Source organism: Aneurinibacillus thermoaerophilus, from assembly GCF_019603355.1.
GTDB lineage: Bacteria > Bacillota > Bacilli > Aneurinibacillales > Aneurinibacillaceae > Aneurinibacillus > Aneurinibacillus thermoaerophilus.
Map to the genome: position 1 here is coordinate 3414838 of NZ_CP080764.1, position 57671 is coordinate 3472508.

At 46.3% G+C, this 57671-nt stretch carries 55 protein-coding genes and 3 pseudogenes (2 of these 58 only partly in view); 5 read left to right on the plus strand and 53 right to left on the minus strand.

Annotation, left to right across the window (positions count from 1 at the left end):
• From atpA to K3F53_RS17645, 30 genes and pseudogenes are all read right to left on the minus strand, one after another.
• On the minus strand, positions 1–1390 hold the 5' portion of the coding sequence (atpA, locus tag K3F53_RS17505; RefSeq protein ID WP_057897407.1) for a F0F1 ATP synthase subunit alpha. Its footprint begins 122 nt before the window's first position; only the first 1390 of its 1512 coding nucleotides appear in the window; the start codon lies at positions 1388–1390; its stop codon lies off the left edge, out of view.
• Positions 1391–1411: 21 nt separating this feature from the next.
• Positions 1412–1951 carry a F0F1 ATP synthase subunit delta gene (locus tag K3F53_RS17510; protein ID WP_057897406.1) on the minus strand — a complete coding sequence of 180 codons (540 nt, stop codon included), beginning with the start codon at positions 1949–1951 and terminating at the stop codon, positions 1412–1414.
• Complete coding sequence (gene atpF, locus K3F53_RS17515; protein WP_057897405.1) at positions 1948–2433, minus strand: F0F1 ATP synthase subunit B; 486 nt, start codon at positions 2431–2433, stop codon at positions 1948–1950. The genes K3F53_RS17510 and atpF overlap by 4 nt, the downstream gene beginning before the upstream one ends.
• Positions 2434–2549: 116 nt before the next feature.
• Entirely contained in the window at positions 2550–2771 is a 222-nt protein-coding gene (gene atpE, locus K3F53_RS17520) for a F0F1 ATP synthase subunit C (protein ID WP_043067557.1), read from the minus strand.
• Positions 2772–2848: 77 nt separating this feature from the next.
• Positions 2849–3640 (minus strand): F0F1 ATP synthase subunit A, encoded by a 792-nt coding sequence (gene atpB / locus K3F53_RS17525; RefSeq protein WP_246615661.1) that lies wholly within the window; start codon positions 3638–3640, stop codon positions 2849–2851.
• A gap of 28 nt (positions 3641–3668) precedes the next feature.
• The gene (locus tag K3F53_RS17530; RefSeq protein ID WP_057897403.1) at positions 3669–4046 is read right to left on the minus strand and encodes an ATP synthase subunit I; all 378 of its coding nucleotides are present in this window, start codon (positions 4044–4046) and stop codon (positions 3669–3671) included.
• Between the two features lies 1 nt (position 4047).
• Entirely contained in the window at positions 4048–4266 is a 219-nt protein-coding gene (locus K3F53_RS17535; protein WP_057897402.1) for an AtpZ/AtpI family protein, read from the minus strand.
• Positions 4267–4499: 233 nt separating this feature from the next.
• A complete protein-coding gene (locus tag K3F53_RS17540) occupies positions 4500–5717 on the minus strand; it encodes an acetyl-CoA C-acetyltransferase (RefSeq protein WP_057897401.1) in 1218 nt (405 codons plus the stop codon).
• A gap of 192 nt (positions 5718–5909) precedes the next feature.
• On the minus strand, positions 5910–8729 hold the full coding sequence (locus K3F53_RS17545; protein WP_220559190.1) for a phosphodiester glycosidase family protein: 2820 nt from the start codon (positions 8727–8729) through the stop codon (positions 5910–5912).
• A 74-nt stretch (positions 8730–8803) separates the two neighbouring features.
• Positions 8804–9502 carry a hypothetical protein gene (locus K3F53_RS17550; RefSeq protein WP_220559191.1) on the minus strand — a complete coding sequence of 233 codons (699 nt, stop codon included), beginning with the start codon at positions 9500–9502 and terminating at the stop codon, positions 8804–8806.
• 115 nt (positions 9503–9617) lie between these two features.
• Positions 9618–10370: a CsxC family protein gene (locus tag K3F53_RS17555; protein ID WP_057897398.1), complete on the minus strand. Its 753-nt coding sequence runs from the start codon at positions 10368–10370 to the stop codon at positions 9618–9620.
• A gap of 138 nt (positions 10371–10508) precedes the next feature.
• Positions 10509–11630 (minus strand): non-hydrolyzing UDP-N-acetylglucosamine 2-epimerase, encoded by a 1122-nt coding sequence (wecB, locus tag K3F53_RS17560; protein ID WP_220561082.1) that lies wholly within the window; start codon positions 11628–11630, stop codon positions 10509–10511.
• 36 nt (positions 11631–11666) lie between these two features.
• Positions 11667–12296: a uracil phosphoribosyltransferase gene (upp, locus tag K3F53_RS17565; protein ID WP_057897396.1), complete on the minus strand. Its 630-nt coding sequence runs from the start codon at positions 12294–12296 to the stop codon at positions 11667–11669.
• A 185-nt stretch (positions 12297–12481) separates the two neighbouring features.
• Positions 12482–13732 (minus strand): serine hydroxymethyltransferase, encoded by a 1251-nt coding sequence (locus tag K3F53_RS17570; RefSeq protein WP_057897395.1) that lies wholly within the window; start codon positions 13730–13732, stop codon positions 12482–12484.
• 102 nt (positions 13733–13834) lie between these two features.
• Complete coding sequence (locus tag K3F53_RS17575) at positions 13835–14389, minus strand: TIGR01440 family protein (RefSeq protein ID WP_057900204.1); 555 nt, start codon at positions 14387–14389, stop codon at positions 13835–13837.
• Between the two features lie 54 nt (positions 14390–14443).
• A complete protein-coding gene (gene rpiB / locus K3F53_RS17580; protein WP_057897394.1) occupies positions 14444–14887 on the minus strand; it encodes a ribose 5-phosphate isomerase B in 444 nt (147 codons plus the stop codon).
• Between the two features lie 275 nt (positions 14888–15162).
• Complete coding sequence (locus K3F53_RS17585; protein WP_091260455.1) at positions 15163–16452, minus strand: methyl-accepting chemotaxis protein; 1290 nt, start codon at positions 16450–16452, stop codon at positions 15163–15165.
• Positions 16453–16557: 105 nt separating this feature from the next.
• The gene (locus K3F53_RS17590; RefSeq protein WP_057897392.1) at positions 16558–17259 is read right to left on the minus strand and encodes a low molecular weight protein arginine phosphatase; all 702 of its coding nucleotides are present in this window, start codon (positions 17257–17259) and stop codon (positions 16558–16560) included.
• Between the two features lie 227 nt (positions 17260–17486).
• Positions 17487–18594, minus strand: a pseudogene (gene tnpB / locus K3F53_RS17595) (IS200/IS605 family element RNA-guided endonuclease TnpB).
• Between the two features lie 7 nt (positions 18595–18601).
• Positions 18602–18764: pseudogene (locus K3F53_RS20035) on the minus strand (transposase); the annotation flags it as partial.
• 90 nt (positions 18765–18854) lie between these two features.
• Positions 18855–19604 (minus strand): ZIP family metal transporter, encoded by a 750-nt coding sequence (locus K3F53_RS17600; RefSeq protein WP_057897391.1) that lies wholly within the window; start codon positions 19602–19604, stop codon positions 18855–18857.
• A gap of 11 nt (positions 19605–19615) precedes the next feature.
• The gene (locus K3F53_RS17605; protein ID WP_057897390.1) at positions 19616–20179 is read right to left on the minus strand and encodes a manganese efflux pump MntP; all 564 of its coding nucleotides are present in this window, start codon (positions 20177–20179) and stop codon (positions 19616–19618) included.
• 165 nt (positions 20180–20344) lie between these two features.
• Positions 20345–21403 (minus strand): L-threonylcarbamoyladenylate synthase, encoded by a 1059-nt coding sequence (locus K3F53_RS17610; protein WP_057897389.1) that lies wholly within the window; start codon positions 21401–21403, stop codon positions 20345–20347.
• A 190-nt stretch (positions 21404–21593) separates the two neighbouring features.
• Positions 21594–22184, minus strand: coding sequence for a stage II sporulation protein R (gene spoIIR, locus K3F53_RS17615; RefSeq protein WP_057897388.1), 591 nt, complete (start codon positions 22182–22184; stop codon positions 21594–21596).
• Between the two features lie 119 nt (positions 22185–22303).
• The gene (prmC, locus tag K3F53_RS17620) at positions 22304–23179 is read right to left on the minus strand and encodes a peptide chain release factor N(5)-glutamine methyltransferase (RefSeq protein WP_057897387.1); all 876 of its coding nucleotides are present in this window, start codon (positions 23177–23179) and stop codon (positions 22304–22306) included.
• 3 nt (positions 23180–23182) lie between these two features.
• Entirely contained in the window at positions 23183–24256 is a 1074-nt protein-coding gene (gene prfA / locus K3F53_RS17625; protein WP_057897386.1) for a peptide chain release factor 1, read from the minus strand.
• 138 nt (positions 24257–24394) lie between these two features.
• Positions 24395–24922 (minus strand): YhcN/YlaJ family sporulation lipoprotein, encoded by a 528-nt coding sequence (locus tag K3F53_RS17630; RefSeq protein ID WP_057897385.1) that lies wholly within the window; start codon positions 24920–24922, stop codon positions 24395–24397.
• Positions 24923–24979: 57 nt separating this feature from the next.
• Positions 24980–25576 (minus strand): thymidine kinase, encoded by a 597-nt coding sequence (locus K3F53_RS17635; RefSeq protein ID WP_057897384.1) that lies wholly within the window; start codon positions 25574–25576, stop codon positions 24980–24982.
• Between the two features lie 133 nt (positions 25577–25709).
• Positions 25710–25910 carry a 50S ribosomal protein L31 gene (gene rpmE / locus K3F53_RS17640; protein WP_057897383.1) on the minus strand — a complete coding sequence of 67 codons (201 nt, stop codon included), beginning with the start codon at positions 25908–25910 and terminating at the stop codon, positions 25710–25712.
• 112 nt (positions 25911–26022) lie between these two features.
• Positions 26023–27297, minus strand: coding sequence for a radical SAM family protein (locus K3F53_RS17645; protein WP_057897382.1), 1275 nt, complete (start codon positions 27295–27297; stop codon positions 26023–26025).
• Between the two features lie 170 nt (positions 27298–27467).
• On the opposite strand from K3F53_RS17645, the gene K3F53_RS17650 reads away from it, so the two are divergent.
• Positions 27468–28838: a TrkH family potassium uptake protein gene (locus tag K3F53_RS17650; protein ID WP_057897381.1), complete on the plus strand. Its 1371-nt coding sequence runs from the start codon at positions 27468–27470 to the stop codon at positions 28836–28838.
• A gap of 28 nt (positions 28839–28866) precedes the next feature.
• Here K3F53_RS17650 and K3F53_RS17655 read toward each other — a convergent pair whose 3' ends face one another.
• From K3F53_RS17655 to K3F53_RS17745, 19 genes and pseudogenes are all read right to left on the minus strand, one after another.
• On the minus strand, positions 28867–29652 hold the full coding sequence (locus tag K3F53_RS17655; RefSeq protein WP_057897380.1) for an undecaprenyl-diphosphate phosphatase: 786 nt from the start codon (positions 29650–29652) through the stop codon (positions 28867–28869).
• A 125-nt stretch (positions 29653–29777) separates the two neighbouring features.
• Positions 29778–31058: a transcription termination factor Rho gene (gene rho / locus K3F53_RS17660; RefSeq protein ID WP_057900203.1), complete on the minus strand. Its 1281-nt coding sequence runs from the start codon at positions 31056–31058 to the stop codon at positions 29778–29780.
• A gap of 61 nt (positions 31059–31119) precedes the next feature.
• Entirely contained in the window at positions 31120–32088 is a 969-nt protein-coding gene (gene glpX, locus K3F53_RS17665; protein WP_057897379.1) for a class II fructose-bisphosphatase, read from the minus strand.
• 19 nt (positions 32089–32107) lie between these two features.
• Positions 32108–33376 (minus strand): UDP-N-acetylglucosamine 1-carboxyvinyltransferase, encoded by a 1269-nt coding sequence (locus K3F53_RS17670; protein ID WP_057897378.1) that lies wholly within the window; start codon positions 33374–33376, stop codon positions 32108–32110.
• A 75-nt stretch (positions 33377–33451) separates the two neighbouring features.
• A complete protein-coding gene (fsa, locus tag K3F53_RS17675; RefSeq protein ID WP_057897377.1) occupies positions 33452–34099 on the minus strand; it encodes a fructose-6-phosphate aldolase in 648 nt (215 codons plus the stop codon).
• Positions 34100–34141: 42 nt separating this feature from the next.
• Positions 34142–35005, minus strand: coding sequence for a class II fructose-1,6-bisphosphate aldolase (gene fba / locus K3F53_RS17680; protein WP_220559192.1), 864 nt, complete (start codon positions 35003–35005; stop codon positions 34142–34144).
• 65 nt (positions 35006–35070) lie between these two features.
• Complete coding sequence (locus K3F53_RS17685; protein ID WP_057897375.1) at positions 35071–35436, minus strand: response regulator; 366 nt, start codon at positions 35434–35436, stop codon at positions 35071–35073.
• A gap of 195 nt (positions 35437–35631) precedes the next feature.
• Positions 35632–37233, minus strand: a complete 1602-nt coding sequence (locus K3F53_RS17690; RefSeq protein WP_220559193.1) for a CTP synthase — start codon at positions 37231–37233, stop codon at positions 35632–35634.
• A gap of 197 nt (positions 37234–37430) precedes the next feature.
• Complete coding sequence (gene rpoE, locus K3F53_RS17695; protein WP_082705833.1) at positions 37431–37937, minus strand: DNA-directed RNA polymerase subunit delta; 507 nt, start codon at positions 37935–37937, stop codon at positions 37431–37433.
• Between the two features lie 202 nt (positions 37938–38139).
• Positions 38140–41394 (minus strand): fused isobutyryl-CoA mutase/GTPase IcmF, encoded by a 3255-nt coding sequence (icmF, locus tag K3F53_RS17700; RefSeq protein ID WP_220559194.1) that lies wholly within the window; start codon positions 41392–41394, stop codon positions 38140–38142.
• Between the two features lie 92 nt (positions 41395–41486).
• Entirely contained in the window at positions 41487–42113 is a 627-nt protein-coding gene (locus K3F53_RS17705; protein WP_057897372.1) for a TetR/AcrR family transcriptional regulator, read from the minus strand.
• Positions 42114–42251: 138 nt separating this feature from the next.
• Positions 42252–43196: a methylmalonyl Co-A mutase-associated GTPase MeaB gene (meaB, locus tag K3F53_RS17710; RefSeq protein ID WP_220559195.1), complete on the minus strand. Its 945-nt coding sequence runs from the start codon at positions 43194–43196 to the stop codon at positions 42252–42254.
• Between the two features lie 13 nt (positions 43197–43209).
• A complete protein-coding gene (locus tag K3F53_RS17715) occupies positions 43210–44352 on the minus strand; it encodes an acyl-CoA dehydrogenase (protein ID WP_057897370.1) in 1143 nt (380 codons plus the stop codon).
• An 18-nt stretch (positions 44353–44370) separates the two neighbouring features.
• Positions 44371–45513, minus strand: a complete 1143-nt coding sequence (locus tag K3F53_RS17720; RefSeq protein ID WP_057897369.1) for an acyl-CoA dehydrogenase — start codon at positions 45511–45513, stop codon at positions 44371–44373.
• 59 nt (positions 45514–45572) lie between these two features.
• A complete protein-coding gene (locus tag K3F53_RS17725; protein ID WP_057897368.1) occupies positions 45573–46424 on the minus strand; it encodes a 3-hydroxybutyryl-CoA dehydrogenase in 852 nt (283 codons plus the stop codon).
• Positions 46425–46576: 152 nt separating this feature from the next.
• Positions 46577–47199, minus strand: a pseudogene (locus K3F53_RS17730) (RNA-guided endonuclease TnpB family protein); the annotation flags it as partial.
• Between the two features lie 55 nt (positions 47200–47254).
• Positions 47255–48442 carry an acetyl-CoA C-acetyltransferase gene (locus tag K3F53_RS17735; protein WP_057897367.1) on the minus strand — a complete coding sequence of 396 codons (1188 nt, stop codon included), beginning with the start codon at positions 48440–48442 and terminating at the stop codon, positions 47255–47257.
• Positions 48443–48651: 209 nt separating this feature from the next.
• Positions 48652–50781, minus strand: coding sequence for a (Fe-S)-binding protein (locus K3F53_RS17740; protein ID WP_057897366.1), 2130 nt, complete (start codon positions 50779–50781; stop codon positions 48652–48654).
• Positions 50782–51266: 485 nt separating this feature from the next.
• Positions 51267–51419, minus strand: a complete 153-nt coding sequence (locus tag K3F53_RS17745) for a hypothetical protein (protein ID WP_175493646.1) — start codon at positions 51417–51419, stop codon at positions 51267–51269.
• A gap of 501 nt (positions 51420–51920) precedes the next feature.
• Here K3F53_RS17745 and K3F53_RS17750 point away from each other — a divergent pair.
• From K3F53_RS17750 to K3F53_RS17760, 3 genes are all read left to right on the plus strand, one after another.
• Entirely contained in the window at positions 51921–52118 is a 198-nt protein-coding gene (locus K3F53_RS17750) for a hypothetical protein (RefSeq protein WP_057897365.1), read from the plus strand.
• Between the two features lie 68 nt (positions 52119–52186).
• Positions 52187–52444 (plus strand): hypothetical protein, encoded by a 258-nt coding sequence (locus K3F53_RS17755; protein ID WP_220559196.1) that lies wholly within the window; start codon positions 52187–52189, stop codon positions 52442–52444.
• A gap of 632 nt (positions 52445–53076) precedes the next feature.
• Positions 53077–54267 (plus strand): IS701 family transposase, encoded by a 1191-nt coding sequence (locus K3F53_RS17760; protein WP_057899168.1) that lies wholly within the window; start codon positions 53077–53079, stop codon positions 54265–54267.
• A gap of 891 nt (positions 54268–55158) precedes the next feature.
• Here the strand turns inward: K3F53_RS17760 and K3F53_RS17765 are convergent.
• The 4 genes from K3F53_RS17765 to K3F53_RS17780 form a co-directional block, all read right to left on the minus strand.
• Complete coding sequence (locus tag K3F53_RS17765; RefSeq protein WP_057897363.1) at positions 55159–55440, minus strand: hypothetical protein; 282 nt, start codon at positions 55438–55440, stop codon at positions 55159–55161.
• Between the two features lie 337 nt (positions 55441–55777).
• On the minus strand, positions 55778–55993 hold the full coding sequence (locus K3F53_RS17770) for an integrase core domain-containing protein (protein ID WP_220559197.1): 216 nt from the start codon (positions 55991–55993) through the stop codon (positions 55778–55780).
• Positions 55990–56250, minus strand: a complete 261-nt coding sequence (locus tag K3F53_RS17775) for a hypothetical protein (RefSeq protein ID WP_220559150.1) — start codon at positions 56248–56250, stop codon at positions 55990–55992. Before K3F53_RS17775 ends, K3F53_RS17770 begins: the two co-directional genes overlap by 4 nt.
• 104 nt (positions 56251–56354) lie before the next feature.
• Positions 56355–56666, minus strand: a complete 312-nt coding sequence (locus tag K3F53_RS17780) for a transposase (protein WP_057897358.1) — start codon at positions 56664–56666, stop codon at positions 56355–56357.
• A 319-nt stretch (positions 56667–56985) separates the two neighbouring features.
• Between K3F53_RS17780 and K3F53_RS19540 the strand changes: the two genes are divergently transcribed.
• Positions 56986–57671 carry the 5' portion of a hypothetical protein gene (locus K3F53_RS19540; protein ID WP_246615662.1) on the plus strand. It continues 421 nt past the right edge of the window, so the window shows 686 of its 1107 coding nt (coding positions 1–686); its start codon is at positions 56986–56988; the stop codon falls past the right edge of the window.

A 57671-nucleotide genomic window follows, 5' to 3' on the forward strand; every position in this document is an offset into this window, starting at 1 on the left:
AAGCAAGCAGTTCTTTTTCAAAGCGGCGTACGTCTGCTACCGGAATGTCGTCCATGAAGCCGCGCGTAACCGCATAAATAGAAACAACTTGCTTCTCAACCGGCATCGGTTCGAACTGACCTTGCTTCAGAATTTCAGCCGTGCGCTCACCGCGCGCCAGACGCGCTTGCGTTGCTTTGTCAAGGTCAGAACCGAACTGGGCGAACGCTTGCAGCTCGCGGTATTGCGCCATGTCAAGCTTCAGAGAACCGGCAACTTTCTTCATTGCTTTAATTTGCGCGGCACCACCTACACGCGATACTGAGATACCTGTGTTAACCGCCGGACGTTGACCGGAGTGGAACAGGTTCGATTCAAGGAAAATTTGACCATCCGTAATCGAAATTACGTTCGTAGGAATGTATGCAGATACGTCACCTGCCTGTGTTTCAATGAACGGCAGCGCAGTCAGAGAACCGCCGCCAAGATCGTCGCTCAACTTAGCTGCGCGCTCCAGTAAGCGGCTGTGCAAATAGAATACGTCACCCGGATACGCTTCACGACCCGGCGGACGACGAAGCAACAGCGAAAGTTCGCGGTATGCTGCTGCCTGTTTGGAAAGGTCGTCATAAACACACAGTACATGTCCGCCTTTATACATGAAGTACTCGCCCATCGCTACGCCCGCGTACGGAGCAAGATAAAGCAGCGGAGCCGGATCGGACGCTGTAGCCGATACAACGATCGTATATTCAAGGGCGCCATGCTGGCGGAGCGTTTCCACCACACCTGCAACCGTGGATTGCTTCTGGCCGATTGCGACATAGATACAAATCATGCCATTGCCTTTTTGGTTAATGATTGTATCTAAAGCGATGGCTGTTTTACCCGTTTGGCGGTCACCGATAATCAACTCACGCTGACCACGGCCGATCGGGATCATCGCGTCGATCGCTTTGATACCTGTTTGCAGCGGCTCATGTACGGATTTACGTGCCATAACGCCGGGCGCCGGGCTTTCGATCGGACGGAATTCAGTTGTTTCAATCGGGCCCAGACCATCCAGCGGCTGACCGAGCGGATTCACAACGCGGCCGAGCAGCGCTTCTCCTACCGGAACCTCCATGATGCGACCTGTGCGCTTTACTTCGTCGCCTTCACGGATTTCTGTATACGGACCAAGGATAACGACACCTACATTATCTTCTTCAAGGTTTTGCGCCAGCCCCATTACACCGTTCTGGAACTCAACGAGCTCACCGGCCATAACGTTTTGCAAACCATGAACGCGCGCGATACCGTCACCAACCTGGATAACAGTGCCCACATCCACAACCTGGATGTCAGATTTATATTTTTCAATCTGTTGTTTAATCAGAGAGCTAATTTCATCTGGTCTGATTGCACTCACCTTATGGTTCACCCCTATCTATCATACTTGGGCTTGCTTAATTTGCTGCGTAAAGCGAGCCAGCTTTCCTTTGATGCTACCATCATAGAGGCGGTCACCGATGCGAACAATCATGCCGCCGATAATGGAAGGATCGACCTTTGTCGTTACACGCAGCTTTTTATTTAATTTTTGTCCGAATTGTTCAGCGATCTTTTGCACTTCAGCTTCTGTCAACGGTTTTGCGGTAGTGACTGTCGCGTCAGCAATGCCGCGCGCCTCGTTGGAGAGCTCCGTGAAGTGCTTGAGGACGTCGTTCAGTTCGTCTTCACGTCCCCGCTCAATAAGAATATGAACAAAGTTCAGCGCGATGTCAGAAATTTTACCGGCAAACAAAGCATTCACCATTTCCTTCTTTTCATCGGCTGTCACTTTCGGATGAGCCAAAAGCATGTTCAACTCATCATTTCCTTTAATGATATCCGTAATCTGGATAAGTTCGTTTTCCATTGTTTCGACTGCCTGTTTTTCACTGGCTACTTCATAGAGGGCGCGGGCATAGCGCTTTGCAACAGCACTCATACTTGACCGCCCACCTGTCTCATAAACTGTTCAATCGTATCTTGCTGTTCTGCTTGCGACATTTCTTTTTCAATAATTTTAGAAGCAAGAAGCACGGAAAGACCCGCTACTTGATCACGTACAGAAGCAAGCGCTTTTTCCTTTTCGCGGTTGATTTCCAGCTTCGCCTCTTCAACCATGCGCTCCGCGCGCTCTTGAGCTGCGGCGATGATTTGCTCCGCTTCGTCCTCCGCTTGCTTTTTCTTCGTTTCTAAAATGCTCTGCGCTTCTTCACGCACCTTTTTAAGTTCAGCCTGCTGCTGTTTTAAAAGGGCTTGCGCTTCCGCATTCGCTTTCTCAGCAGCCGCGATTTGTCCTTCGATATGTTCCTGGCGTTTTTGCAGTACCGACATTGCCGGCTTCATTGCAAACCTGGAAACAAGCGCCAGAAGAATTAAAAACACAACCACTTGGAATAGCAGCGTGCCTAATTGAGGTAACACAGTCCGTCAACTCCTTTCCTGTAGCAGGAGAATTCACTTAGGTACAAAAGGAAGGCGAAGGATAACGGCCCTCGCCCCGATAAAAATATCCAATTGCTGAACGTTTTCTTTACCTATTAGCCGAGACGTCCGAACAGCATGAAACCGATAGCAACTGCGATAATCGGAACCGCCTCTACCAGACCAAGACCAAGGAACATCAGACCCATCAGACCACCGCGTGCTTCCGGTTGACGAGCAACACCTTCAATAGTACGAGAAACTACAAGACCGTTACCAATACCTGCGCCAACAGCGGCCAGACCAAAAATTAAACCTAATGCAATTGCGAAATCCATTATGATTTCCCTCCTCAGCAAATTATCAAAACATGCATTTTTATAAGATTAAAAGGGTTCATTAACAAAAGTAAAGATTAGTGTTCATCCACAACTTTTTGGGAAATGTACACTAGAGTTAATGTTGTAAAGATATACGCCTGAATAGTGCCAACAAATAAGGAATAACCTAACCAAACGATAAGCGGAAGGCTGACAACCGCAACGGAACCTGCAAGCAGAAAAGCAATCAGAACCTCACCCGCGAAAATGTTACCGAAAAGACGGAGCGGGAGCGTCAATGGCTTGATAATAAATTCTTCCATAACATGCAGGATAAACATCAAAGGATGCGGTTGGAACCAGTGTTTCACATAACCTGCCGGGTCTTTCTTGATGCCCAGATAGTGCGCGTAGAGAAGCACCATCAGTGCCAAACCGAACGTTACGCTCGGAGAAGCGGTCGGTGACTTGAACCAGTTCACAGTTACACCTTTTACCGTTTGTCCGTCATGTACAACTTCATGGCCATGTTCATTGATGACCTCCTGAGTGATACCCAGGGCCGGATTCGGTTCAGTATACAGCACGCTGAAGTTGGCCATGACCCCCAGCTGGTTCCCGATAAAAATGTACAAGAAAAGAGTTAAGGCTAGCGTTACAAACTTGGTGCTAGTCTTTGCGTCCATAAATTGGCCAGCAATTCCACGAACGAAATCAATGACCCATTCAAAGAAGTTTTGCCATCCTCTCGGTACGCCCGACGTCATGTTTCTGGTACTAATCATAACGACAATAAATACAAGGACAGCAGTCAAAACAGTCATAAGCATGACAGGAATATCAAATGTCATACCCAAAAACTCAAAGGTTGGAGAGTAGTGTTCCATCTTCTCATTCACCCCTTTCGTAAGCGCGTTATTTTTGTATGGATAAATATTGATAGATAGCGAATAGAAGTGTAACGACTGGAACTGTCATTAACCCAACAATCACCCCGTAGAAGGAAAAGATATGGGGCATTCTAAAGGAGACATATACCGCAAACCCCGCAAGCAAAAAACGGGGCAGCATTCCTACGCTTCTCATCCTCCTGCCGGGGTGCAGCGCCACATCTCCAGCCTGTAGCGTTTTCACAAAAAGGATAAATCCGTTTGCCATGCTGACCAGCATCCCAAGAATTAACCCTTGAAAAAATACTCGCTGCGGCATAAATAGCCACAACAAGACAACACCCGTAAACAGAAGAAATATGTATCGGGCCATCGTTTTAATTGATGAAGTAAATGGTTCCATGCTATTCTCCAAAGAACTGTTTCACCAGAAAGAAAACTCCCATAATCCCTAACCCTAAGCCGAACAATAAACCGATAAGCATAAACCACGGTTCGGTTTTCAGCCAATTGTCGACCGCACGTCCGACCCAGAAGCCAAAAATAACAGAGGTAGCAAGTTCTACCCCTATTGTTCCAACTAATGCAAAAGCTTGCAAAGGTCCGTTTTTCCTATCTTTCACGCACGGTGCCCCTCTCGTTACTCGCTTTTACACACTTCCAGCTTTCCACAAAAAAATTCGACATAAACTATCGATTTTTTCAAGAAAAAGGTTAGGAACAACATGTCATAACGATGTATGATCTATTGTCCCTAACCATAGTACTTAAGCATTTATCGTTTGTCAACAATATGCAAATGGATTGTCACTTTTTCGACAAAACCGACACGTTTTATACGGTTAAATTGTGGTATTTATCTATTTTCTACTTGACAGGATTCAATTTTTTCCATTTCAACAATCGTTGCCACACCCTGTCCACCACCAATACAAAGTGTAGCCAGCCCGTAACGGGAGCCCCGACGTTTCATCTCATGAAGCAACGTTACAAGCACACGTGCGCCGCTCGCGCCAACCGGATGTCCAAGCGCCACAGCCCCACCGTTGACATTAAGTTTCTCATCCGGAATGTTAAGCTCACGCCCAACCGCCAGCGATTGGGCGGCAAACGCTTCATTCGCTTCTACTAGGTCAATGTCATCGATGAGCAGGCTGGCTTTTTCCAGCGCCTTTTTCGTCGCTGGAACCGGACCGATCCCCATGATCGCCGGATCTACACCCGCGCTAGCATTGGCGCGGATAACCGCCATCGGCTTAACACCCAATTGTTCTGCGCGCTCACGGCTCATGAGTACAAGCGCAGCGGCTCCATCGTTGATGCCAGACGCATTGCCTGCCGTTACCGTTCCGTCCTTTTTAAATGCCGGCTTCAGCTTAGCAAGTTGCTCGACCGTTACGCCTGCGCGCGGAAATTCGTCTCTGTCGAACAGAATAGGTGCCCCTTTGCGCTGCGGAATTTCCACCGGCACAATTTCATCGGCAAATTTGTTTTTCTTCATGGCCGCTTCCGCCTTCTGCTGACTCCAAGCGGCGAATCTATCTTGCTCTTCGCGCGTGATGCCGTATTTCTCGGCAAGGTTTTCCGCCGTAATGCCCATGTGATAGCTATTAAACGCGCAGATTAGAGCATCTTTCAGCATGCTGTCTTCCACTGTCTGATCGCCCATGCGGTAGCCTGTACGCGCTTTCGGCAGTAGATAAGGCGCAAGGCTCATGTTTTCCATACCGCCGGCCACCACGATATCAGCATCTCCCAGCATAATGCTTTGCGCGGCAAGATGCACAGCTTTTAAGCCGGAACCACATAATTTATTGATCGTCATGGAAGGAACTTCGTGTGGAAGACCTGCTTTGATCGCAGCCTGACGCGCTGGGCCTTGGCCGAGGCCAGCTTGCAGAATATTTCCCATGATTACTTCATCTACTTGATCGCCGGATACACCTGCGCGATTCAACGCTTCTTTAATCGCAATCGCTCCTAACTCGGTTGCGGAAATGTTGCTCAGTGACCCCATGAAGCTTCCAATCGGCGTGCGGACAGCACTTACAATCACGACATCTCTGTTACTCATGACATCTACTCTCCCTCCGCTTTTTTGCATACCTACTGCATACCCGTACTATATTCGATGATAAAAAAGTGGATTCCTGCCAAAAAGAAAGAATTTAATAATAAATTTGACAACAAATCAAATAAGAAAAATTCATAAGCGCGGAGGAAGAAGCGCCGTATCATCTACACCAGAACTTGTTGTCAAACCGAGCTACATGCTTTTCATCATTCGGTCGATGACAACAAGGGACTCAGCGCGGTTCGCCGTACGATTCGGGCCGAATTTGCCGTCTTTATCCCCGCTCAAGTACCCACGTTCTGACAGAAAGCGAATGCTTTCCGCAGCATAGATCGGAAATGCAGAAACGTCTCCATACGACGGCTGGGCAATAACCGGCTTATCTGGGTTGCCATATCCTTGTTTAATGGCATTATGCATAATGACAGCCATCTGAGCGCGGGTAATCGGCGCATCCGCTTTAAACGTACCATCGTCAAAACCGGCAACAATTTTCTTCTCTACTGCCGAAAGGATCGATGCTTTCGCGTAGTCCGGCAGCTTGTCCCTAAACGGCGACGCAGCAGATGATGATTTGCCTTTTGTCCAGCCAAACGCTCGGTCCATAAATGTCACAAATTGGCCGCGCGTCACAGGAAGAGATGGCCCCATCTTGGTTGGCGTAATCCCGCTGACGATGCCTTTCTTATGCATCTCAAGCAATATCTGTTCTGCCCAGTGTCCTTTAATATCCGTAAACCCGACATCATCCGGCGCCGGTTTGACCGGCGGCGGAGGAGGAGCAGGCGTGGTGCCTGCAGGATATTCAAGCGAAAATTCATCGAAATAAATAACGCCTTGTGTCTCCAGCGTGGAATCTTCCTCATCCACTACATATAGGCTCTTAAGCGAAACAGGATACGCGACATCGGCCGGGAAGCTTGCCGTAACCTCTTTCCAGTCTGTCCAATCGATTTGCTTCGCCAAATCTACATAATGAGTTTTACCTTTAGCATCCACAAGCTCAGCGCGCAGCCAATGCAAGCTATTATCACCATATACCCACATCTTCATGCCCATCGGCCTACCCGGTAGCACGAGTGGCTTCGAACCGAAGCGTCCATAAGCGAAACGCATATCAACATTGGAAGATCCTGTAAAATCGTACTCCAGACGCAACGCTTTTCCGGAAGCTTTCACCGGTTCACCTTCCATTGTCTGGCGGAAGGAGCCATTCGCACTAATAGAGGCTGGGATGGTTGTATAGCTTAATGAAGTTAAATCATCCGTATTGGTCCAGAATGACCATCTTGTTCCTACACTCACCGGCACTTTACGAATAATGTTCTTGTATGTCACAACAAGTTCGCCCGCTTTGTTCTGCTGGCCTGCTGTAATGGTAAAACCCTGCAATGTGCCAAGTCCCGGAGTCAGCGAAGCTTTTACCATACTTGGAGAAGCCGGGATAAGCTGCCCGGTTTTTGTTTTAAGGGAAACGGAGAAATCGATCTTTCCCCCTGACCGCAACGCCAGCGGCGAAGGTGAAACAATAACATCCGTAACATCCTTTACTTCCGGGCTTGCTACCGTCAGATTGAGACTTTTCTTCACGCCTTTGTATTCGCCTGTAATGGTAATCGTACCGCTGCGTTTTGGTGTGAATACATTTTTATTAAACGTTCCGTCTGCCGGATTCGCTGTCCATGTGATTTCGGCCGGGTCCAGCTTATACGGATTATAGTGTTTGTCATATGCCTTCACCGTAATAGCAATCGGTTTGCCAAGCATCGTTTTACCGTCCGTCGTAAACAGGAAGTTCGCAAATTCTCCCGGAGGAGCGGTATTGAAAACGGCGAGACCCGTCGGTACGGCGCGCATGCTGCTGCCAAGCTTCGGCGTATTTAGGAGCGTCGTCTGCGTGTCTCCCGGATAACGTGCCACCATGGTTGTTGAACCGCCGCCATCCAAGTTCGCCGCGTTGTAGGCGCCAAGTTGCTTCATTAACTGTGCCAATTCATCCAGCGTAACCCCACGGCTTTTCGATGGGCCTTCCACGACAACCATGTACAGTGTCTTGCCGTCTTGCGATACGCCGAACGCGGTGCGCGGCTGGTATCCTCCAATATAATCAGACGGAATTTTGCTCAAGGCTTGTCCGTTTTTCACGAGCAACATGTGTCCGCCCACCGCGCTATATAATTCGCGGTCACCGATCGGAAAATCAGTCGTCGTCTGTAATGTAACCTTTACCGGATCGCCAACTTTAAAATGGCTCATCAAGTATTGCTTGCCGACCCCGTGTCCCCATAAAACATATCCGCCCTGCGGAATTGTATAACCGACCGGATTGCCGACACGCATATCTTTCACCTGATCATTAACCACCAGAATCTCTACAGCATCTTCGTATCCCTTAATAGCGCCAAGGCTTGTATAGCCAAAGTCAGCGGTATACAGGTTGATTTTGTTTAAATGGCTTTTATCATTCGTCGGATTGTATTCTTCTTTGTTGACCCCCTGAATAATGGCGGTTGTCCCATCCGGCGCCTGTACTGTGCCCTTGAATCCAAGATGAGATACAATCGCTGTCTTATCATTCAGCAGGCCAAAAGAGTACCAGTTGTTGATTTTCCCCATGGATGACACAAGCTTGCCCCGGTCAAGCACAATGCCAAACGGAGCGCCTTTGCGGTCCATGCGGAAAAAATCGGCGTTAATCGCCGCAATAGCCCCTCTTTCATCGGCCATTTTTTTCACATTCTGTCGAACCGTAAGCTTTCCATTTGTCCCATATATAGGCCCTACTTCCGTATATGGATTGTTCAGATCGACTTTTGTAACAAAAACATTCGAAGCTTTTCCTCCAATTACAAGCCGATATTTTAGAAGGGTTGTCCCCTCTCCGAGCGGAGATTCGGACAGCTTCTGTAGGGACATGCCTGCAGCCATTCCCTGATACGGCATCTGCAAGGTAATGAACGCAAGTGCAGCCACAAATGCGACAATTACCTTGCTTATGTAACTTTTCATCATCCTTCTCCTTTCTTCTAAAAATTAATGTCATGTTTTCCCCAATTAGTTTAGACGCCGCGAATCAGGGAATGTTTCTACAAAGATTCATTTTTATTTACAGGTGCAAGTACCTCCATAAGCCGGGACTGAAAAATCCGGAAAAACAAGACAGCATTTATTTGCAAATATAGAGAGGCTTTTTTTACCTGTTCGAGCGATGTAATATGCACAGCATTCAATTCGCATATCGGCTCTTCATGCTTTACAGCATAATACTCGCGCTGCACGACTTCCGGACTTTCCCGGAAAAAATATTCCGCTTTCCTTGCCACCTTCGGCTGACGGAGGCGATCCGCCTTCGCAATCGGTTCAATTTTATGAAAAGGGATAGATGTTTTCAGACTGTATACCTTTCTACCTTCATCAGCAGCCACATATTGAATATCCGCCGTAAGCATACCGTGAACAAACAAGTAACGGGAAGGGAGTAAAAAGCGACAAGAAAGCGATGAAACTTCCCATTCAATGTCTATCGTTTCTTCCACTCGGTGGGGCAACGAAATCGTTTTCGCTATATTCATGTCTACCTTTTGTCGCGCGATAAGCACCGGAATTTTTATTGCATGCATGCTTCCTCTCGATACACTAAATGAGGAATGCGCTCCCCCCCTATATTGTTGAGCAGGAAAAAGAGCGGCGGTTTTTTTCCTCAGCGAATGTTTCCGCTTCTTCTTTTTCCGTTTTTTTTTCTTCGGCTGCTTTATGGTGGAAGTAAGACGGTAACTATCTAGCATGCTGGCCCCCCCTTTCTCTCCTATTCATCAGGATATAGACGAAATCCTGTCCTCGTTCGCCTATTTTATCGGAGAAGCCAGCTGTATACCCGTTTAAACGCAGCCTTTCAGGCTATTATTCTTCGGGAGGAGTTGGAGGAACATTAACGTGCACCTGCTGATTTTGCAGCACTTTAACGGTAAGATCGAGCACCATTTTTTGAATAATTTCCCTAAATACCCCTTCTTCAAATGGGCCACCTTGCAGTGGCTCACGATCAAGCGCTTCATCCCATTCGGTAATATCAGCGCGTACTAGCTCACAAAAGACTTGCTCATTGAAGAATTCAACGCTTTGTTGATGGAACTGCGACAAGTCCGTAGACATGAGGCGGTCTTTGGATGGGAATCCCTGAGGCAGCGGCCGTTCTACCAGAAAATCAAATTCTTCGCGCACATTGAAGAATGGGCCAACCGGTGGCGTGAGGAATTCGGCAATTTCCGCTACGCAATCGAAAGGAACATCTACCGTCAGAGAATTAATAACAGAGCGCACTTCGACCGCATCACGCGGAGAACCCGAAGGTGTTACGTACTGAATATTCTTGCGCACAAAACCGCTCAGGAACAACTTGGCGCGCAGTTCCTCGCCCGGCAGAATACGCGGCTGGATCAGACGGCATTGCGTCAGTTTTACACGCTTTTTGATTTTCTTGATTTCAAGCACATCTTCTGGAAACGTAATACGCGCTCTTATCGGCAACTGTACCGATACTTCCTGTAACAGCACCGGAACTTTGATAATGGGGTTACCCCTGGTTAGGTTAGGTCGAACCACGCGCGCATCACATTCATTTACGCTAGCCGATTCATCGAAATTGATGGGCATTACCAATTCCCCCCTTGAAATTTGACATACTGCATATTATGAGACAGGACGAACTCTGTATAGACATAATACCTAGGACATACGTGGATTTTTTATATAAACAAAAAAAGCGCGCCCTATGACAGGGCACGTCCTATATTATGGTAAAAACGGCATTGGCTTTTTGTCTCGCAATCCAAAATAGTAAAGAATTGCTTCACAAATACGGCGGGAAGCTTCACCGTCTCCATAAGGATTGACCGCTTTTGCCATTTTTTCGTATGCTCCCCGGCTTGTCAACAATTCATCGGCCAAGCTAAAAATCGTCTCCTCATCCGTCCCAGCCAGCTTCAGGGTGCCGGCCGCAATGCCCTCCGGGCGCTCCGTCGTGTCACGCAATACAAGCACAGGCACGCCAAAAGCCGGCGCTTCCTCCTGTACACCGCCGGAATCAGTCAAAATCAAATAGGAGCGGGACATAAAATTATGGAAGTCCACCACGTCCAGCGGTGCAATCAGACGAATGCGTTCATGTTCACCCAAATACTTGTTAGCCGCTTCCTGAACCACCGGATTAAGGTGTACAGGATATATGACAGCAATGTCCGGGTGCTTGTCCACAAGACGGCGAATCGCTCGGAACATACGCGCCATCGGCTCTCCTAGGTTCTCGCGTCGGTGCGCCGTCATGAGTACCAACTTCTTGCCGGCCATCTCTTCCAGCACTGGGTGCGTATAATCTTCGCGCACCGTTGTTTTTAAAGCATCAATCACCGTGTTCCCGGTTATGTAAATCGCATCGTTTTTCTTATCTTCCTTCTTCAAGTTTTCCGCCGCCTGAGCGGTCGGTGCAAAATGAAGATCAGAGATTACTCCCGTCAATTGCCTGTTCATCTCTTCGGGATACGGCGAATATTTATTCCATGTGCGCAAACCCGCTTCTACGTGTCCCACCGGAATCTGATTATACAGCGCGGCCAGGCTGGCGGCGAATGTCGTCGTTGTATCGCCGTGGACAAGCACCATATCCGGCTTTTCTGCCTTCATAACCTCATCAAGGCCTTCCAGAACACGGGTTGTAATCTGTGTAAGCGTCTGACGTTCTTTCATTACATTAAGATCCGTGTCGGGCGTAATTGAAAAAATATCAAGCACCTGATCCAGCATCTGTCTGTGCTGGGCCGTTACGCAAACAAATGGTTCCAGTTCTTCATGACACTGCAATTCATGGACAAGCGGCGCCATTTTTATCGCTTCCGGCCGTGTGCCAAACACGGTCATAATTTTCTTTGTGACCAAGATTTCACCTCATTTGTATTACTTTGTACCGAACAAGCGGTCTCCAGCATCTCCAAGGCCCGGAACAATGTAGCCATGGTCGTCCAGCTTTTCGTCTACCGCAGCCACATAAATGTCGATTTCCGGGTGAATTTGTTGGAATTTTTCGATGCCCTCCGGCGCGGCAATCAGGCACATAAGTTTCATGTTTTGCGCACCGCGGTTTTTCAAAGCGGTAACCGCAGCAGCCGCAGAACCACCTGTAGCAAGCATCGGATCGATGACGATCAATTCACGTTCGTTTATGTCAGTTGGGAGTTTTACGTAATATTCAACTGGCTCCAGCGTTTCCGGATCGCGATACAAGCCAACGTGTCCCACCTTGGCCGCAGGGATGAGCTTGCGCATGCCATCTACCATACCGAGACCAGCTCGCAAAATCGGAACAAGACCTACTTTTTTACCAGCGATCACTTTTGTTTTACAGGTTGTAACCGGCGTTTCGATTTCGATCTCCTTAAGCGGCATATCGCGCGTGATTTCATACGCCATCAACATCGCGACTTCATCAACCAGTTCACGAAATTCCTTCGTACCTGTACGCTTATCACGAATGTATGAGAGCTTATGTTGAATTAATGGATGGTCTAATACGTATACTTTACCCATCAGGGAAGCCTCCTGTCTGCATAACATAAAAAAAGTCTGATTACTGTTGACTGCTTTTTGCACTGCGTTATATTATAGCAGACTGGAATTGGAGATGCATCTGTGAAAAGGAAATCCAACGAGGCAATTTATTAACAATTAAAAGGGATGAAGCAAACACTCCATCCCTTTTCGCATGTGTAAACTTAAATTTCTAGGTGCGGATACATCGGGAATTTTTCGCAGAGAGCAACGACACGTTGTCGTGCTTCTTCCTGTTTCGTTCCATCCTGCGGATTTTTCAGGCATAGCGCCATAATCGCAGCAATTTCTTTCATTGCTTCTTCATCAAAACCGCGGCTTGTAACCGCAGGCGTACCGATACGGATACCGCTCGTCACAAACGGACTTGCCGGGTCATACGGAATGGTGTTCTTATTGCATGTAATACCTACTTCGTCCAGTAAGTGCTCAGCGTCTTTACCTGTCAGGTTCATATTACGCACGTCGATCAAAATCAGGTGGTTGTCTGTGCCTCCGGAGATCAGATTGAAACCTTCGGCTTTCAATGATTCAGCCAACTGTTTCGCGTTGGCGATAATGCGTGCGGAATACTCTTTAAATTCCGGCTTCAACGCTTCACCAAAAGCCACCGCTTTGGCTGCGATAACATGCATCAGCGGACCGCCTTGAATACCAGGGAATACCGCTTTGTCGATTGCTTTTGCGTATGCCTCTTTGCACAAAATCATACCACCGCGCGGACCGCGGAGCGTTTTGTGCGTCGTCGTCGTCACAAAATCGGCATACGGCACCGGGGTTGGATGATGACCAGTCGCTACAAGACCCGCAATATGCGCCATATCCACCATCAGGTATGCCCCCACACTATCGGCGATCTCGCGCAGTTTTGCAAAGTCAATGACGCGTGGATAGGCGCTTGCGCCCGCTACAATCATTTTCGGCTTATGTTCTTCCGCTTTTCTGCGGACATCTTCATAATCAAGCACCTGTGTGTCTTTGTCCACACCGTATTCCACAAAGTTATACAAAGTACCCGAGAAGTTGACCGGGCTTCCATGCGTTAAGTGGCCTCCATGGGAAAGATTCATGCCTAGCACAGTATCTCCGGGCTTCAAGAATGCAAAATATACCGCCATATTTGCCTGTGCGCCAGAGTGAGGTTGCACATTGGCATGTTCAGCCCCGAACAGTTGCTTCGCACGGTCGCGCGCCAAATTCTCAACAATATCCACATATTCGCATCCGCCATAGTAACGCTTACCCGGATAACCTTCTGCGTATTTGTTCGTTAGTACCGTACCCATCGCTTCCATAACCGCTTCACTGACAAAGTTCTCGGAAGCGATAAGTTCGATTTTTGAACGCTGGCGGCTCAGCTCCAATCTAATCGCTTCCGCTACTTCCGGATCATGCTTTTTCACTTGTTCTAGCATCCTCTCTTCTCCTCCTATTATACAATTGGCTTAATCAGTCACCATCCTTTTGCGATTTGAAATCATTGGACGAATGACAAATATTAAAAATAGTAGGTATTGTTAATGACAGTTTTCTTCTAGCGAGGTGCGTTCATACACCGCGCGCGCTCCCCCGATTAGTTTCGGACGCGTAACGGCCATCGTTACGTGCGCTTCCCCAATTTGTCTAATACGAGGACGTACCGGTACAGCCACCGGTTTTAAATGCATGCCGATGAACGTATCACCAATATCAACGCCAGCATCAGCCTGAATCGACTCCACGACAACGGCGTTCCGCATTTTTCGAAACGCACAAGCCGCCATCGCTCCACCCGCTTTGGGAACAGGAACAACAGTGACTTCAGACCAGCCGAAGCGCTCGGCTGTTTCCTTCTCTACCACAAGCGCCCGGTTTAAATGCTCACAACACTGGAACGCGACGGAAAATCCGAACTTCTTGCGCGTATCTTCAATCGCTTCATACAGCGCAGCCGCTACTTCTTCGCTGCCTGCCGATCCAATCTGTTTGCCAATAATTTCACTCGTGCTGGTTCCAAATACAAGGACATGCCTTTCACCAAGCGGCCTGACCATCAGCAAATCTTCCAGAATCAAAGTAAGGTCTTGCTTCATTTTTTCTACATTCACAGGTCTTCACGCTGCCTTTATCAGAACGGATGGTAACAATCAATATTTCTCCTCAATTTCTTTAATTTTCTCTATCCGACGCAGATGACGCCCGCCAGAAAATTCAGTTTCGAGCCAAATTTTCGCAATTTCGAGCGCCAATCCTGACCCGATTACACGCGCACCCATTGCGAGAATATTGGAGTCGTTATGCTCGCGCGTCGCCTTTGCGGTGAAGCAGTCGTGCACCAGCGCACAGCGAATGCCTTTCACCTTGTTCGCGGCAATGGACATACCAATACCGGTACCGCAGATAAGAATCCCGCGATCAAATTCTCCCGCTGCTACCTTCTCAGCAACCGGAAGGGCATAGTCTGGATAATCGACAGAATCTTCGCAGTTACAACCAAAATCTTCATATTCAATACCTGCTGATTCAAGATACTTCTTGATTTCTTCCTTCAATGCGTAACCGCCGTGGTCAGCAGCAATCGCAACTCTCACGTATGACTCCTCCGTTTCTGTGTATCCTTTCCATCTCCTATGTATTATACCCGATTCGGAGCAAATGCATAGAGGATATTTCGAACGCAACATGAAAAAACTGTACATTTTTGATTATACATCATAAATTGTTCGGAAATAAAGCGTTTCTTTTGTCGACATCTGCCTAAATGTTTCCCGGGAAATCGACAGCATTTTATTTCCTGCTTCGACATCCCGGTTTTCGTAACACAAGAAAAACTCGCGGGCAATGCCCACGAGTCCTTTTTCCACTCTTATATCTGGAATTTCGCTACATGCTCCTTCAACTGTTCCGATTGTGTGCGCAATACCTGACCCGCAGCCGCCACTTCCTCCATAAATGCTGTTTGATCCTGCGTCGCCTGATAAATGACCTCTGCGCCATGCGACGTTTCATTTGCTACCTTGGCCACATTGCGAGCGTCCTGCATCATTACTTTCATGTTTTCACTCTGTTTTTCGATAAGAGACGCAATATGTTCCACGGAAGCTACCACTTCATGTACGGAACCGGCGATATTTCGCAACGCTTCCGTCGTTTGTTCCCCTCGTTCTGACTCTGCATCCGCAATCGTTACTTGTTCTTCAATTTGCTTTACTGCATTCGCTACTTCACGCTGCATCTGTTCAATAAGCGCAGTAATATTCGCAGCCGCTTTGCCGCTTTCATCCGCAAGTTGTCTTACCTCATCCGCCACGACGGCAAACCCTTTTCCATGCTCACCAGCCCGGGCCGCTTCAATACTAGCATTCAGTGCCAACAAATTGGTCTGTCCGGCCAACTCGCTTACTACTCGCGTAATGCTGCCGATCTGTGCCGCATTCTGCTCCAATCTGCGGACGGTCTGAATAGAATGTTGGTTTTCTTTCGCTAACTTGTGCATTCCCTCTACAAGCGATTCCACGACTTTACTGCTTTCTGTAAGCGTCGTGAGCATTTGCTGTGACAATTTGCGAGAATGTTCAGCGTATTCATTCGCTTCTCGGCTTAATTCTCCCGCCGCTTCCACCGACTCCGCCATCGTCTTTGTATGCCGTGCCTGACTTTCAGCGCCGCGCGCAATTTGATCCATCGTAACGCTAATTTGCTCAATTTGCACTGCAGCCTGTTCAGATGCAGCAGTTAATTCATTTACGCTCTTTGCTGCATGCTCGGATGAAAGATCGATATCTTTAATCATGGTTCGCAAATTGGTAATCATTAAAGCAAATGAATGAGAAAGAGCCGCGATTTCATCGTCTGATTTTGGCTCTTTGATTTCTACTCGCAAATCGCCTGCGGAAGCGCGCGCAGCGGCCTGCTCTAACTCTACAATTGGTTTCGAAATCCAACGTGCTACCATCCACCCAAATATGCAGGACCAGAGCACACCTAGCACGAGCGTCAACAGCGTAAACATCCAATGCGGGATGATGTGAGTCGCATAATCGCTTAACACAAAAATAAAAAATGCACTTGTGCCGTACGTAACGGTGGACAAAGCACCAATCCCTAACACAAGCTTTTTTTCCAAACTAAACGAATAAGTCCGCTTCTTGTCCATACTGCTCCCCCCTGCAATTATAAGAAACGCATTACATCTATTGCATTGCCCCTATTATTTATTATTATCGGATAGAAGCAGGGCAGTTATTGACTAAATTTGTATTTATTTACGATGAAAATTTCGTATTTTTTCAATCATGTCAAGCAAGCGTATAAGTGACTCTTCGATTTCCTGAGCGCACTTTTCATATGTCTCCAACGTTCCACCGAACGGATCAACAATATCATAATCAGGCTTCTGGCTTTCAAGAATCGCGATTTGATTACGTTCCTCGGCCGTTGCCTGCATCATTTTCTCTTTCCAATTATCCAGCTTCTCGCGCACGAGTTCCAGTTTATGATAAAGTTGCTGATATTCTTCCTCAAGCTTGTTGATCTCTTCATAATGTTCTTTCATGAATTGCGTTTGTTTGGCTTCCAATTGCTCATATAAACGATTCAGTTCTTGAAGCCTCTTCCGGGCGCTCTCTGAAGTATCCGTATATTCCTTAAGCGTGTGTACTTTCCCCTGGAATTCAGGGTATCGTTGTATTAATGTATGTTTATGGGATTCCGTCATTGTTACGATAAGGTCGGCCCATCGCAGCAAGTCCTCATTGACCGTCTGTGAAGTATGTTCTTCTTCGATTCCTTTCTTCTCAAGAACCTTTACAGCATTGGGAGAAGCGGCCGAACCTTGCACGGCGAACAAGCCTGCTGATTTTGCTTCCGCTTTCACTCCCCGTTCCGCAGCCAATTTTTTGAATATTTTTTCTGCCATCGGACTGCGGCAGGTGTTTCCGGTACAAATAAACAAAATGCGCATTCAATTCCTCTCCTTTCTTTCCCGCTTTTCTCCTCCATTGTTTTCCGAATGCCATGAAATTGCAAGATCGCAGGAAAAGTTTCTTCTCTATATTATCTTACCTTTCCTCTTTCCTAATAAGTCATTTGAACCTCTCATGGCTAAAGCCACGAGATTCTTGGCTAGTCCGCTCTACCGAGCAGAATTAGTACATGATGTACCCCAAGCTATCCCCGCAGTTCCTGCAATTATGCAGATAGTCGTCTTTTGCCTTCGGCAAGAATATTCAAACTTGCGTTTACATCGCGGTCATGGGAAGTATTGCATTCCGGGCATTCCCATTGTCGCAAGGTAAGATTTTTAACTTCTTTGTTTTGGTATCCGCAACATGAACAGATCTGAGAGGAAGCAAAGGTTTTGCCTACGACAACAACAGTGCGACCATACCACTTTGCTTTATATTCAAGCATCGTTCTGAATTGATACCAAGACACTTCACTAATCGCTTTGGCAAGTTTATGGTTTTTAAGCATGTTCGCTACCTGCAAATCTTCAATCGCAATCATGTCGTGGTTTTTGACAATATGCGTTGGTTGAAATCTTTTGCAAGTAGTCTTCTCGAGCATTTGCAATACGTTCATGGATTCGGGCAACCTTCATCCGTTGCTTATTCCAATTTGAAGAACCTTTCATACGTCTAGAAAGAATGCGTTGAGCGCGTTTGAGTTTTTGCTCCATACTCCGTAGAAATTTTGGATTCTCGAACACTTCACCTGTCGAAAGAACAGCAAAGTCTTTGAGGCCAACATCAATTCCAACTTCGCTGTTTGTTTTCGGCAATGGTTGTACATCGTTTTCAACCAAGATAGAGACAAAGTATTTACCAGAAGGATTGCGTCTAATCGTAGCATGTAAAATCCGACCTTCCACTTCTCTTGATTTCGCAAAACGAACAAGCCCAAGCTTCGGAAGTTTAATTTTGTTTTCTACAATCGCAATATTTCCGTTGGTGTGTTTCGTTGTATAAGACTGAACCTTATTCTTTTTGCTTTTGAAACGTGGTGCATCGTTCTGTTTCTTGAAAAATCGTGAGTAAGCATCGGCAAGATTTTTTACTGACGACTGAATGGCGATGCTGTCCACTTCTTTTAGCCAAGGTAATTTTTTTTTCAGATTCGGCAATTCAGAACAACAGGCTCCATATGACAACCCTCTGCCTGTTGCTTTGTACGTTTCGTTCCACTTTGCTAAGAAGTAGTTAAACACAAATGGACTACATCCCATCGTTTTAGCGATTAAGACTTCTTGTTCTTTGTTTGGATAGATACGGAATTTGTATGCTTTATTGACTACCATTGTCTTTTCACCTCACTTTCTGATTTTGAATGTATTGTCGTATCTGCGTTTCTGTATGTTCGCTAGCCGTTGCCACAAAGTTAGGATGGATTCCAAAGATCCCCTCCCCATAGTTTCTTTTTTAACTGGGGGAACTCTTTAAATAGCAACCTTGCTTTTATTGATTTCAAAGTTAACATATGTCGGACAATTGGCGTGTCAAAAGACACGCCTTGTCCGAAGCCCATTCATCTCATGACTGAAGTCACGAGTGTTCTCGGCTAAATCATAAAAATATGAAGCAGCAGCATCCCCACCAGGCTAACCAGCATGCCAAACTGGGCGCTTAGCGTATGCATTCTAAGTCCGGCCGGTCCAAGCTCTTTCCAAATAAGATAAACCATCGCCCCGGCGGCGAACGCCATACCAAATGTGACAGCCTGAGGACTGGAAGTAAAATAAAAGCCGCCTATCCACGCCCCCGCGGGAATACATAAACTGATAAAAAAAGCGAATAACAAGATCCATCGTTCCCGCATACATCCAAGCAAAAAAGGAGCAGCCAATCCCATCCCTTCCGGAATGTTGTGCAATGACATGGATAAAGCAATCATAACTCCTGCATGATGGTGTGCCTGAAATCCGGCACCAATCGCAATGCCTTCCGGCACATGATGAAATGCGAGCGCCGCGGCCATCATCCAACCGGCTCTCCTCCACTCCTGCACATCATTGTGGCGCGGCCGGGCTTGAGTGCTGTCAGAACCTGCACTCCGCATGCCCATTAGATGATGAAGAAGCTTAAGCAACATGAACCCCATGACCATTCCGAGAAAAGCGCCATATACCTCTCCTTTCCAGAGAGTGGCTGGCAATAATTCAACCGCTACAACTAAGGCCATAATCCCGGTGGAAAGCCCGAGGTAAAACGCCATCAGCTTACGCCCTGGCGTTCCAATAAACAATGTTATCAACACGCCGATAACCGTTGTAAGGCCAGCAAGTGTGCTTATAAATAAAAGTTCGCTCATCTGCCTGACCTCTACAGCAAAAACTTAAGCCCAAATCCAAGCAAGATGAGCGCACCAAAAACCTCGCTGTACTCTCCGAACCATCCTCCGACCCTTCGTCCAAGCAAAAGACCGGTTGCCGCCAGCACCGTACTCGTTACGCCAAAAATCAAAACGGCCAACGCAACGTTAACGCGAAACAGACCAAATGAAAGCCCAACCGATAACGCATCTAAGCTGACACTAAAACTAAACAACAAAAGGCCCCAGAATGTTTTTTTTAAGATAGGACTTTTCTCTTCGCCATCAAAAAAACAATTCCACAACATATGCAGTCCCAACACGACAAGAATGAGACCGCCGATATAGACGGCAATATAGCCGACATACGAAGTCAAAAAAATGCCAAAGGCAATGCCGATAAGTGGCATGATAATATGAAACACGCCGATCGTTATACTAACTTTTGCGATCGTCAAAAGACGTATACCGCCCATTCCCATGCCTACGCCAAGCGAAAAAGCATCCATGCCCAGCGCAACCCCAATCATTAAAACCGTAATTAGTTCCCCCCACTGCAACGCTCCCCATCCCATGTCCACATACATCCTCCTTATATACATAGCTTTTGACCTTTCGATACTTGAGGAAGAGGTGGAGTCTCTTACCACAAAACCAATGTCGAAATTTCAAAATTTCAAAAGATCATGTATATAGACAAGATATGCGGAAACGGACAGGATATGCGGGGAAGCGAAACGCTATAGATAACGGCCGCCTGCCGCCTTTGCCAGGCGGTTCATAATCGCTGCACCAACGCCGCTTTCCGGAAACGTTTCAGAAAAAATCATATCCACTCCCTCCTGATCAAAACGGCGCAGCGCATCATAAAGATGACGGGCTACGCTAATCAAGTCACTGCGCTTTCCGCAAGCAATGACTACATAGTCTTCGCCGTAACATAATTTAGACTCCGCCGTAGCAAGAATCCCCACTTTTTTACCCTGCGCTTGGGCTTCGTGCGCCAACTTCCGAATGCGCCGTACCATCTCTTCCACACTATTTTCTTTTACTAATCTCATGTCTCCTGCAGGCGCATAGTGGCGATATTTCATTCCCGGTGATTTCGGAGCCACACCTTCTTCCAGAATTCCCGGATCCATCCTCACTTCGCCCGTAATCTCAGCAATTTGTTCGGCCGTTACCCCACCTGGTCTGAGAATCATCGGCACATCTCCCGTAACATCCACTACGGTCGATTCCACACCGATGCCGGTCGATCCTCCGTCCAGAACGCCCGCAATTCGGCCATCTAAATCTTCCAGTACATGCTGCGCCGTCGTAGGGCTTGGACGACCAGAAAGGTTGGCGCTCGGCGCTGCAATCGGCAAACCTGAAGCGCGGATAAGTGCCAACGCAAGCGGATGATCCGGCATCCTGATCGCTATTGTATTGAGCCCTGCAGACGCCCGCATTGCCACACCAAGCTGTTTAGGAAATACAATGGTCAGCGGTCCTGGCCAAAACGCCTCCATTAATGCTTCCGCTAGCGGTGGAATCTCGGATACAAGCTCGCCCAGTTGTTTGCGCTCGGCAATATGAAGAATCAGTGGATTATCGCTCGGTCGTCCCTTGGCTATGTATATCTTTTCCACCGTCTTATCCACGAGTCCATTACCGCCGAGTCCATATACTGTCTCTGTAGGAAAAGCAATAAGTTCATTTTGCCGCAAAAGCAACGCCGCCTCGCGAACTTGTGGATAATTTTCTAATCCATCCACAAACTTATCCACATTCCAGTACTTCGTTTCTTGTTTCATTGAATAACCCTCAATTCTGCTAATTATGCTCTTTTTTTAGTTATACCTGTTCTTTTTTCCGTTTGCAATAAACAACATATCCACATGATGTGAATAATTTGTGGATAATTATAATTCGATTCATTGTGTATAATGCTTTCTTATAGAGAAAATAAAAAAGAAAAAACTCCGCCGCATAGACAGAGTTTATTCAAGAAAATAGTTTGTGGAACCATTCAACCAAAAAGAATCGGACTTTAATTTGGCTTTTATCTTTGCCCTGTTCCTTCGCTTGTTCGGCATGTGCCGTGTCCCCATTTGAAATATCCACAAAGCAAAGCGGAGGGAACAGCACGCACCACCAATTTTGTCCTTCAGCATTGCCAATAGCAATGCGAACCGCTTCGTACCTTCCGGCTGGAAATACTTGTGTGCCGTACATCTTTGTTGGAAACTCGGTCGGCCGCAGCTCTACACGCGCAGAATACGAAAAACCTTTTTCCTTAATTGCATTGTTCACCAGTTCCTGCAACTCTGGTAAATGGTTGCTAATAACAGCACGCGCCTCTTCCATTGTTCCCGCTTCACCAGCCCATTGCTTCACTGACTCGATTACGCGGTCGCGCACATAGCGCTTCAATTGCTGATCTTTTGGGCTGTCGCTATTTGCTAGAATCCGCAGGCGAATCGAATGCTCCGGAACGAAATGATTCGTAAAGACAGCCAGCGCTTCCTTCTGACTTTCCCAGCTCATCATTAAAAGAAATAAGGCGAAAAATAGCAGATAATATTTTTTCATCATTTCGACTCCCCTTTCCTCTCCCTGTTCACCAGTATGGACAGAAGAGGCCGGGGATAAACTCGCTATTTTCGTTTCTCGTACATTTATCTTTTTGCGAAAAGGTAGAAAAGGAACGCTCACTATCGGATCGCGATCACGTGACGGCCAATACCTGCCAGATCACGCACAATATACGTTTCTAGAAAAAGACCTGTCTCCATAAGCCAACAACGAACCGTATCAGCTTGGTGAATACCGACTTCAAATCCAACCAACGCCCGCCGCGTTAGCACAGAATCCAATCCTTCTATTATGCGCCGGTAAAAATCAAGGCCATCTTCTCCGCCATCTAACGCGCGGCGCGGCTCATGGTCCTTAACCTGCACATCTAGATCGATAATATCGGCGGAAGGGATATAAGGCGGATTGGACACAAGAATGTCTACGCGCTGCCCGGCATTCAGCAGCGGTGCAAGCAAATCTCCCTGAGCAAACGAAACCTTGTTTTCCACATGATGCCGCTTCGCGTTACGGCTCGCTGTAGCAAGCGATTCTTCTGCAATATCGGTCGCGGTGATCCTCCAGTTCGCTCCACCAATAACCGCCAGCGTAACCGCAATCACCCCACTGCCTGTCCCGATATCCGCCGCGAAAAGCGCCGCATCAGCAGGCCATAATTTAAACGCTTGTTTAACAATCTCTTCCACAAGCAATTCCGTTTCCGGGCGGGGAATTAATACAGAAGGATTGACTTCGAATGCCAACCCGTAAAATTCTTGTTCACCGACAATGTACTGCATCGGCTCCCCAGCGGTGCGCCGCAGCAAAATTGCTTCAATTGCTGCCCACTCTTCCTCTGTTAACGTGTAAGACATACCCGAAATAAACCGGGTACGATCCCAGCCCAGCGCATGCCGGATAGCATACTCAGCCAGAAACGCGGCGTCTTCAATGCCCTTTTCACGTAAAAAACGAGAAGCCTTCTGCAAGGCTTCCCGTACCGTTATTCCTTTCATCTTTTACGCTCCTTCAGCGTTGCGCATCAATTCCGCTTGTTCATGCAACACAAGCGCATCAATAATCTCATCCATCTCCCCATTTAGCACCTGATCCAGCTTGTGCAGCGTCAAACCAATGCGATGATCAGTTACACGGCTTTGCGGGAAATTATACGTACGGATGCGTTCGCTCCGATCGCCGGTTCCAACAGCGGAACGGCGTGCGTCCGCATATTCCGCCTGCGCTTCCTGCTGGTATTTGTCGTATAGGCGCGCGCGCAATACGCGCATTGCCTTTTCTTTGTTTTTATGCTGAGATTTTTCGTCCTGACATGTTACCACAATTCCGGTCGGGATGTGTGTCAAGCGAACAGCCGATTTGGTCGTGTTAACACTCTGTCCGCCGGCGCCGCTGGAACAGAATAGGTCGACGCGTATGTCATTTTCATTAATTTCAACTTCTACTTCTTCAGCTTCTGGCAGCACAGCTACCGTTGCGGTGGATGTATGAATACGTCCGCCCGATTCGGTGGTCGGCACACGTTGCACCCGATGGGCGCCGCTTTCAAACTTCAGGCGGCTGTATGCGCCTTTACCATTGATGGAGAAAATAATCTCCTTATAACCGCCGATATCGGTCGGTGTTGCTTCGAGCACTTCAACTTTAAATTTGTGCTTTGCTGCATAGCGGGTATACATTTCAAACAAATCGGCCGCAAATAAAGCGGCTTCATCGCCGCCGGCTGCGCCCCGAATTTCAACGATAACGTTCTTGTCATCATTTGGGTTCTTCGGCAGCAAAAGAATTTTGATGCGCTCTTCCAGCTCCTGTTTCTTGTCTTCCAGCTCGCTGATTTCCATTTTGACCATTTCACGCATGTCGTCATCGAGCTTTTCTTCCAGCATCTCTTTGGCGTCTTTCAGTTGCTGGGCTACTTCTTTATATTCGCGATACGCTTGTACCGTTTCTTCTATGTCTGATTGTTCTTTCGAATACTCACGCAGCTTGTCCGGGTCATTCATGACCTTCGGGTCGCAAAGCAACTGCGTCAAACGTTCATACCGTTCAACAACCGCTTCCAATCGCTGTAACACGGCGCTTCACCCCCATTTCAAAAATGCGTAACATTATAATTATAATGGGGGATAAACCAAAAAGTCAAAGCAAAAAGATAATACAAAAAAGAGGAAGGCTTGTTAGACCTTCCCTAGATTATTGATAAATACATCTTTTTATTTCATGCGTGTATCCAAATCATTCATATGGATGCGGTAGTTATTAAGCGGAGTTCCGCTACGGATGCCGTCGCCGATGTCCTGAATACGGTTGAAAATACCCGCGTCAGAGCTAACACGCACTTCATAGCGCGGCATTTTTTGCTGAACGAGCACACGAACTCTTTCCATAATGTCAGCCGCTTCTTTCCTGCTGCGTACTGTCTCGGCAAGCGTAAGTCCCACATACGCACGAGAGCCATTAATCACTACGCTGGCCCGCTTCACTTTCGGAACTTGTACCGCCACATTCGCCATGCTGTCGGCTTCCGCCTGAATATCGCGCACATCGTTGCGCCCGGTTACAATATTCGGATTCAAATCGCTCCCCACCAGGACGCGGGTCTTCCGCTCCGGCGTCGTGCGATTATATTGATTAATCTGAATGCCTTTTCTTTCGGGGGCCGCTCCTTGGTTGTTCTGGCCGCAGGCCGCCGTCAACAAAAGGGTCACGCCAAGCAGCGCGATTCCGATAATTTTTCGCATACAGCCCACCTCCTCAGTTGTATTGTTTCTGGGAAGAGGCGGACTTATGCGCCCGCATTAGGCAAGGGCAATTTTTCCGCTTATGATTTTTGGATGCTTATAACATTTACGACAAACCGGTATGTAACTGTCATTGCCGCCGATTTGGATTTGCTCACCTTCATATACAGGTTCCCCATCTTTAACGCGCAGCACCATCGTCGCTTTACGGTCGCAAAACCAGCACACCGTTTTAATTTCTTCCAGCTTATCCGCATACAGCAAAAGAGCCTCGCTGCCTTCAAATAAACGATTAGAAAAATCATTTTTTAAGCCATATACGATAACCGGAATTTCCAGTTCGTCTACAATTTCTGTCAGCTGCAAAATATGATGCCTTTTCAGAAACTGCCCTTCATCCACAAGCACGCAATTCGGCAAGCCTTGTTCATTCATTTCCACGATCGTTTTTATATTTGTATCCTCTTCAACAGCAATCGCTTCGCGCTTCAACCCGATCCGGGAAGCTACGTATCCCTTACCGTATCGATCATCCAATACAGACGTAAAAATCATTACCCGCTTTCCCTGTTCTTCGTAGTTATGCGCCACCTTCAATATTTCAACCGACTTGCCACTATTCATTGTACCGTATCGAAAATATAACTGTGCCATGTTTCCTCTCCTTCTAGCTCATTCATGAACAAAAAAACCTTGAGCCAAGCGAACAGCCGCATTTCTCATATACTTTCTTATACGAAAATAAAAACAGACAGGCATACGACCTGTCTGCTTTACTTTTATACAATTACTTGAGATTGTATTTCTTTTTGAAGCGGTCCACACGTCCACCGGAATCTACAAACTTTTGTTTGCCAGTGAAGAAAGGATGACACTCGGAGCAAATCTCCACGCGCAGGTTTTCTTTCACTGAACCGGTCTCGAATTCGTTACCGCATGCACAAGTAACTTTTGTTAACTTGTAGTCAGGATGGATAGCCGGTTTCATTACATTCACCTCTTTCTGCCCTGAATCTTTACGAAACAGAGTTACACTCAAACACACATGAATGCATTATATCACGGTTATACCCTGTTTGCAAATAGTATTCAGAAAAAAATCATACATTCAGCGTCTGGCGCCGCCGTTCCTGAAATTCCAGTGGCGGTACATGCGTATAGGAGCCGATCACCACATCAGGCAGTTCCTGACGATAAATCTCCAGCGCCTGCTTCATGCCGAACACCTGGCCTTTTGCCGGCGGAATCATCGCTAGATAACTGTCCGGATCAATATTAAGATTGCGCATTTGAATCAGACGAATGCCATTCTTACGGATAAAGTCAATCATTGCTTCCATCTCTTCCTCACGATCAAACACGCCTGGAAAGACGAGATAGTTAATGGAGGTGTATACCCCTTTCTCGCTGGCATAGCGCGCCGATTTCGCCACGTTCTCTAGCGTATACGCGCGCGGGCGATAATAAGCGTTGTAATGTTCATCTATAGCGCTAATTGTACTAATGCGCATTAAATCAAGCCCGGCATCGACGATCGCTTTGATATGGTCCGTTAACCCGGCATTTGTGTTAATGTTAACAAAACCCAGCTTTGTCTGCGCCCGCACCCGGCGCATCGCCTGTGTAATAATCGCTGCCTGGGTGGAAGGTTCTCCTTCACATCCTTGACCAAAACTAATGATCGACTCCGGCGTTTTCAGATGGTGCAGCATGACTTCTACTAGCTCGTCCACTGTCGGCTTAAAATTCATTCGTGTCTGTGGCGCCGGAAACCCGCTGTCTTCCGGTTGCTCAGAAATACAGCCATAACAGCCCGCGTTACAGGAATACGATACCGGAAGCCCTGCTTCCCAGCGGTTAAAAAATGTGTTGGACGCAGTTAGGCACCCGTATCCTAGCGTGCAGTTGCTTAAATGATGAAACACACGGTTTTCCGGATATTGTTTCAATACGCTTTTTACCAGACGTTCTTTTTCATCCTCCGGAAAGTTCAAAGGGTTCCATTTGTACGGATCGTCCGACTGTTCAGCCGCCACGTAAAAACCGCCATTATGCCAGACAACCGCCGTGTAGCCAAACAAAGGAAGTTTTTCGTTCTTATCAACTTTTACATAGCCGGGCAACATAAGACGGGTAAACCCTTGCGGCATGAGCGCACCGACCGCCTGATATTCAGTCAGTCGAACCATCTCGCCCGTTTCCGGATCCATACCGACGGGATGACAGTTCGGCAGGCTTACTAAAGTGGCGCCCTCCGGCAGCGGAATCAGCTCTTCTTCCAAAATTTCTATCAGCAAGTCACCGCTGCGGCCCAAGCCGTATAACTCGGGATGATCATATACCTGTCCCTGCTCATCTGCGTAAACCAGATACATATATCAAAGCTCCTTATCTAATTCGTTCGCAAGCACAAAGGGTCGCTACATCCGAAATATTATAATTCACGACGAATCAAAAAGTCAAAGATTGTGCTCTAAAAGGAATTCTCTATAATAAGATTAGCTTGCTAAAACAGGCAATGAACCGGAAAGGAAGGTAGGCGCGAATGCAAATACCGCAGCAGCCCCGCAAAGGCAAAACATCTTTCTCACCCAATATCATAAGCCCGGCCAGAATTCTCGTTATCGGATTTGCCTCCATTATTTTCCTTGGAGCGTTTCTTCTCACACTGCCTGTCGCCACTGTTGATGGGCAAGGGCTTCCATTTGTAGACGCTCTTTTTACGGCCACTTCCGCTACCTGTGTGACTGGCTTGGTAGTTGTCGATACCGGAACAACGTTTACTCTGTTCGGCCAGCTCACAATTCTGGCTATGATCCAGGTTGGCGGGCTGGGGTTTATGACATTTGCCACACTTGTGACGCTTCTGCTGGGAAGAAAAATTTCACTGCGCCAGCGCATCCTGATTCAGGAATCAATGAACCAAATAAACTTAGAGGGAATGGTGCGGCTCGTTAAAAACGTGGTATTGTTTACTTTCATATTTGAAACGGCGGGTGCCATTTTGTTGGCGTTGCGCTGGTCGTTCGATTACGATTGGTCACACGCCTTGTATCTTGGGATTTTCCACGCCATATCTAGCTTTAACAATGCCGGCTTCGATATATTGGGCGGCTTTAAAAGCATGACCGGGTACGTCAGCGATCCGGTTATCAATATCGTAATTATGTTGCTGGTCATTTCCGGTGGTATCGGCTTCATTGTTATCGCGGAGCTTGTCGAGCTTCGCAAAAGAAAAAAGCTTTCCATGCATACCAAAGTCGTACTTACGGCTTCCGCATTCTTAATTCTTATCGGTGCCTTCGTCATCTTTAGCATTGAATACAACAACCCGAAAACAATGGGGCCGCTCAGCTGGACGGGTAAAATTCTGAGCGCGTTTTTCCAATCGGTCGTAGCACGTACAGAAGGTATGAATTCGTTGCCGATTGGCGATCTCCATCAAGCGTCCTTATTTTTCATTATTATCCTGATGTTCATCGGCGCCTCGCCCGGTTCCACCGGCGGTGGTATCAAGACGACAACGTTCATGACACTGCTTGGGGCCGTGTGGGCAATGATCCGCGGCGAAGGGGATGTTGTGTTTTTCAGGCAACGAGTGGACGAAGATAAGGTGTATAAAGCGCTGACAATAACTATGGCATCTGTCCTTCTCGTCATTAGCGTAACCATGATTCTATGCATTACCGAAAAGCAGAGCGAATTTCTTACCATTCTTTTTGAAACGACGTCCGCCTTCGGCACGGTCGGATTATCAATGGGACTGACCCCTCATCTTACAATGTTTGGCAAGATTCTATTGTCGATTGTCATGTTCGCAGGACGCGTCGGACCGCTTACTGTCGCATTCGCGCTGAGCTGGGATCGCAAGAAACGGCGCTTTCGCTATTCTGAGGGTAAAATCATGATCGGATAGAATTTTGAGAGGTTTTTGGCAACCGCTTCTAAAATACTCCAAACCACTGCGCCCCGATAATCAATAACCCCAATATCCAGACATATATCGCAAACGGGCGGAGTGAACCTCGCTTCAGTAAACCTATCATCCAGCGCACAGCAAGATAACCAAATACGGCGGAAAACAACGCACCAAGAAGAAGCGGAGACAGGCCAATTGCCTCTCTGCCTTCCCCGCTAAACAGCTTAGCTCCCTGCAGCATAACCCCGCCTCCAATCGCTGGCAACGAAAGCAGGAAAGAAAAACGTGCAGATGCCTCCCGATTTATACCGCGGAACAATGAAGCAGCGATTGTAAGCCCTGATCTCGACAGTGCAGGCATAATGGCCGCCGCCTGAAAGCAGCCGATAAACAAAGCATCCCTGTATGTAATGTTCTCAATCGGCGCTCCCTCCTTATCTTTCCACCGTTCCGCCATCCAGAGTATAGCTCCCGTCAGAAGAAACTCATAGCCTATCGTTACGCCAGTACGGGAAATCTCTTCAAAAAAGTCTTCAAATAAAAGCCCTGCCCCTGCTGCCGGAATGGTTCCGACCAGCAAAAGGCCCATCAAACGGCTAAACGGTCTTTTTAACATTTCAACCACGTCGTCTCCATAAACTGCCAGCACGGCAAATAAAGTGCCGATATGCAGCATCGTATCCAGAAACAATCCGGCCTCATCCAACCCAAAAAGATGCCGTCCAAGATATAAATGTCCGGTGCTGCTAATGGGGAGAAATTCCGTCAATCCTTGAATCATCCCAAGAATCATCGCCTGAAGTTCGTTCATACTTCTTGTCTCCTTTCTTGTACAATCCTATGAACGAACCAGGTTGAATATAATAAAAAAACTCGCGGGCACGCCTCGCGAGTTTTTCCTGCCTGTACTTCAGAAAGTTTGCATCGAATCTATAATTAAGCCCGCGCTTTAGTTGCGCCTATTTTTTTAATGTCATCAAGTACAAGAGAATCAAGAAATTCCTGGTTGGTTTTCGTTTCGCTAAGCTTTTTAATGAAGGCTTCGGTGAAGTCATTGTTATCATGAATAAATTTGCGGAGCGCCCAGATTTTATCAAGCTCTTCTTTGCTGAATAACAATTCCTCGCGGCGTGTGCCGGAACGGCGGATGTCAATCGCCGGATACACGCGGCGCTCGGCCAGCTTGCGATCCAGGTGAAGTTCCATATTACCCGTACCTTTAAATTCCTCATAGATTACGTCATCCATGCGCGAACCCGTCTCTACGAGCGCGGTGGCAAGAATCGTCAGGCTGCCGCCTTCTTCCACGTTCCGCGCCGATCCAAAGAATCGCTTCGGACGGTGGAATGCAGCAGGATCGATACCCCCGGACAACGTACGTCCACTCGCCGGCACGGTTAGGTTGTACGCGCGCGCCAAACGGGTAATACTGTCCAACAGGATAACTACATCTTTTTTGTGCTCAACTAGGCGCAGGGCGCGCTCCAGCACAAGTTCGGCCACCTTAATATGATTTTCCGGTAATTCGTCAAATGTGGAACTTACGACTTCCCCTTTGACTGAGCGCTGCATATCAGTTACTTCTTCCGGTCTCTCATCAATTAGTAGAACAATCAATTCGACTTGAGGATGGTTGGTTGCGATGCTGTTCGCGATTTCTTTCAACAACACCGTTTTCCCGGCTTTCGGAGGAGCAACAATCAGCCCGCGCTGTCCGAAGCCGACAGGCGCTATTAAATCAATAATACGGGAAGAAATGCTGGTAGGCGATGTTTCGAGCACCATCTTCTTCTGAGGATAAAGAGGCGTTAGCGCCGGGAAATGCAAACGTTCGGGTGAGGTTTCTGGAGGCTCGCCGTTGACCGCGTCAACATGCAGCAATCCGAAATACCGCTCATTTTCTTTCGGCGGCCTTACCTTCCCTGATACTTTGTCGCCGGTTCGTAAATCAAAGCGCCGGATTTGCGAAGCCGAAATATATATATCCTCCGCGCTTGGAAGATAATTGATAGGACGTAAGAAGCCAAAGCCGTCGGGGTGCGTATCCAGCACCCCTTCCATAAACATGTGACCTTGCCGCTCTGCCTGCGCTTGCAAAATCGCAAAAATTAGTTCTCGTTTCTTGAATGTTCCATAATAAGGAATCTGGTATTCTCTCGCCAGCTTATAGAGTTCCGTTAACTTCATTTCTTCTAATTGCGCAAGGTTCATTTCCATATAATGCTCAAACACCACACTTTTCTTAATTAATCTTCATTGTATCCGATTTGGAATTCTATTAGTCTTTCATAACAAATTGCGGTTTGCGTTCAAGACGATGCTGACCCTCGATGAAACGAACCGTTCCTGATTTTGCACGCATAACAATCGATTGGGTAACAGCTTTCGTACCGTCAAAACGCACGCCTTTCAACAATTCGCCATCCGTAACACCCGTCGCTGCGAAAATACAATCGTCACCTTTTACAAGATCTTCCATACGAAGCACCTGCTTCGGATTTTTTAGTCCCATCTTTTTACAGCGCTCATATTCCGCTTCATCATACGGAACAAGACGTCCCTGGAAGTCACCGCCAAGACATTTCAGCGCCACTGCCGCGATAACCCCTTCCGGTGCGCCGCCGATACCGAATAAAATATCCACACCAGTATGCTCAAACGCTGTATTAATGGCGCCGGCCACGTCTCCATCAGAAATCAGCTTAATTCGAGCGCCAGCTTCGCGAATTTCTTGGATGATTTTCGCGTGACGTTCACGATCCATTACACATGCTACAAGATCGCTAATGTCTTTGCCATTCGCCTGCGCCACCGCTTTTAAATTGTCGATAATCGGCGCATCAATGTCAACCTTTCCCGCCGCTTTCGGACCTACCGCCAGCTTCTCCATATACATGTCAGGCGCATGCAACAGATTTCCGCGATCAGCTACCGCAAGCACAGTAAGTGCGTTCCACGTTCCTTTGGCAACGATGTTCGTGCCTTCCAGCGGGTCCACAGCCACGTCCACTTCCGGGCCAATGCCCTGGCCCAACTTTTCCCCAATATACAGCATCGGCGCCTCATCCATTTCACCCTCGCCAATGACAACTGTTCCTTGCATCGGCACGGTGTCAAACACAGCGCGCATAGCAGATGTAGCGGCTTCGTCAGCCTCTTCTTTTTTTCCGCGTCCCATCCAGCGCGCGGATGCCAAAGCCGCCGCTTCTGTTACACGTACCAATTCAAGAGTTAAACTGCGTTCCATACTTTTCATCTCCTATTTCTTAGTAAGCACTTTTTATCGGTTTCTCGCGCCACATATCGGCACCCAAACTTCTTAACTTCTCTTCAAGGTTAGCATATCCGCGATCAATATGGTGTACCCCAGTAATTTCCGTAACGCCCTCGGCCATTAATCCGGCCACAATAAGGGCTGCTCCAGCGCGCAAGTCAGTCGCTGTTACCCTGGTGCCTGTAAGTAGCGTCCTTCCCTCAATGACAGCCGAACGTCCCTCTACTTTAATTTTCGCACCCATATTTAATAAATGGTCCACATGCTTAAACCTTGTGTGATAGATGTTATCTGTCACAATACTGGTACCTGAAGCTGCTGTTAAAAGAGAGGTGATAGGCTGCTGAAGATCCGTAGCAAATCCAGGATAAGGAAGAGTTCTTATATCAATCGCTTCATACTTCTCATTACCAATGACGCGAACGGCATCATCGTCTTCTTCCACCCTGACGTTCATCTCCCGCAATTTGGCGATAAGAGATTCAAGATGTCGGGGAATAATATTGTCGATGACGACATCACCACCTGTCGCTGCGGCAAAGATCATGTATGTTCCGGCTTCAATCCGGTCGGGGATAATAGAATGACGGCACCCATGAAGATTTTTCGTACCTTCGATCCGAATTACGTCCGTCCCAGCGCCTTTAATATTTGCACCCATGGCGTTTAACAGCGTTGCGACATCAATAATTTCGGGCTCTTTCGCTGCGTTTTCAATCACGGTTTTACCTTTTGCTCGACACGCAGCCAGCATAATATTAATGGTTGCCCCGACGCTGACCACATCTAGAAAGATTTTGTTACCGACCAATTGTTTCGCTTCAATATGTAAAGCGCCATGCTTATGGAAAAGAGTTGCTCCCAACGCTTCAAATCCTTTAATGTGCTGGTCAATCGGGCGGGGACCAAGATTGCATCCACCTGGCATGCCAACCGTCGCCTGTCCAAACCTGCCCAGCATTGCTCCCATCAAATAATAGGAAGCACGCAGCTCTTTTACTTTTCCATTGGGCATTGGTTTCGCTTCTATATGGCGGGAATCAATGCGCAGTGTATCGTTGTCACGCTCTACTACCGCGCCTAAGTCCTGCAGAATTTCGCTATAGATATGGACATCACTAATATCGGGCACATTGTCCAAAATCACTTCCCCATCGGCCAAAATCGCCGCAGGAATTAGCGCAACCGCGCTGTTCTTTGCTCCGCTGATTTGGATTCTGCCCGCAAGCTTTTGTCCGCCTCTAATGAACAATTTTTCCACAGTTTGATTCCCCTTACTCAACGGGAAAAAGCACCTTTTCTAACACAATTTTTGAAAAGGTGCTTCTTTCCGTTATTATTTTTGTTGCGCTTTTTCCCAGTCGGCAAGAAAGCGTTCAATTCCAATATCCGTAAGCGGGTGCTGCACCATTTGTTTGAAAATCTTGTACGGAATTGTGGCAATGTCCGCCCCCATCTTCGCACACTCTACTACATGCAACGGATGACGAACGCTCGCCGAAATGATCTCTGTTTCAATGTTGTGGACGCTAAAGATCTGAGAGATATCCTTAATTAGCTGCAAACCTTCATGTGAGATGTCGTCCAAACGCCCAAGGAACGGAGAAACGTATGTTGCGCCTGCGCGCGCCGCAAGCAATGCCTGAGTCGCAGAGAATACGAGCGTTACGTTTGTTTTGATCTTCTTCTTTGTAAAATATTTTACGGCTTTTAAGCCCTCTATCGTCATCGGTACTTTGATCACGATATTTTTAGAAAGCGAAGCAAGCTTTTCACCTTCTTCGATCATACCTTCAGCATCCAGGCTAATGACTTCCGCGCTGATCGGGCCATCGACAATATCAATGATCTCTTTCAGCGTTTCTTCAAAGTCACGCCCTTCCTTTGCCACAAGAGACGGGTTAGTTGTAACACCGGCCAATACGCCCCATTCGTTTACTTCACGAATTTCGTTTACATTGGCTGTATCAATAAAAAATTTCATAATGCACTCCTTCTGTTTCCGTTCCATGCTGGCAAAGTCGGCTTACGCTTTATGGCTGCTGCCGAACTCGCGCATTTTCGCTTTAACGGTTTCTTTAATTGTATCACGCGCCGGACCGAGATATTTTCTTGGGTCGTACAACTCGGGCTTTTCTTCTAGAATTTGACGAACGGTCTTGGAAGCTGCGATTTGGTTTTCCGTATTCACGTTAATTTTTGCTGTACCAAGGGAAATCGCACGCTGAATATCTTTTGTTGGAATGCCTGTACCACCATGCAGCACAAGCGGAACCCCGGTCAGCTTCATAATCTCTTCCATTCTATCAAAACCAAGCTTCGGTTCGCCTTTGTAAGGTCCATGTACAGAGCCGAGCGCAGGTGCGAAGCAGTCTACACCAGTCTCACGCACAAGCTGTTCACATTCAGATGGAACCGCGTACATTGCTTCCGCGTCTTCTACCATCAAATCGTCCTCTTGGCCACCGATGCGGCCCAATTCCGCTTCCACCGATACGCCGAGTGTGTGCGCTACATCCACTACACGCTTCGTGAGCGCAATATTTTCCGCGAGCGGATAGTGCGAACCATCGATCATAACGGATGTAAAGCCTGCATACATCGCTTCCACGCATTTTTCAAAGGAAGAACCATGGTCAAGATGAATCGCCACGGGCACAGTTATTTTATACTCTTCCATCAAAGCTTTTACCATGGCCACAACCAATTTAAATCCGCCCATATAACGAGCAGCACCTTCACTTACTCCAAGGATGACAGGAGACTGTTCTTCTTCCGCCGCTTGCAGGATAGCCTGGGTAAATTCAAGATTATTCAGATTAAATTGACCAACTGCATATTTACCTTCCACGGCTTTATTTAACATTTCTGTCATCGAAACTAATGGCATATGTAAGAATCCTCCTTATTTTCGTGCATACTCTCAAACATTGCTTATTATATCACAATGCAGGATTAGCATGCGAGTTGCTTATTAACCGCCATCCGCAGTTCATCAATATCAAACGGCTTCGTAAAATGCGTCAAAGCTCCTAATTCTGTCGCCTCTTTAATCATATCCAATTCGCCGTAGGCTGTCATCATAATGACTTTCGTATCAGGAGCAATTTTTTTAATTTCTTTTAAGATTTCAAGTCCATCCATGCCAGGGATTTTCATATCAAGAATGACAAGATCCGGCGACTCGTGAATCACAATCTCAAGTGCCTGCTTTCCATTTGCGGCCTGGAACGTTTGATACCCCTCTTTTCCAAATACCTCAAACAACAGCACACGAATCCCATACTGATCATCTACAATTAACACTTTCTTGTCTTTCATGTTACTCCCCCTTCCACCCTTTAATCATGCAACTTACGTAAACTTGACATAAACCTTGTGTAAATCTTGCTGCAACTATGTACGAGATTATGTTTCAGCATTTATTTTACAAATTCGTGGAAACATAAAAAATTCCTGCTTATTTCACAAATGATAAAAAGGGACGAATTTACAACTCGTCCCTTTTAAAACTCATCACTTTTTTAACTGCAACGCAGCGCTTATAAAACCACGGAACAGCGGCTGCGGGCGGTTCGGGCGAGACGCAAATTCCGGATGGAATTGGCTTGCCACAAACCATGGATGATCCGATAGTTCAATTACTTCTACGAGACGTCCGTCCGGAGAAGTACCACTGAATGTAATACCGGCGTTTTTCAATATTTCCCGATATTGGTTATTAAATTCGTAACGATGACGATGGCGTTCGTATACAAGCTCTTCGCCATATGAAGCGTGCGCGATTGTGCCTTTCTCCAGTTTGCACGGATACAGACCAAGGCGCATCGTACCGCCCAGATTTTCGATATCTTTTTGGTCCGGCAAAAGGTCAATAACCGGGTGTGGCGTAGACGGATTAATTTCTGAGCTGTTTGCATCCTTCAGACCAGCAACATGGCGGGCAAATTCAATCACCGCAACCTGCATACCAAGACAAATGCCAAGGAATGGGATCTTATTTTCGCGCGCATACTTCGTTGCGATAACTTTTCCTTCTACGCCGCGGTCGCCAAATCCGCCCGGCACGAGAATACCGTCCACATGACCAAGCAGATCTGCCACATTATGTTCATATACTTCTTCCGCGTCCACCCACTCGATATTTACTTCAGCATCGTTTTCATAACCGGCATGATATAACGCTTCAGCTACGCTAAGATACGCGTCGTGCAATGACACGTATTTTCCGACGATTGCAATCGTTGTTTTGTGGGAAAGATTTTTGATTTTGTGAAGCATTTCCTTCCATTCTGTCATATCCGCTTCCGGGCAAGTGAGGTTCAAGTGATTGCACACGTATTCATCCAATCCCTGGTCTTTCAGCATCAACGGAACTTCATACAGGGAATCGGCGTCCGTCGCTTCAATTACCGCTTTCGGATCAATATCGCAAAATAGCGCGATTTTTTCTTTCATATCCTGCGACATCAGATGTTCGGTGCGACATACGATTACATTCGGCTGAATTCCCAGGCTACGCAGTTCTTTTACGCTGTGCTGGGTCGGCTTGGTTTTCATCTCACCAGCCGCAGCCAGATACGGAACAAGCGTACAGTGAATGTACATAACGTTTTCACGGCCTACATCGCTCTTGATCTGGCGAATGGCTTCCAGGAACGGAAGGCTCTCGATATCGCCCACAGTACCACCGATTTCCGTAATAACAACATCCGCGTTCGTTTCACGGCCGGCGCGAAATACGCGTTCCTTAATTTCATTGGTAATGTGGGGAATAACTTGCACGGTTCCACCTAAGTAATCGCCCCGACGTTCTTTTGTAATAACGGAAGAATAAATTTTACCCGTTGTCACATTGCTGTTGGAGTTGAGATTAATGTCGATAAAGCGTTCGTAGTGTCCAAGGTCAAGGTCTGTCTCAGCGCCATCCTGGGTAACAAATACTTCCCCATGCTGGTATGGGCTCATGGTACCCGGGTCTACGTTAATGTAAGGATCGAATTTCTGAATGGTCACTTGGAGTCCGCGATTCTTTAACAAGCGGCCCAAAGATGCGGCCGTAATCCCCTTTCCTAAAGAAGAAACTACACCACCAGTCACAAATATATACTTTGCCATACGAATTAAACCCCTCTTTCTTCGCCCATTCAATACTTTTCCACAAACCAATTGGCTGTATGAATCTATAAAATAAAAATAAAAAAAACAAAAGCACTCCCCGGCCGAATATTCGGAGGGGGCACTTTTGTTTTTCATTATATGACATGCACAACGTTTACTTTTAAAGCCCAAAAAGTATTTTATCGTCGTATGTATTACATGTCAAGTTCTTCATCTTCATCTTCCGTATCCAAATCTTCGTCTTCGAGAGCCGACTCGAACTCTTCATCCGCATCTTCATCATAATCAGCGTCTAAATCGTCATGCTCATCATCCGAAGCTTCGATATCATCGTCATCCAATTCATCGTATTCTTCTTCCAGTTCTTCTTCGTCCTCGTAATCATCATCGTCGTCAAGCGCAAATTTGCCGCGGAAACTGCCTTCTGCCGATTCCTCCTGCGTTTCGACGAGATACCAGCGCTTCAATCCCCACAGGTTGTCACCGAGGCAGATAAAACGCCCATCGAGATTGATCTCGGTATATACCTGAGCGATCATGTCCATCGCTTCGGACTCGGACATGTTTTTCATCTCTGTGAGCTGTTTGTATAAATCGCGGTAATACGCCGGTTTCTTTGACTCGTTTAAAATTCGATAAGCGAGATCTACCATCGCCATTTCTTGAATTTTTTCCGCTTCCAGGTTCAAAGCATTGCCCAACCTCGGCACTTCCCTTCTTTAACTTTGATTCAGAAACAAGACGCAAAACCGCGTCCCGGACATACTATACCCTATTATTTAGCATTCCTTATTTTAACCAAATTCATGCACAAAAATCAAGACGGATGTTTGGCGGAGCAGTTCTACCCTCTGAAAAAAGACGAAGGGAAAAAGACAGCGCTTTTTCCCTCATCTTTCAACTCTACATATTCCTACGGTACTGACCGCCTACTTCATAAAGCGCGCCGGTGATCTGGCCCAAGCTTGCGACTTTGACCGTTTCCATCAGCTCCGCGAAGATGTTTCCGCCGCTGCGAGCCACTTCTTTCAAACGCTGGAGTGCAGGGCCCACCTTATCTTTATTGCGTTCCTGGAATGCGCGCAAGTTGTTGATCTGCTGAACCTTCTCTTCCTCTGTTGCACGGGCAAGTTCAATTTCATAGTCTTCTTCAGACGCGTTCGGATTCAGGAATGTATTGACCCCAATAATTGGAAGTTCGCCGCTATGTTTCAATGTCTCATAGTAGAGCGATTCCTCCTGAATCTTGCTGCGTTGATACTGGGTCTCCATCGCACCCAGCACGCCGCCGCGATCGCTTAGGCGCTGAAATTCCGCCAGAACAGCTTCTTCTACCAGATCGGTTAGTTCTTCAATAATAAACGAACCTTGCAGGGGATTTTCATTTTTCGCGAGTCCCAACTCTTTTGTGATAATCATCTGAATCGCCATCGCACGACGCACAGAATTTTCTGTTGGTGTCGTAATTGCTTCGTCATACGCATTTGTATGCAACGAATTGCAGTTATCGTAAAGCGCCATCAATGCCTGCAACGTTGTGCGGATATCGTTAAAATCCATTTCCTGGGCATGCAGCGAACGTCCGGATGTCTGAATGTGATATTTCAGCTTCTGGCTGCGCTCATTCGCACCGTACTTGTACTTCATAACCGTTGACCAGATGCGACGAGCCACCCGTCCAAGCACGCTGTATTCCGGATCGAGACCATTGCTGAAAAAGAATGATAGATTCGGCGCAAAATCATCAATATGCATACCCCGGCTTAAGTAATATTCCACATACGTAAAGCCGTTGGCCAGCGTGAAAGCAAGCTGGGAAATCGGATTCGCGCCCGCTTCGGCAATATGATAGCCAGAAATACTTACGGAATAGTAATTGCGCACTTTGTTCTGAATAAAGTATTCCTGAATATCACCCATCATCTTGAGCGCAAACTCTGTAGAGAAAATACACGTATTCTGACCCTGGTCTTCCTTCAGAATATCGGCCTGCACTGTACCTCGCACGCTTTGCAACGTCCTGGCTTTAATCTGTTCTGCTTCCTCGGCGTTCGGCTCGCGGCCGTTTTCCTTCCTGAATTTCTCCATTTGTTGATCGATAGCCGTATTCATGTACATCGCCAGAATGATCGGCGCCGGGCCGTTAATGGTCATGGACACGGATGTGGACGGATGGCAAAGATCGAATCCAGCATACAGCTTTTTCATGTCATCCAGCGTACAGACGCTAACTCCACTTGTGCCAATTTTTCCGTAAATGTCCGGACGGTAATCCGGATCTTCGCCATACAACGTGACGCTGTCAAACGCAGTGCTGAGCCGCTTCGCTGTGTCTTCCTTGGACAGATAATGGAAACGGCGGTTTGTCCTTTCCGGGGTTCCTTCGCCCGCAAACTGGCGCTTCGGATCTTCACCATCACGCTTGAACGGAAATACTCCAGCCGTGTATGGGAAATGGCCAGGCAGGTTCTCTTTCATCACCCAGCGCAAGATTTCGCCCCAATCTTCAAACTTTGGCAACGATACTTTCGGAATACGCGTACCGGACAGAGAAGTCGTGTACAACTTTGTCACGATTTCCCTGTCGCGTACTTTCGTGACGAACTCGTCCTGCTGGTACGCTTCCTTAAGCGCTTTCCAATTATCCAAAATCTTTTTGCTTTCCGGGTGCAATTTTTCTTCATAGTGTGCGATAAGCTTATCAAGTTCCTTTTGAAGATCGGTTGCCAGTTCACCTGTTTGTTTTGCGAGTTCTTCTTTTGTTCCATTCAGTTGGAACAATTTACGTGCGATTTGCACTTGTTTCTCTGTGAAGTTATTGTACTGACGAACCGTATTTGCGATTTCGGCCAGATAATGTACGCGGTCAGACGGAATAATATACTTTTTCTTCGACATTCTGTCTCTGGAAATATCGAGAGTAGTCGGCCATTCCTCACCCGTTTTCTCAGAGATGATCCGCATCAGGTTAACGAATAGTATATTTGTGCCTGGATCGTTGAATTGGCTGGCAATCGTACCGTAAACAGGAACGTCTTCGTCCTTCATATCAAACAGATTGCGACTACGCTTCCATTGCTTCTTCACATCGCGCAGCGCATCTTCTGAGCCACGGCGCTCAAACTTATTGATCGCGATAATGTCCGCGTAATCAATCATATCGATTTTTTCAAGCTGGGTCGGCGCGCCGAATTCGCTCGTCATTACGTACATCGCGACATCACATACCTGCGTAATGCCAGCGTCGCCCTGGCCAATGCCGGAAGTTTCGACGATGATAAAATCATAGCCTGCTGCTTTTACGATATTGATGGCGTCTTCGATCGCCTGGCTAAGTTCACTGTGAGATTTACGAGTCGCCAGCGAGCGCATATATACGCGCGGAGAATGGATAGCATTCATGCGGATACGGTCGCCCAGCAGCGCGCCGCCTGTTTTTTGCTTCGATGGATCCACTGACAGAATGGCAATTGTTTTATCCGGATACTGTTCCAAATAACGGCGCACTAACTCGTCTGTCAACGAGCTTTTGCCAGCCCCGCCTGTTCCTGTGATGCCAAGCACCGGAACCGTTTTTACCATTTCGTTCACTTTTTCAAGCGTGGTTGCTACTTCTTGATCCTGCTTTTCCACGTTTTCCTCCGCCAGTGTAATCAGGCGGCCGATCGCGTTCCAGCTACGATTTTTCAGTTCATGAATTTCTTTTTCTACTTCTTTTGGAGTCGGATAGTCTGTTTGCTGGATCATGTAATTAATCATGCCTTGCAGACCATACTTACGTCCGTCATCCGGAGAAAAAATTTTCGTTACACCGTATTCATGCAGTTCGCGAATTTCAGAAGGAACTATGACACCGCCGCCACCGCCAAACACCTTAATATGGGAGGCGCCCTTTTCTTTTAGTAAATCAATAATGTACTTAAAATACTCCACATGGCCGCCCTGGTATGAACTAACTGCGATTCCCTGCACATCTTCCTGAATGGCGGCATTTACGACTTCTTCTACTGAACGGTTGTGGCCAAGGTGAATCACTTCCACCCCGGACGCCTGCAAAAGGCGACGCATGATGTTAATGGAAGCATCATGACCGTCGAACAGGCTGGCAGCTGTGACAAAACGGACATTATGTTTTGGACGATAAATATTCGTTTCCATTTTGTTCTCCTCCTTCAAGGTCGCGAATCGGACGCGCTTTTTCAATCATAAGGTCTAAGGAAGGTTTCTCCTTTCACTAGGTGTCTTCCCAATCACTCTTCTGTTAGCTCGCGCAAAATCAGAGACGTCTGCATTTCCATATACTCTTCCAGCGTGTAGTGCTTATGCAAACTCCAACGCCGGAACGTCCACATTTCTCCCAGCACAACAATGTTATGGGCCATCAGCTTAATGTACTTCTCATCGATTTTAAGGGAACCGTCTTCCCGGCCCCGGCGCAAAATTTCTTCAAAAAAACTCGTAATTTCTTCTTCTTTGGCCAAAACGTACTTCATCGCTTCTTTCGGCAACGATTTAATTTCCTGATAAATCAGAAGTACACGATCCTGCATTTCATCCATTACACGCAGAAAACCTTTGATCGCTGCCTTTAGCATCACAGCGCCGCTGACGCCGTTTACCAGCACTTCCTTTAATCCTTTTTCCACACCTTCGTGAATCGCATCGCATACAAGATAGAGAACATCTTCTTTTGATTCAATGTATTCATATAATGTACCTATGCTGAATCCTGACGCACGGGAAATTTCACGGGTCGTTGTCTTGTGAAAACCTTTGGAGATGAAAAGCTCAACCGCAGCTTCGATAATTTGATCGCGCCGCTTTTCGATAAGTTTCGGATCTTTTACCATCGAAGGAATCGATTTTCGATGTTCCATTGTTTCATTACTCCTTTCCTCACGCCGACTGAGCGATTGCTCAGAGTGCAGGGAAAAAGAAAAGGCACACGGCCTTCTCTTTCTTCTTGATTTTATTATACGCGTGAAGAAATCGAATCCGCAACATTTTTCAGAAAACTATTTTTCTTTCACCAATTGTCTAAGCAAGCGATCGGCTACTTCATACGGATTGACTTCGCGGCGGGCCACCTGTTCCATCGTTTCTTTATACGCTTCACCGCGCAGGTTTGTTACGACAAGCCTGTGCACCTCATGTTCGACGATTTCCGCCACTTCTTCTTTTAAATGAGATGCACGTCGCTTCTCCCATTCTCCGCTCTCTTTGAGGTATTCGTTATGGTCAAGGAACGCCTGCCACGCCTCAGCAATCCCTTTGTTCTGCAGGGTAATCGTTTTAACGATCGGTGGACGCCAGGGGGCGTTATGCTTGACAAGATCCAGCATTTGTTCAACTTCACGAAATAGCTTCTCTGTACCCGGCAAATCTGCCTTATTCAGGATAAACAAATCCGCGATTTCCATAATACCTGCTTTGAACGCCTGCACAGTATCACCGCCGCCTGGATTAAGCACAACCGCCGTCGAATCAGCAATGTTCATAATATCAAGCTCCGATTGGCCAACACCGACCGTCTCAATGATAATTACATCCTTGCCGTATGCGTCCAATATGCGTACCGCTTCCTTCGTGGAACGAGCCAGCCCGCCCAGACTACCGCGCGTGCCCATACTGCGGATAAACACACCTTCGTCAAGAAAATGATCCTGCATGCGGATACGATCCCCCAGAATGGCCCCCCCGGTAAACGGACTGGTAGGATCAACCGCTATAATTCCGACGGTCAGGCTCTGTTTACGCAAATACCCGATTAACTTATCGACAAAAGAACTTTTTCCTGCACCTGGAGAGCCAGTAATGCCGACAAGAAACGCTTTTCCCGTGTATGGAAACACATCTTGTAGAATTTCTTTTTTCTCTGGATGATCATCTTCTATATAGGAGATCGCACGGGCAACCGCCCGACGATCTCCCGCCAAAATCCGTTCTACCAGTGTATGCAATGCGTTCACATCCTTAGTCTTTAAGCAGATAGTTCGAGATAACAAGACGCTGGATTTCGTTTGTTCCTTCATAGATTTGCGTAATCTTCGCATCGCGCATAAAACGTTCGACCGGATATTCACGCGTGTAACCATAGCCGCCGAAAATTTGCACGGCGTCTGTCGTCACTTCCATTGCAATATCGCCCGCGAATAGCTTTGCCATCGCCGATGCTTTGCCGTATGGCAAGCTGTTGTCTTCCAAATATGCCGCTTGATATGTCAACAGACGCGCTGCTTCAACTTTTGTCGCCATATCAGCCAGCTTGAACGCAATTGCCTGCTGCGCGGCAATCGGTTTGCCGAACTGATGACGTTCCTTCGCGTACGCAAGCGCGTGCGTCAGCGCACCGTCCGCAATTCCCACAGCCTGCGCTGCAATACCGTTACGGCCGCCGTCCAGGGTCATCATTGCAATCTTAAAACCCTGACCTTCTTGGCCAAGCACATTTTCCGCCGGAACGCGGCAATCTTCGAAAATGACCTCAGTTGTCGCAGAAGAGCGGATACCCAGTTTCTTTTCTTTTTTGCCGACTTTGAACCCTGGCATATCTTTCGTGACGATAAACGCCGTTTGGCCTTTATGCTTCAACTCCGGCGTGGTCGCTGCAAATACGATATAGATATCCGCCAGGCCACCATTGGTAATGAAAATTTTGCTGCCATTCAGGATATAGTGATCGCCATCTTTCTTCGCTGTTGTCTTCATGCCAGCTGCATCGGAACCCGACCCCGGCTCCGTCAAACAATACGCACCCATGCTTTTGCCTTCCGCAAGCGGGCGAAGATATTTTTGCTTTTGTTCTTCCGTACCAAATTTGTAAATCGGCCAGCTCGCCAGCGAAGTATGCGCGGATAAGGTAACGCCGACGGAAGCATCAACCCGGGACAGCTCCTCCACCGCGATCACATAGCTTAAATAATCGAAACCTGCGCCGCCGTATTTTTCATCCCAGGGAATTCCGGTAAGTCCCAACTCAGCCAGCTTATCAAACACTTCCATGTCGAAACGTTCCGCTTCGTCGCGTTCCGCAGCTTTGTCAGCCAACTCGTTTTCCGCAAACTCGCGCACCATTTTGCGTATCATTTTGTGTTCTTCAGATAGTTGAAAATCCATGCGTCTCCACTCCCTTTATTATTTATTTAACAAGTGTTTGGAAATTACAATGCGTTGAATCTGGTTGGTTCCCTCATAAATTTGCGTAACTTTGGCGTCACGGAAATAGCGCTCTACAGGATATTCGCGTGTATAGCCATAGCCGCCAAAAATCTGCACAGCTTCTGTCGCCACTTTCATTGCAGTATCCGTCGCGAAACGCTTGGCCATAGAGGCTTCCATCCCACACTTAATACCCTGGTTACGCAGAGAAGCCGCACGGTATACAAGCATGCGGGACGCTTCAATTTGGGTCGCCATGTCGGCCAGCTTAAATGCAATCGCCTGTTGTGCAGCAATCGGTTTGCCGAATTGATGACGCTCTTTTGCGTACGCGAGCGCGTGTTCAAACGCACCTTCTGCAATCCCTAGACCTTGCGCTGCAATGCCGATGCGACCCACATCCAGGTTTGCCATCGCAATCGTAAAGCCCATGCCTTCTTCACCAAGCAAGTTTTCGGCTGGCACTTCGGCATTGTCAAAAATGAGTTCTGTCGTATTAGAACCTTGAAGGCCCATTTTCTTTTCTTTTTTGCCTACCTGAAATCCCGGCGTATCCTTTTCTACGATAAAAGCAGAGATTCCTTTGGGCCCTTTCGACGGATCGGTGACAGCGAATGTTATATAAGTGTCTGCTACACCGCCGTTTGTAATAAATATTTTCGAACCATTCAGGATATACTTGTCACCCTTTTTCACCGCAGACGTCCGTATACTTGCCGCATCGGAGCCGGCATTCGGTTCTGTAAGTGCAAACGCGCCAATATATTGTCCAGAAGCCAACTTCGGTACGTATTTTTTCTTCTGTTCCTCGCTTCCAAAATAAAGGATCGGATTCGTGCCTACCGATGTATGAACGGACAGAATAACGCCAACGGTCGGGCTGACTTTGGAAATCTCATGAATGGCAATGATGTAAGAGACAAAATCCGCTGCCGAGCCACCCCATTCCTCTGCCACTGGAATTCCCATCAAGCCGTATTCGCCCATTTTGCGGATGAGCTCGAGCGGGAATTCATCGGTTTCTTCCATTTTTTCTACCTGCGGCGCGATCACTTCACGAGCAAAATCACGCACCATACGACGCATCATTTCCTGCTCTTCTGTAAACTGCAAATGCATGGTTTCTCCTCCTAACTCCTGTTCTCTTTACTTTATGTTTGCTGTTGTATTTCCCTTATTTACTCATATACATAGAATCCACGTCCGGATTTGCGGCCTAGCCATCCCGCTTTTACATATTTGCGAAGCAACGGGCACGGACGATATTTGGAATCGCCAAATCCTTCATGAAGCACTTCCATGATATATAGACATGTATCCAAGCCGATAAAGTCGGCCAGTGTTAGAGGCCCCATCGGATGGTTCATACCAAGCTTCATTACTTCATCAATCGCTTCCGGTGTCGCCACGCCCTCATATACGCAGTAAATCGCTTCGTTAATCATCGGCATCAGTACGCGGTTGGATACAAAGCCCGGGAAATCATTAACTTCCACCGCTACTTTCTGCATCTTCTCAGATAGTTCGGCCACTATACGGTACGTCTCATCGGAAGTCGCCAAACCACGGATAACTTCTACTAGCTTCATAACCGGTACCGGGTTCATGAAGTGCATGCCAATCACTTTCTCTGGCCGTTTAGTTACCGCTGCAATTTCCGTAATGGGGAGCGAAGATGTATTACTTGCCAGAATGGCGTGCTCTGGCGCGATTTCATCCAGTTGCTTAAAAATCTCGGTTTTGATGTTCATATTTTCGACAACCGCTTCCACAACGAAATCAACATCTTTTGCATGGTTCAAATCAGTAGAAGGCTTAATACGCGCTAAGATCGCTTGCTTTTCTGCTTCTGTTTTACGTCCTTTCTCCACATCACGGGTCAGATTTTTTGTAATGACGCCAAGGCCACGGTTTACAAACTCTTCTTGAATGTCGTGCAGCACAACTTCCAGACCCGCCTGTGCTGCTACCTGAGCGATACCGCTTCCCATCTGACCTGCGCCGACAACCATAAATTTTTTGACTTCCATGCATCTCCACCCCTTTTTTAAATTCCTTCATAGTATGGTTAGATTTTGTTTTGAACCTCTCATGGCTAAAGCCACGAGATTCTTGACTAGCCCGCTCTACCGAGCAGAATTAGTACATGATGTACCCCAAGCTATCTCCGCAGTTCCTGCAATTATGCAGATAGTCGTCTTTTGCCTTCGGCAAGAATATTCAAACTTGCGTTTACATCGCGGTCATGGGAAGTATTGCATTCCGGGCATTCCCATTGTCGCAAGGTAAGATTTTTAACTTCTTTGTTTTGGTATCCGCAACATGAACAGATCTGAGAGGAAGCAAAGGTTTTGCCTATGGCAACAACAGTGCGACCATACCACTTTGCTTTGTATTCAAGCATCGTTCTGAATTGATACCAAGACACTTCACTAATCGCTTTGGCAAGTTTATGATCTTCATCATATTAGACACTTGCAAATCTTCAATCGCAATCATGTCGTGGTTTTTGACAATATGCGTTGAAATCTTTTGCAAGTAGTCTTCTCGAGCATTTGCAATACGTTCATGGATTCGGGCAACCTTCATCCGTTGCTTATTCCAATTTGAAGAACCTTTCACACGTCGGGAAAGAATGCGTTGAGCGCGTTTAAGTTTTTGTTCCATATTGCGCAGAAATTTCGGATTTTCAAACACTTCTCCTGTCGAAAGAACAGCAAATTCTTTGAGTCCAACATCAATTCCAACTTCGCTGTTTGTTTTCGGCAATGGTTGTACGTCTGTTTCTACTAACAACGAAACAAAAGCCCATTCATCTCATGACTGAAGTTACGAGTGTTCTCGGCTAAATCATAAAAAATTATTTGGCAGCCTGAACTTCCACCAGAATCGCGTCACCTTGCGCCGCGCCGGAACAAATTGCGGCAATGCCGAGACCGCCGCCGCGACGTCGCAATTCGTAAATCAACGTCATTAAGATACGGGCTCCGCTTGCACCAATCGGATGGCCAAACGCGATGGCTCCTCCGTTGACATTTACTTTTTCCGGGTCCCATCCAGCAATTTTCTGGCTTGTAAGCACAACGGCTGCAAACGCTTCATTCACTTCAAACAAATCGATCTGGTCAATTGTATAACCGGTTTTCTTAAGCAATTTATTAATCGCGAGGCCCGGCGTGGTCGCGATATACGGGGCTTCTTGTCCGACGGCCGCATGCCCAAGAATCGTCGCCAGCGGCTTAATACCAAGCTCTTTCGCTTTTTCGTCAGACATAACAACCATAGCGCCTGCTCCATCATTTACGCCTGGCGCATTGCCGGCCGTAATTGTACCGTCTTTTGTAAATACAGGAGGCAGATTCTGTAGTTGCTCAAGGCTCGTCTCACGCGGTGCTTCATCCTGCTCGACGATAACCGGATCGCCTTTGCGCTGAGGCACTTCCACCGGTACAATTTCCTCTTTCAGCCTGCCAGCTTTTATCGCCGCCGCCGCACGCTGCTGACTGCGGAGCGCCCACTTATCCTGTTCCTCGCGCGTAATTTTGTATTCTGCGGCTACATTGCTGCCGTGTACTGCCATATGCTTGCCATCGTACGCGTCGGTTAACCCATCCCTAAGCATCAAGTCCACCAGTTTGCCATCCCCCATGCGCATGCCCCAACGCGTGTTTGGCAAAGCATACGGTGCGTTGCTCATGCTCTCCATGCCGCCCGCAACGATAATGTCCGCATCTTGGGCACGAATGATCTGATCGGCTAACGTTACGCTGCGCAGGCCGGATGCACATACTTTGTTAATCGTCTCCGTCTGTACTTCCCAGGGCAATCCTGCCTTGCGCGCCGCCTGGCGAGAAGGGATTTGTCCTGCTCCTCCTTGCAGCACCATGCCCATGATAACTTCATCGACCATATCGGGAGAGATTCCAGCGCGTTTTACGGCCTCTTTAATCACAATGCCTCCAAGCTCAACCGCTTGCAGCGAGGAAAGGCTACCACCAAATTTACCAAATGGAGTCCGGGCCGCACTTACGATTACGGATTTTCTCATCTTGTTTTGCGCCTCCTTATATCTCTACGTATTGATACATTCATATGCTTTCGTGAAAACAAGTAAGAAGCAGAAAAATTTCCGGTATCCTAATTTGAGCGATTGCTCGGTCAGTTTGATCGCGGAAACGTACCCGGCAGTTCGACTGCCGGGTCTTTATTCCTTCTCCTTCCATCTTATCAATATTCACAAAAATTAAAAAGAGTAATTTATAATGATTTTTCTAAAATCTCTACCATATCCAAAGTTTGCACTTTGTCTTCCACTTCTTTCGCTTTCGTACCGTCAGATAACATCGTCAAGCAGTACGGACACGCACTTCCGATTGTAGTCGGATTTACCGCCAGCGCCTGTTCGGTACGCGCGATGTTAACGCGGGTGCCTTGATGCTCTTCCTGCCACATCATTCCGCCACCGGCACCGCAGCACATACTGTCACAGCCGGAACGTTCCATCTCCACGATCTCGACGCCAGGAATGGCTGATAGAATTTCGCGCGGTGCATCGTACACTTCGTTGTAGCGGCCCAGGTAACAGGAGTCGTGGTAGGTTATGCGTTCCTTGACTTCTTTGGTCGGCTTCAGGCGGCCGTCTTTGATCCATTTCGCCAACAGTTCGGTATGGTGGTACACTTCCACGCCTTCCAGACCGAATTCCGGATACTCGTTCTTGAATGTATTGTAGGCATGCGGGTCCATCGTAACGATTTTCTTCACGCCGTATTTCTGGAAGTTCGCGATATTTTCCATTGCCAGCTCCTGGAACAACAGCTCATTGCCGAGGCGGCGCGGCGTGTCGCCAGAGTTCTTCTCTTCATTGCCAAGAATCGCGAACTTGATGCCCGCTTTGTGCATCACACGCACAAAGGATTGCGTAAGTTTGATGCTCCGATTATCAAACGAACCCATCGAACCAACAAAGAATAAATATTCAAAGTCATCCGTTTCTTTGACGGTTGGCACCAGCTCTTCCATGCCTTCGCGCCATTTGATCCGATCCTTGCGGTTAATCCCCCATGGATTGCTCTGGCGCTCGATGTTGCTCAGCGCACGCTGCGCATCGGACGGCATGCGGCCTTCTGTCATCACAAGATAGCGACGCATATCGATGATATGACCTACATGTTCGTTGGCGACCGGGCACTGGTCTTCACAGTTGCGGCACGTCGTACAAGCCCACAGTTCTTCTTCCGTGATCACATCCCCGATAAGCTGCACATCATAGTCGATTTTCAGTGCGGCCGTCCCTTCCGTCGTAGCGGCCACCTCACTGCTGGCTTGTCCGGCTCCGGCTTCACGCGCCTGCATCGCTAGCACGTTACCTTTCGACTCTTTAAACAACCCGGCCGGCATCCACGGTGTACGTCCCGTGATCGCCGCCCCTTTTTCCGTTAGGTGATCCCGCATTTTAGTGATGAGATCCATCGGTGACAGCGTCTTGCCCGTTCCTGCGGCTGGACACATGCTGGTGCATCGCCCGCACTCGACACAGGCATACAAGTCAATCAATTGCGTTCGCGTGAAATTCTCGATTCGTCCGACGCCGAACTCTTCCGCACCTTCTTCTTCCAGCTTCTCAAAGTCGATGGTGCTCAATCTTCCCGGCGGGCGTGTTTTGTCTTTCACCAGCCAGTTATACGGCGCAAATATCAGATGGGCGTGCTTGCCCTGTGGAATGTATACCAGGAAGAATAAGAGCGTAAGCAAATGAATCCACCAGAACACATAGAACGCCGCACCTGCTGCCGTCGAACCGATGCCTGCAAACAACACTGCAAGACTGGAAGCGATCGGTTGCGTCGAGCGGAAGCCGATCTCATCCGGATGTAACCAGATGATTTCCATTCCTTCGGAAAGCAACGTACTCACCATGAGAATCGTAATGAGCCAGACAACAAGGTTCGCTTTCCAACCTCGTTTTAAGCGCTTTAATTTCTCAACATTCCGACGATACCATGCATAAAAAATGGCGATAAGAATAGCCGTAACAACGACTTCCTGGAATAAAAGAAAATACGGATATGCCGAACCGAACGGCAGATGTGAACCCGGCTTTAGTCCTTTCCAAATTAAATCAATGGCTCCAAACTGCACAAGCAGAAAGCCGTAGAACAAGACAATATGCATCACACCGCTTTTGGAATCCTTTAACAGCTTCTTCTGTCCAAAAACGTTGACCCAAAACGCATTCAGGCTGCGTGTCGCGTCTTCGCGCAAGTCCGCCGGGCGGCCAAGCTTCATGTAGGTGATGCGGCTGTACACCAGGTGCGCAAACAAGTATACTGCATAACCTACGACCGCAAAAAACGCAATGAGGTTAACTAGCGACAATACATTCATTTGTTTCTCCTCTCCTTCGCCGAAATTATTCTGACTGTACGGAAAATTGTTTATTCTATCATAGCATGTTTCACTCAAATTATGAATGACTATTCAGTCAGAATATATTTCGCGAAAAATAAAAAATCCACTCCTTTAGTGAGTATTCTACCTCTTTTTATAAATTTCCGCTAGATAGAAAAATGTAATAAAACTGAAAAAAAGGTCGCTTTGCTACATAGAAAAAGCAACGTTTGGCACACGTCTCACGATTGTTTCCCCGTTTACTCATGAAAAGAAAGCATATGTCACGGGTGCTGATTAGGCAGTTTTTTACAAGTGAATAGTAGTACATGAAGTGGAGGTTTCTGAACGAGCCACCTCGATAGAACAGGCGATCAGCAGGTTGTCGCTGATCTCACAGACACGTGCCGTCTGCGAGGGAAATCATTCAGCAACACACCCTTACGGGCGTGGGTCGGAACAAACCATCTACTACTTCTCGCTTAGGCGATCCGTAGATACGTGGGTTTCTGAATTTCAAACGGCAAGGACTGAATCCGGTTTTCATACAACACTTTGGACAGTAGATTCGCCGCACCGTGAATGTCCCGATGTTGGGTATAGCCGCACCACGCACGTTCTTTTTCGCCCCGCAAACCGGACAGGTTTGCGATGTACTTGTATACACCAAAAGGTTTAGGGTAGGAGGGATTAGTTCCTGTCTTATCGAACCTCGCGGGTTTAGTCTTGGCGAGTTTTATTTTTATTCAATATATACCACTATGGATATATAAATTAGTTTAAGTAGCAGGGGAACTCCCTGTTTTTTTATTTAGCACGAGTATTTGCGTTTATTATGTTTGATTGGTAGTTGGGGTATCGCTAACTTTTTAATGAAAATATACGCTAAGATCATTTTGGCATGAAAGAAGCCTGTTTTTCCTACTCTAAGGCGTTGTCAATGCAATTTCGTATCAGTAAGGTACGGTTATAATGAGACAGTTAAGAAACGACGGTACGATAAGGGTTTGTTGCGTCCCATTTACTTGTCCTAAAAATATTATCATTCAAAAAAGATGAATTTGTTACCCGTCCATTATCACTGACTTCGTGATAAAATAACAAAAAAATTGAGGCGAGGGACGAAAAATGGAAAAATGTTGAAGAAAATTCTTTCTGAGTTACAGTCACTTAGAGAGGTCCAAAGCAGACTTGAAAAACGGATGGAAACACTTGAAGCTGGTCAAAATGATTTAAAAAATAATATAAGAAATAAAATAGATGGATTAGCAGAGAAGATTCTTGAAAAACTTGATCACACTCTACAAACTGTACACAAGGTTAAAATTTCCTGAAAGGCAAAAACCCGGATTTTAGCCGATTTGACCGAATTACGGTTTTTTGGCGTTGGTGAGTTTACTATATGACGATTATCGGACGTACATCCAAAAATAAGTGGACTGAACACTTGTCCATAACAAAGATAAAGGGCGAGCATATGATAGAGGGAATCTACATGTTGGGGGGAAGTAAAGGAATGGGTACAAAAAAACCAAATATACAAAGGATACACAGTGTTTTTGAAAAAAACATATCTAAACAAGTAAAAATAAAAACCAAAGATAATCACAAATCTACAAAGGATATATTCAAAAAGTGGATGATGGACATGTTTATTTAGCTGTGCCTAAAACCAAAAAAGCAGCTGGTATGGTAAAAATAAACTCGTTTGGTCGTAGACACTTTGGATTTATTGCGATACCTCTAGCTCTCATTGCCGCTCTATTCCTGCTTTAATTCCATTAAGAAGACATCAATAAGAAACAGAACAATAGCACAAAAATAGTAAGCATAAAATAAATTTCTGAATAAAGGCAGTAACCTAACACTTGTCTGTACCCATCTACATAGTATGAAACGTAATTCAATCCATTGTACATGGGAGGGAATTGTATGAGTTTTTGTGGTGAGAGACGAGAAATTGGAGTTATTCTTGTTCTCTTTATCCTTTTAGTTATTATCGCATGTGCATGTGACTAATAGGTAGAGCAGAATTCCGTTGTTCGTCATGTAGCAGCAGAATTACCACGGATCACTTTTCGCTGTCCAAAAGTGATCCTTTAGTCGGGTAAGTCGGGGGCATCACTGCCCCTTTCTCCCCTCAGAACCATACGTGAGCCTTTCAACTTATATACTGTAGTTGCCCAAAAACACTTACACAAATTTACAATTGAATAGAAAAGAGACATATCTCTTCACCCTGTGTAAAAATAGAAGTACCACCAACCACTTTTACGCAAAGGAGAAGACTATATGCCTCTTACGTATAGGGTAGCACATCAACAGGAAATCAACAATATTTTACGTACCTGGCGTTTCCCACTTTATTTTTCTAAGCCGGTAATGAACCATATGGTTCATTTTCTCGATGGTGTGATGACCAGAGGTTTTTCTGGAACGTTAACCGATATCCATCGTGAAAGCTGCCATTCACAAGACCGACGGACACTGAGCCATTTTCTTACTCATGGGAAGTGGAATGAGCAGCATTTGATGCGTATAATTCAGCAACAATCATGGGAGAGCATCAAGAGGGAAGCGAAACATACACAAGAGCCGATTTTCGTTATTATCGATGATACGGTCTGTAGAAAGACAAAGCCCTCGTCACAGGCATTGTCCCCTATGCAAGGAACAGATTTTCACTATTCCCATACCGAAGGTAAGTCAGTATGGGGGCATGCAGTAGTTCAGGAATTCATTCGATGTGGTGAAAAAGCATTCCCTTATGCGTTTAGCCGATACGAATCAGAGCAAAACAGCAAAATTGATATTGCATGTGAACTGCTTTCTATGGTGCCAAAAAGTTCTTTTTCTACTTATGTTCTTATGGATACATGGTATCCTGCTCAATCTGTACTCGAAACCTGCGCTTTATCTGGATTTCACGTCATTAGCGGTATAAAAACCAATCGTATTATTTATCCATATGGTATTCGGCAGTCAATAAAGGAATTTGCCTCGCACATCCATAAAGAAGATACCGACCTTGTGACCGTCGGTCACGCTTCTTATCACGTCTATCGTTATGAAGGCAAGCTAAATTTCATTGAAAATGCTGTGGTACTACTGTGTTGGGATGCGACCCAGCCAATGACTCTCCAAACTATGCGGGCATTCTTAAGTACAGACGTTTCCTTATCTAATGAGCAAATTCTAACGTACTACAGTAAACGTTGGGCGATTGAGACTTATTTTCGTACCATGAAAAGCAACTTTTCCTTTAACGGTTATCAAATACGTAGTACCGTTGCAATTAAGCGGTTTTGGACATTGCTTTCTTTTACAGCCATGTTCTGCAGTGTAACAGGACACGGTGATATCTTAACAGGACTACGAAGTTGGCAAAACAAAAAGACAGAGAGTTGGATCGAATTTGTTTACTATGAAGCAAAGGCAGGAACGCAGCTGGATTTGATAAAAAATCAGTTACAAGCTGCCTAGGAGAACCTTCGGTTCTTTCTACATGGTAAATTTTGTATCAAATTTTGGGCAAGTCTAGTTATATATACAACTCAAACCTTCTTTTTCCTTGTATCGTAAGACAACATTTTGCGATACAGCACGTTGTTTCGGGCGGAGATAGCCCTTGCGACTAGGCTAGCAACATATCGACTGAATCGACGTTGCACTGTATAAAAAGCGACTTTCTTGTCGCGCCATAATTGACATTATCGGACGTAAGAAGCTAAAATCCCGAAAAAAGTAATCAAAACGGAAGCTTACCCATATCATAAAGTAATGCAAAAATAGGATAGTCCCTCGTAGCGACCCTTATCTCCTTTGGATAAGGGTTTTTTAGATAACAGAGATTATTGGATGTATCCAGATTTATATTCCTTAATCCACCGTTTTACAATCAACGGTAACAAATTAATTCATTCGCAAGAAGCACAGGCCCAGTGTATTTTTTGCCTTTTTTATTTCTATTAGGTACCTTAAAATATCCCATCTGTTGTTTTCCATTCTTAATTCGAGTAATCACCCATATAGAGCTGCTCCTTTGGGGTCGGGAAATTTTTTGCATAACCCTCCATCCATCTATAAACATGTATCCTCCACTTTACTCCGTCAAAGTGTAAAAGAAAATACACAATAAGTGAAGATATACTCCTTCATTTATTGTGTATCGGTTACTGAATCACATGGCTTGTTATTGTTTTTGTTAGACGATTTTGATCGAATGTGTATCTCTTCACTGTACATACTACATGTAAGTTCATTTCTGTCTTTATCCGGTTTTCCAATTTCATTTACGATTTATATCCGCTATGATACGTTAAAGAATTTGCGTAAGCTGGAAATCCGCATAAAGGCAAGTAAGAATACTACCTCTTACTTAAACGGGCAGTTAGATGGCTGAACAGGCAGGTTTAACTGTTGAGTAGGGAAGTTAAACTGCTGTGCAGGTGCAGTTTGAGCATTATTACCAAATAATGATTGGAATAACTTTCCAAATCGTCCGCAGTTAGCGAATTTTGGTTGTTGTGCTACAGCGTTAGTAGCTGGGTTTTGGAATCCAGTTTTGAATGGGCAATTTGCTGCACTTGCACTTCCCACATCAAATGTTAGTAGGGATGCACCAAGAATAGTAACGGCTGCTAGTAACTTTTTCAATTTTCTTCACTCCTAAACTAAAAATTGTTGTTGCTAACTCCTATTCCACTTTAACATACATGAAACCGGAATTTGGCTGGTAAATATTTTTTCTGGCCTGGTAAATATTTTTTATTGAAAATTCAAACGAACGGAGAGAAACCAGATGATTGATTCACGTCAAAATGAAATTCAAGCCTTGCTTGCATTGATGAAAACAACAAAAGATATACGAGTGTATGGACGTTATCAAACCATCTATTTCTATTTACAAGGCTATTCTTAAAAAGAAATCGGATTAACCCCCATTACTTGGACACAAACAACCTTATTCATCCTTTTTCGTAAAATTCCTCGCTTATACTCGCACTCCTCTAATTACGAACTTACGTTCTGTTTGGAGCGCATAAAACTCTTGTGGAGCTAAATCGCAAATGCTCGAATGGATTCGTCTCTCGTTATAAAAGCGGATATCTGTTACAACTTGATACGCCTCTGCATAGGACATAAACTCATAACGTGCCAGACATTCATCTTCCAGGATGCGATGAAACGCTTCGATGTGCCCATTCATATTCGGTGTTCGTGGCGGAATACGCTCATGAACAATTCCAAACGTTTCACATGCTTGTGTAAAATGATGAGACGTAAACTGCGGGCCATTAACGGGAAGCGTATCTGTTCCAAATAATTGCCGTTTAAATAATGCCTGTTGTATCGTACGACTCGCATCCTTTGCCTCTCTTTGATCTGTTCATCGGACACTTTTGTGCCGTCCTGCTTTAGGGAATAGCCCGGTATGGCTCGTCCCTCACTTTTCACTGGTTCCACATTCTGCCCTTTTCGTTTTCGATGGTAGTAATACGTGGAGCGTGGAATCCGGGCAAAACGCAAGACTAGCCGTTTTGGATAGCCCTGCTGAATATAGCGTTCCGCTACTTCAAGTTTTTCAGCAAGTGAGGGTTTTTCTTTTTTATCAAATCACGTAAAATCGCAAGTTCTAATGCTTGTTCGCCAAGTAACCGTTTAAGTTGTTCGTTTTCTTTCACAACTTCTTCGGCATCAAGGACCGGAACCATAGAGAAATCAATTTCTCCATGTTTTCCGCTCTCGAACTCTCGCTTCCAGCGCCCCACCATGTTAGCAGATAACTCATAACGGCGGGCAACGGCTGCTAAATTACCGGTCTCTTTCGCTTCTTTCACCACTTGTTTTTTGAAATCAATCGAATACTTTCTTCTTGTCATTGATGCCTTCCCCCTCTGTCACTATAAGTGTAATCAAAATACACCCTTAGTGTCCAACTTCTCTAGGGGGCTAAAGAGCTATTATGTGGCTCAGCTAGTTTTTTACTGTCTACGATGGTGTTGCAAAACTTATAATCGTTGAATGGTAAAGGGTAAATATAATCAATTATGCATAATCCTATAATTTGTAAAAATAGGTCTATGAATTAGGTGGAAAATATTTTAAATTGTTAATATATGTATATATTGGGCGATGCATGCATTATATGTAACTCATTTCCTTTACGTCCGATTCAAAAAAAGAAAGAGTGAAGACGAAGTGTTTGGATCGTTAAAAAATATATATGATATGTATAGGCTCGGAAAAAGTGTTGTGAACTCAAAAAGTTTTCAAAAATCACTCAACAGGGCGGAAAAAGAATATCAAAAGAGAAGGAAAAAGCAGGAGGAAAAATTAAAAAGAACAAAGGCTGGAAGAAGGCAATTAAAAGAAATAAAAGCTTATGAAAAAGCTACAAAACAATTGTGGAAAGGGTTCACTCAGTCCTTTCAGACCTTAGGTAAGGTATGCACTTCCGCTAGAAAACTCGCAACCAACCTATTGCCCATTGAACAGATTTACAAATTAAAGAAGATCATGAAGGCTGAGGTGATAAAGAAACAAAATTCCGCTATTAAAAAGTTGCAGAAGCCAAAACCCATTCAAAAACCAAAATCAGTCTCCCCATCATCTCCACCAAAGCGTAGTATGATGGATGATCTGGTAGTTGGATTAAAGAAGTTTGGAAGAGAGTTCAAACCTGCTTTTTCTCACGGAGCCAAAGAGCTTGTTACGCTTTCAAATTATAAACCCTTAACCAGGGAATTAGTTGGAAAAGAGAATTTTGACGCATTAACAGACAATAAATGGACGATGGATGATGTGAAAGCCGCAGGCGGAGCATTAGAAAATTTGTTTTTGGGAAGGCTTAAGATTGTCAAAAACATCAATAAAACGGTTAAAAT

Coding starts and splice junctions, on each gene's coding strand:
- K3F53_RS17590 (WP_057897392.1), bottom strand. CDS start 17,259: ATGCGCATTTTGTTTATTTGTACCGGAAACACCTGCCGCAGTCCGATG.
- prmC (WP_057897387.1), bottom strand. CDS start 23,179: ATGAAAGGAATAACGGTACGGGAAGCCTTGCAGAAGGCTTCTCGTTTT.
- K3F53_RS17740 (WP_057897366.1), bottom strand. CDS start 50,781: ATGAATGTATTGTCGCTAGTTAACCTCATTGCGTTTTTTGCGGTCGTA.
- atpE (WP_043067557.1), bottom strand. CDS start 2,771: ATGGATTTCGCAATTGCATTAGGTTTAATTTTTGGTCTGGCCGCTGTT.
- K3F53_RS17545 (WP_220559190.1), bottom strand. CDS start 8,729: ATGATGAAAAGTTACATAAGCAAGGTAATTGTCGCATTTGTGGCTGCA.
- K3F53_RS17725 (WP_057897368.1), bottom strand. CDS start 46,424: ATGGAAGTCAAAAAATTTATGGTTGTCGGCGCAGGTCAGATGGGAAGC.
- K3F53_RS17630 (WP_057897385.1), bottom strand. CDS start 24,922: ATGCGAAAAATTATCGGAATCGCGCTGCTTGGCGTGACCCTTTTGTTG.
- K3F53_RS17720 (WP_057897369.1), bottom strand. CDS start 45,513: ATGCATTTGCAGTTTACAGAAGAGCAGGAAATGATGCGTCGTATGGTG.
- K3F53_RS17605 (WP_057897390.1), bottom strand. CDS start 20,179: ATGGGATGGGGAGCGTTGCAGTGGGGGGAACTAATTACGGTTTTAATG.
- K3F53_RS17530 (WP_057897403.1), bottom strand. CDS start 4,046: ATGGAACCATTTACTTCATCAATTAAAACGATGGCCCGATACATATTT.
- K3F53_RS17715 (WP_057897370.1), bottom strand. CDS start 44,352: ATGGATTTTCAACTATCTGAAGAACACAAAATGATACGCAAAATGGTG.
- wecB (WP_220561082.1), bottom strand. CDS start 11,630: ATGACCGTGTTTGGCACACGGCCGGAAGCGATAAAAATGGCGCCGCTT.
- rho (WP_057900203.1), bottom strand. CDS start 31,058: ATGGAAATGAACCTTGCGCAATTAGAAGAAATGAAGTTAACGGAACTC.
- K3F53_RS17610 (WP_057897389.1), bottom strand. CDS start 21,403: ATGAAACAAGAAACGAAGTACTGGAATGTGGATAAGTTTGTGGATGGA.
- rpmE (WP_057897383.1), bottom strand. CDS start 25,910: ATGAAACCGGCTATCCATCCTGACTACAAGTTAACAAAAGTTACTTGT.
- K3F53_RS17555 (WP_057897398.1), bottom strand. CDS start 10,370: ATGCCCATCAATTTCGATGAATCGGCTAGCGTAAATGAATGTGATGCG.
- K3F53_RS17750 (WP_057897365.1), top strand. CDS start 51,921: ATGTTGAAGAAAATTCTTTCTGAGTTACAGTCACTTAGAGAGGTCCAA.
- K3F53_RS17770 (WP_220559197.1), bottom strand. CDS start 55,993: ATGAATGGGCACATCGAAGCGTTTCATCGCATCCTGGAAGATGAATGT.
- K3F53_RS17780 (WP_057897358.1), bottom strand. CDS start 56,666: ATGACAAGAAGAAAGTATTCGATTGATTTCAAAAAACAAGTGGTGAAA.
- K3F53_RS17575 (WP_057900204.1), bottom strand. CDS start 14,389: ATGAAGCAAGACCTTACTTTGATTCTGGAAGATTTGCTGATGGTCAGG.
- icmF (WP_220559194.1), bottom strand. CDS start 41,394: ATGGAAACGAATATTTATCGTCCAAAACATAATGTCCGTTTTGTCACA.
- K3F53_RS17685 (WP_057897375.1), bottom strand. CDS start 35,436: ATGAAAGACAAGAAAGTGTTAATTGTAGATGATCAGTATGGGATTCGT.
- fsa (WP_057897377.1), bottom strand. CDS start 34,099: ATGAAATTTTTTATTGATACAGCCAATGTAAACGAAATTCGTGAAGTA.
- upp (WP_057897396.1), bottom strand. CDS start 12,296: ATGGGTAAAGTATACGTATTAGACCATCCATTAATTCAACATAAGCTC.
- fba (WP_220559192.1), bottom strand. CDS start 35,005: ATGCCATTAGTTTCGATGACAGAAATGTTAAATAAAGCCGTGGAAGGT.
- K3F53_RS17510 (WP_057897406.1), bottom strand. CDS start 1,951: ATGAGTGCTGTTGCAAAGCGCTATGCCCGCGCCCTCTATGAAGTAGCC.
- K3F53_RS17705 (WP_057897372.1), bottom strand. CDS start 42,113: ATGGAACATCGAAAATCGATTCCTTCGATGGTAAAAGATCCGAAACTT.
- K3F53_RS17655 (WP_057897380.1), bottom strand. CDS start 29,652: ATGAACGAACTTCAGGCGATGATTCTTGGGATGATTCAAGGATTGACG.
- K3F53_RS17585 (WP_091260455.1), bottom strand. CDS start 16,452: ATGGACAAGAAGCGGACTTATTCGTTTAGTTTGGAAAAAAAGCTTGTG.
- spoIIR (WP_057897388.1), bottom strand. CDS start 22,184: ATGATGAAAAAATATTATCTGCTATTTTTCGCCTTATTTCTTTTAATG.
- K3F53_RS17550 (WP_220559191.1), bottom strand. CDS start 9,502: ATGCTAGATAGTTACCGTCTTACTTCCACCATAAAGCAGCCGAAGAAA.
- K3F53_RS17570 (WP_057897395.1), bottom strand. CDS start 13,732: ATGCTAGAACAAGTGAAAAAGCATGATCCGGAAGTAGCGGAAGCGATT.
- glpX (WP_057897379.1), bottom strand. CDS start 32,088: ATGGAACGCAGTTTAACTCTTGAATTGGTACGTGTAACAGAAGCGGCG.
- K3F53_RS17735 (WP_057897367.1), bottom strand. CDS start 48,442: ATGAGAAAATCCGTAATCGTAAGTGCGGCCCGGACTCCATTTGGTAAA.
- atpB (WP_246615661.1), bottom strand. CDS start 3,640: ATGGAACACTACTCTCCAACCTTTGAGTTTTTGGGTATGACATTTGAT.
- K3F53_RS17760 (WP_057899168.1), top strand. CDS start 53,077: ATGCCTCTTACGTATAGGGTAGCACATCAACAGGAAATCAACAATATT.
- K3F53_RS17600 (WP_057897391.1), bottom strand. CDS start 19,604: ATGAGCGAACTTTTATTTATAAGCACACTTGCTGGCCTTACAACGGTT.
- K3F53_RS17690 (WP_220559193.1), bottom strand. CDS start 37,233: ATGGCAAAGTATATATTTGTGACTGGTGGTGTAGTTTCTTCTTTAGGA.
- K3F53_RS17755 (WP_220559196.1), top strand. CDS start 52,187: ATGACGATTATCGGACGTACATCCAAAAATAAGTGGACTGAACACTTG.
- K3F53_RS17650 (WP_057897381.1), top strand. CDS start 27,468: ATGCAAATACCGCAGCAGCCCCGCAAAGGCAAAACATCTTTCTCACCC.
- K3F53_RS17645 (WP_057897382.1), bottom strand. CDS start 27,297: ATGTATCTGGTTTACGCAGATGAGCAGGGACAGGTATATGATCATCCC.
- K3F53_RS17540 (WP_057897401.1), bottom strand. CDS start 5,717: ATGAGTAACAGAGATGTCGTGATTGTAAGTGCTGTCCGCACGCCGATT.
- K3F53_RS17635 (WP_057897384.1), bottom strand. CDS start 25,576: ATGGCACAGTTATATTTTCGATACGGTACAATGAATAGTGGCAAGTCG.